At 43.5% G+C, this 57,671-nt stretch carries 55 protein-coding genes and 2 tRNA genes (1 of these 57 cut by a window edge); 26 read left to right on the forward strand and 31 right to left on the reverse strand.

Annotated features, from left to right (window positions below):
* The first annotated feature begins 31 nt into the window (after window positions 1-31).
* Together ACL6C3_RS19975 and ACL6C3_RS19980 are read left to right on the forward strand one after the other, a co-directional pair.
* A complete protein-coding gene (locus ACL6C3_RS19975) occupies window positions 32-832 on the forward strand; it encodes a metal ABC transporter ATP-binding protein (RefSeq protein WP_413160793.1) in 801 nt (266 codons plus the stop codon).
* A gap of 35 nt (window positions 833-867) precedes the next feature.
* Window positions 868-1,761 carry a metal ABC transporter permease gene (locus tag ACL6C3_RS19980; protein ID WP_413160794.1) on the forward strand — a complete coding sequence of 298 codons (894 nt, stop codon included), beginning with the start codon at window positions 868-870 and terminating at the stop codon, window positions 1,759-1,761.
* On the opposite strand, the gene ACL6C3_RS19985 is transcribed toward ACL6C3_RS19980, so the two are convergent.
* From ACL6C3_RS19985 to cmoB, 4 genes are all read right to left on the reverse strand, one after another.
* Window positions 1,758-1,982: a type II toxin-antitoxin system HicB family antitoxin gene (locus ACL6C3_RS19985; protein ID WP_413160795.1), complete on the reverse strand. Its 225-nt coding sequence runs from the start codon at window positions 1,980-1,982 to the stop codon at window positions 1,758-1,760. The genes ACL6C3_RS19980 and ACL6C3_RS19985 overlap by 4 nt on opposite strands.
* A gap of 15 nt (window positions 1,983-1,997) precedes the next feature.
* The gene (locus tag ACL6C3_RS19990) at window positions 1,998-2,159 is read right to left on the reverse strand and encodes a type II toxin-antitoxin system HicA family toxin (RefSeq protein ID WP_413160796.1); all 162 of its coding nucleotides are present in this window, start codon (window positions 2,157-2,159) and stop codon (window positions 1,998-2,000) included.
* 71 nt (window positions 2,160-2,230) lie between these two features.
* Window positions 2,231-2,908, reverse strand: coding sequence for a GDSL-type esterase/lipase family protein (locus ACL6C3_RS19995; protein ID WP_413160797.1), 678 nt, complete (start codon window positions 2,906-2,908; stop codon window positions 2,231-2,233).
* A 177-nt stretch (window positions 2,909-3,085) separates the two neighbouring features.
* Entirely contained in the window at window positions 3,086-4,069 is a 984-nt protein-coding gene (cmoB, locus tag ACL6C3_RS20000) for a tRNA 5-methoxyuridine(34)/uridine 5-oxyacetic acid(34) synthase CmoB (RefSeq protein ID WP_413160798.1), read from the reverse strand.
* 100 nt (window positions 4,070-4,169) lie between these two features.
* On the opposite strand from cmoB, the gene ACL6C3_RS20005 reads away from it, so the two are divergent.
* Entirely contained in the window at window positions 4,170-4,724 is a 555-nt protein-coding gene (locus ACL6C3_RS20005) for a Uma2 family endonuclease (protein WP_413160799.1), read from the forward strand.
* A 3-nt stretch (window positions 4,725-4,727) separates the two neighbouring features.
* On the opposite strand, the gene cmoA is transcribed toward ACL6C3_RS20005, so the two are convergent.
* The 11 genes from cmoA to ACL6C3_RS20060 all read right to left on the reverse strand — a co-directional run bounded on the left by cmoA (window position 4,728) and on the right by ACL6C3_RS20060 (window position 15,686).
* Window positions 4,728-5,489, reverse strand: coding sequence for a carboxy-S-adenosyl-L-methionine synthase CmoA (gene cmoA, locus ACL6C3_RS20010; protein WP_413160800.1), 762 nt, complete (start codon window positions 5,487-5,489; stop codon window positions 4,728-4,730).
* A gap of 18 nt (window positions 5,490-5,507) precedes the next feature.
* Window positions 5,508-6,086, reverse strand: a complete 579-nt coding sequence (locus ACL6C3_RS20015) for a Uma2 family endonuclease (protein ID WP_413160801.1) — start codon at window positions 6,084-6,086, stop codon at window positions 5,508-5,510.
* A 32-nt stretch (window positions 6,087-6,118) separates the two neighbouring features.
* Complete coding sequence (locus ACL6C3_RS20020) at window positions 6,119-6,838, reverse strand: tRNA1(Val) (adenine(37)-N6)-methyltransferase (RefSeq protein WP_413160802.1); 720 nt, start codon at window positions 6,836-6,838, stop codon at window positions 6,119-6,121.
* A complete protein-coding gene (locus tag ACL6C3_RS20025) occupies window positions 6,831-8,033 on the reverse strand; it encodes a U32 family peptidase (RefSeq protein WP_413160803.1) in 1,203 nt (400 codons plus the stop codon). Before ACL6C3_RS20025 ends, ACL6C3_RS20020 begins: the two co-directional genes overlap by 8 nt.
* Before the next feature lie 20 nt (window positions 8,034-8,053).
* Window positions 8,054-9,286 carry a U32 family peptidase gene (locus tag ACL6C3_RS20030; RefSeq protein ID WP_413160804.1) on the reverse strand — a complete coding sequence of 411 codons (1,233 nt, stop codon included), beginning with the start codon at window positions 9,284-9,286 and terminating at the stop codon, window positions 8,054-8,056.
* Between the two features lie 359 nt (window positions 9,287-9,645).
* Window positions 9,646-11,241 carry a hypothetical protein gene (locus ACL6C3_RS20035; protein WP_413160805.1) on the reverse strand — a complete coding sequence of 532 codons (1,596 nt, stop codon included), beginning with the start codon at window positions 11,239-11,241 and terminating at the stop codon, window positions 9,646-9,648.
* 353 nt (window positions 11,242-11,594) lie between these two features.
* Window positions 11,595-11,975: a hypothetical protein gene (locus ACL6C3_RS20040; RefSeq protein ID WP_413160806.1), complete on the reverse strand. Its 381-nt coding sequence runs from the start codon at window positions 11,973-11,975 to the stop codon at window positions 11,595-11,597.
* Window positions 11,976-12,007: 32 nt separating this feature from the next.
* Complete coding sequence (gene ruvC / locus ACL6C3_RS20045) at window positions 12,008-12,514, reverse strand: crossover junction endodeoxyribonuclease RuvC (RefSeq protein ID WP_413160807.1); 507 nt, start codon at window positions 12,512-12,514, stop codon at window positions 12,008-12,010.
* A 69-nt stretch (window positions 12,515-12,583) separates the two neighbouring features.
* Window positions 12,584-13,687 (reverse strand): magnesium chelatase ATPase subunit I, encoded by a 1,104-nt coding sequence (bchI, locus tag ACL6C3_RS20050; RefSeq protein ID WP_413160808.1) that lies wholly within the window; start codon window positions 13,685-13,687, stop codon window positions 12,584-12,586.
* 240 nt (window positions 13,688-13,927) lie between these two features.
* A complete protein-coding gene (locus ACL6C3_RS20055; RefSeq protein ID WP_413160809.1) occupies window positions 13,928-14,401 on the reverse strand; it encodes a GNAT family N-acetyltransferase in 474 nt (157 codons plus the stop codon).
* A gap of 163 nt (window positions 14,402-14,564) precedes the next feature.
* Window positions 14,565-15,686, reverse strand: coding sequence for a site-2 protease family protein (locus ACL6C3_RS20060; protein ID WP_413160810.1), 1,122 nt, complete (start codon window positions 15,684-15,686; stop codon window positions 14,565-14,567).
* 333 nt (window positions 15,687-16,019) lie between these two features.
* Between ACL6C3_RS20060 and ACL6C3_RS20065 the strand changes: the two genes are divergently transcribed.
* Complete coding sequence (locus tag ACL6C3_RS20065) at window positions 16,020-16,175, forward strand: hypothetical protein (protein ID WP_413160811.1); 156 nt, start codon at window positions 16,020-16,022, stop codon at window positions 16,173-16,175.
* A gap of 79 nt (window positions 16,176-16,254) precedes the next feature.
* Here ACL6C3_RS20065 and ACL6C3_RS20070 read toward each other — a convergent pair whose 3' ends face one another.
* From ACL6C3_RS20070 to ACL6C3_RS20090, 5 genes are all read right to left on the reverse strand, one after another.
* Window positions 16,255-17,364: a hemolysin family protein gene (locus ACL6C3_RS20070; protein WP_413168376.1), complete on the reverse strand. Its 1,110-nt coding sequence runs from the start codon at window positions 17,362-17,364 to the stop codon at window positions 16,255-16,257.
* 155 nt (window positions 17,365-17,519) lie between these two features.
* Window positions 17,520-19,346, reverse strand: coding sequence for an ABC transporter ATP-binding protein (locus ACL6C3_RS20075; protein ID WP_413160812.1), 1,827 nt, complete (start codon window positions 19,344-19,346; stop codon window positions 17,520-17,522).
* 161 nt (window positions 19,347-19,507) lie between these two features.
* Complete coding sequence (locus ACL6C3_RS20080) at window positions 19,508-19,645, reverse strand: hypothetical protein (protein WP_413160813.1); 138 nt, start codon at window positions 19,643-19,645, stop codon at window positions 19,508-19,510.
* A gap of 161 nt (window positions 19,646-19,806) precedes the next feature.
* Window positions 19,807-21,279 carry an ion transporter gene (locus ACL6C3_RS20085; protein ID WP_413160814.1) on the reverse strand — a complete coding sequence of 491 codons (1,473 nt, stop codon included), beginning with the start codon at window positions 21,277-21,279 and terminating at the stop codon, window positions 19,807-19,809.
* 325 nt (window positions 21,280-21,604) lie between these two features.
* Window positions 21,605-21,940: a hypothetical protein gene (locus ACL6C3_RS20090; RefSeq protein ID WP_413160815.1), complete on the reverse strand. Its 336-nt coding sequence runs from the start codon at window positions 21,938-21,940 to the stop codon at window positions 21,605-21,607.
* Window positions 21,941-22,071: 131 nt separating this feature from the next.
* Here ACL6C3_RS20090 and ACL6C3_RS20095 point away from each other — a divergent pair, with 131 nt between their 5' ends.
* Window positions 22,072-22,194: a hypothetical protein gene (locus ACL6C3_RS20095; protein ID WP_413160816.1), complete on the forward strand. Its 123-nt coding sequence runs from the start codon at window positions 22,072-22,074 to the stop codon at window positions 22,192-22,194.
* 30 nt (window positions 22,195-22,224) lie between these two features.
* Here ACL6C3_RS20095 and ACL6C3_RS20100 read toward each other — a convergent pair whose 3' ends face one another.
* Window positions 22,225-22,380 (reverse strand): hypothetical protein, encoded by a 156-nt coding sequence (locus ACL6C3_RS20100; RefSeq protein WP_413160817.1) that lies wholly within the window; start codon window positions 22,378-22,380, stop codon window positions 22,225-22,227.
* 74 nt (window positions 22,381-22,454) lie between these two features.
* Between ACL6C3_RS20100 and ACL6C3_RS20105 the strand changes: the two genes are divergently transcribed.
* Together ACL6C3_RS20105 and ACL6C3_RS20110 are read left to right on the forward strand one after the other, a co-directional pair.
* Window positions 22,455-22,907, forward strand: coding sequence for an HNH endonuclease (locus ACL6C3_RS20105; RefSeq protein ID WP_413160818.1), 453 nt, complete (start codon window positions 22,455-22,457; stop codon window positions 22,905-22,907).
* Between the two features lie 105 nt (window positions 22,908-23,012).
* A complete protein-coding gene (locus ACL6C3_RS20110; protein WP_413160819.1) occupies window positions 23,013-23,417 on the forward strand; it encodes an alr0857 family protein in 405 nt (134 codons plus the stop codon).
* A 360-nt stretch (window positions 23,418-23,777) separates the two neighbouring features.
* Here the strand turns inward: ACL6C3_RS20110 and ACL6C3_RS20115 are convergent, their stop codons facing one another.
* The 6 genes from ACL6C3_RS20115 to ACL6C3_RS20140 form a co-directional block, all read right to left on the reverse strand.
* A complete protein-coding gene (locus ACL6C3_RS20115) occupies window positions 23,778-24,302 on the reverse strand; it encodes a hypothetical protein (protein ID WP_413160820.1) in 525 nt (174 codons plus the stop codon).
* 264 nt (window positions 24,303-24,566) lie between these two features.
* Window positions 24,567-25,226 (reverse strand): hypothetical protein, encoded by a 660-nt coding sequence (locus ACL6C3_RS20120; protein ID WP_413160821.1) that lies wholly within the window; start codon window positions 25,224-25,226, stop codon window positions 24,567-24,569.
* A 158-nt stretch (window positions 25,227-25,384) separates the two neighbouring features.
* Window positions 25,385-27,130: an ABC transporter ATP-binding protein gene (locus ACL6C3_RS20125; RefSeq protein WP_413160822.1), complete on the reverse strand. Its 1,746-nt coding sequence runs from the start codon at window positions 27,128-27,130 to the stop codon at window positions 25,385-25,387.
* A 226-nt stretch (window positions 27,131-27,356) separates the two neighbouring features.
* A complete protein-coding gene (locus tag ACL6C3_RS20130; RefSeq protein WP_413160823.1) occupies window positions 27,357-28,541 on the reverse strand; it encodes a CO2 hydration protein in 1,185 nt (394 codons plus the stop codon).
* 109 nt (window positions 28,542-28,650) lie between these two features.
* Window positions 28,651-30,162 (reverse strand): NADH-quinone oxidoreductase subunit M, encoded by a 1,512-nt coding sequence (locus tag ACL6C3_RS20135; RefSeq protein ID WP_413160824.1) that lies wholly within the window; start codon window positions 30,160-30,162, stop codon window positions 28,651-28,653.
* 138 nt (window positions 30,163-30,300) lie between these two features.
* On the reverse strand, window positions 30,301-32,172 hold the full coding sequence (locus ACL6C3_RS20140; protein ID WP_413160825.1) for an NAD(P)H-quinone oxidoreductase subunit F: 1,872 nt from the start codon (window positions 32,170-32,172) through the stop codon (window positions 30,301-30,303).
* 1,068 nt (window positions 32,173-33,240) lie between these two features.
* Here ACL6C3_RS20140 and ACL6C3_RS20145 point away from each other — a divergent pair.
* The 14 genes from ACL6C3_RS20145 to ACL6C3_RS20210 all read left to right on the forward strand — a co-directional run bounded on the left by ACL6C3_RS20145 (window position 33,241) and on the right by ACL6C3_RS20210 (window position 46,122).
* Complete coding sequence (locus ACL6C3_RS20145; RefSeq protein ID WP_009785181.1) at window positions 33,241-33,552, forward strand: carbon dioxide-concentrating mechanism protein CcmK; 312 nt, start codon at window positions 33,241-33,243, stop codon at window positions 33,550-33,552.
* 185 nt (window positions 33,553-33,737) lie between these two features.
* Complete coding sequence (locus ACL6C3_RS20150; protein WP_413160826.1) at window positions 33,738-34,079, forward strand: carbon dioxide-concentrating mechanism protein CcmK; 342 nt, start codon at window positions 33,738-33,740, stop codon at window positions 34,077-34,079.
* A gap of 235 nt (window positions 34,080-34,314) precedes the next feature.
* Complete coding sequence (locus ACL6C3_RS20155; RefSeq protein WP_413160827.1) at window positions 34,315-34,617, forward strand: EutN/CcmL family microcompartment protein; 303 nt, start codon at window positions 34,315-34,317, stop codon at window positions 34,615-34,617.
* Between the two features lie 84 nt (window positions 34,618-34,701).
* Window positions 34,702-36,381, forward strand: coding sequence for a ribulose bisphosphate carboxylase small subunit (locus ACL6C3_RS20160; protein WP_413160828.1), 1,680 nt, complete (start codon window positions 34,702-34,704; stop codon window positions 36,379-36,381).
* Window positions 36,382-36,420: 39 nt separating this feature from the next.
* A complete protein-coding gene (locus ACL6C3_RS20165) occupies window positions 36,421-37,101 on the forward strand; it encodes a carbon dioxide concentrating mechanism protein (protein ID WP_413160829.1) in 681 nt (226 codons plus the stop codon).
* Between the two features lie 215 nt (window positions 37,102-37,316).
* Window positions 37,317-38,093 (forward strand): BMC domain-containing protein, encoded by a 777-nt coding sequence (locus tag ACL6C3_RS20170; protein WP_413160830.1) that lies wholly within the window; start codon window positions 37,317-37,319, stop codon window positions 38,091-38,093.
* A gap of 411 nt (window positions 38,094-38,504) precedes the next feature.
* Window positions 38,505-40,778 (forward strand): heavy metal translocating P-type ATPase, encoded by a 2,274-nt coding sequence (locus ACL6C3_RS20175; protein ID WP_413160831.1) that lies wholly within the window; start codon window positions 38,505-38,507, stop codon window positions 40,776-40,778.
* 386 nt (window positions 40,779-41,164) lie between these two features.
* Entirely contained in the window at window positions 41,165-41,689 is a 525-nt protein-coding gene (locus ACL6C3_RS20180; protein WP_413160832.1) for a cupredoxin domain-containing protein, read from the forward strand.
* A gap of 6 nt (window positions 41,690-41,695) precedes the next feature.
* Entirely contained in the window at window positions 41,696-43,165 is a 1,470-nt protein-coding gene (locus tag ACL6C3_RS20185) for a multicopper oxidase family protein (RefSeq protein ID WP_413160833.1), read from the forward strand.
* 100 nt (window positions 43,166-43,265) lie between these two features.
* Window positions 43,266-43,808 (forward strand): hypothetical protein, encoded by a 543-nt coding sequence (locus ACL6C3_RS20190; RefSeq protein WP_413160834.1) that lies wholly within the window; start codon window positions 43,266-43,268, stop codon window positions 43,806-43,808.
* 202 nt (window positions 43,809-44,010) lie between these two features.
* A complete protein-coding gene (locus tag ACL6C3_RS20195) occupies window positions 44,011-45,042 on the forward strand; it encodes a C39 family peptidase (protein ID WP_413160835.1) in 1,032 nt (343 codons plus the stop codon).
* Between the two features lie 408 nt (window positions 45,043-45,450).
* Window positions 45,451-45,888: a DUF4079 domain-containing protein gene (locus ACL6C3_RS20200; RefSeq protein ID WP_413160836.1), complete on the forward strand. Its 438-nt coding sequence runs from the start codon at window positions 45,451-45,453 to the stop codon at window positions 45,886-45,888.
* Window positions 45,889-45,955: 67 nt separating this feature from the next.
* A tRNA-Tyr gene (locus tag ACL6C3_RS20205) sits at window positions 45,956-46,037 on the forward strand.
* A 13-nt stretch (window positions 46,038-46,050) separates the two neighbouring features.
* Window positions 46,051-46,122, forward strand: a tRNA-Thr gene (locus ACL6C3_RS20210).
* Window positions 46,123-46,131: 9 nt separating this feature from the next.
* Here ACL6C3_RS20210 and ACL6C3_RS20215 read toward each other — a convergent pair.
* The 4 genes from ACL6C3_RS20215 to ACL6C3_RS20230 form a co-directional block, all read right to left on the reverse strand.
* A complete protein-coding gene (locus tag ACL6C3_RS20215) occupies window positions 46,132-47,325 on the reverse strand; it encodes an ATP-binding protein (protein WP_413160837.1) in 1,194 nt (397 codons plus the stop codon).
* A gap of 170 nt (window positions 47,326-47,495) precedes the next feature.
* On the reverse strand, window positions 47,496-47,942 hold the full coding sequence (locus ACL6C3_RS20220; protein ID WP_413160838.1) for a response regulator: 447 nt from the start codon (window positions 47,940-47,942) through the stop codon (window positions 47,496-47,498).
* The gene (locus tag ACL6C3_RS20225) at window positions 47,896-50,196 is read right to left on the reverse strand and encodes an ATP-binding protein (protein WP_413160839.1); all 2,301 of its coding nucleotides are present in this window, start codon (window positions 50,194-50,196) and stop codon (window positions 47,896-47,898) included. Before ACL6C3_RS20225 ends, ACL6C3_RS20220 begins: the two co-directional genes overlap by 47 nt.
* Before the next feature lie 844 nt (window positions 50,197-51,040).
* The gene (locus ACL6C3_RS20230) at window positions 51,041-51,286 is read right to left on the reverse strand and encodes a hypothetical protein (RefSeq protein WP_413160840.1); all 246 of its coding nucleotides are present in this window, start codon (window positions 51,284-51,286) and stop codon (window positions 51,041-51,043) included.
* A gap of 144 nt (window positions 51,287-51,430) precedes the next feature.
* On the opposite strand from ACL6C3_RS20230, the gene ACL6C3_RS20235 reads away from it, so the two are divergent.
* The 5 genes from ACL6C3_RS20235 to ACL6C3_RS20255 all read left to right on the forward strand — a co-directional run.
* Window positions 51,431-52,186, forward strand: coding sequence for a hypothetical protein (locus ACL6C3_RS20235; protein ID WP_413160841.1), 756 nt, complete (start codon window positions 51,431-51,433; stop codon window positions 52,184-52,186).
* Window positions 52,187-52,625: 439 nt separating this feature from the next.
* Entirely contained in the window at window positions 52,626-52,937 is a 312-nt protein-coding gene (locus ACL6C3_RS20240; RefSeq protein ID WP_413160842.1) for a hypothetical protein, read from the forward strand.
* Window positions 52,938-53,078: 141 nt separating this feature from the next.
* Window positions 53,079-54,860, forward strand: a complete 1,782-nt coding sequence (locus ACL6C3_RS20245) for a succinate dehydrogenase/fumarate reductase flavoprotein subunit (RefSeq protein WP_413160843.1) — start codon at window positions 53,079-53,081, stop codon at window positions 54,858-54,860.
* A gap of 389 nt (window positions 54,861-55,249) precedes the next feature.
* On the forward strand, window positions 55,250-56,269 hold the full coding sequence (locus tag ACL6C3_RS20250) for a glycosyltransferase family 2 protein (RefSeq protein WP_413160844.1): 1,020 nt from the start codon (window positions 55,250-55,252) through the stop codon (window positions 56,267-56,269).
* A gap of 483 nt (window positions 56,270-56,752) precedes the next feature.
* Window positions 56,753-57,671 carry the 5' portion of an NAD(P)/FAD-dependent oxidoreductase gene (locus ACL6C3_RS20255; protein WP_413160845.1) on the forward strand. The gene runs 539 nt beyond the window's last position, so 919 of the gene's 1,458 nt are visible here — the first part of the coding sequence; the start codon lies at window positions 56,753-56,755; its stop codon lies beyond the right edge, outside the window.

Genomic DNA, 57,671 nt, shown 5'->3' on the forward strand with positions numbered 1-57,671 from the left:
TCTTGAGACTGTAGCGAGGAATAATCAAGCGATGGACACCCTACGATTCTTTGACGATAGCGTTACTTCTCCTCAACTGGAATCCGTCTCTCTGGGGATTCCGGGGATTAGCGTTCAGCATCTCAGCGTCCAATATCGGGGCGTTGAGGCGTTGCGGGATATTTCTGTGGAGATCAAACCCGGACGTCTAACCGGAATTATTGGCCCGAATGGTGCGGGAAAAAGTACACTGATGAAGGCGATGTTGGGATTAATTCCGGCGATGGCTGATCCGGTTTTATACGGAAGTCAACCCCTGAGTCAACAGCGTCATCGTGTGGCTTATGTTCCCCAGCGATCACAAATTGATTGGACTTATCCGGCGACGGTTTGGGATGTGGTAATGATGGGAAGAATTCGCAAAACCGGATGGTTTCGTCGCTTTTCTACGGTGAGTCGTCGTCAGGCGTCGGAAGCGCTAGAAAGAGTCGGAATGAGTGCTTATAAAAATCGTCCCATCGGTCAATTATCGGGGGGTCAACAACAGCGTGTATTTTTAGCACGAAGTCTCGCCCAAGAAGCGGAAATTTTCTGTTTTGATGAACCCTTTGTTGGCATCGATCAAAAAACCGAAAATATTATTTTTGAAATCTTTCGAGATTTGGCAAATTCCGGTAAAATGGTGTTGGTGATTAATCACGATTTGGGAGAATCCATTACCAATTTTGATGAAATCATTTTATTGAATAAAGAACTGATTGCTGCGGGTCGCCGTCAACAGGTTCTCCAAGAAGAAAACTTAAATCGTGCTTATGGCGGTAAAGTTGTTTTCTTTTCAGGAAATGCAGCTTAAGTTTAAAAGGAGTAGCAGAAAATTAGTCAAATAAAATGTGGGATATTTTAATCGAACCCTTGCAATATAGTTTCATGCAGCGATCTTTGATTGTTGCAATTTTAGTGGGTTTAATTTGTGCGGTTGTTGGTAGTTATTTGATGGTGCAACGCCTCGCTTTATTGGGGGATGCCATCAGTCATTCTGTCTTACCGGGGTTGGCTATTGCCTATATTGTCGGTGCGAATATTTTCGTCGGTGCGTTTATTGCGGGGGTGATTAGTACCGTTTTTATTAACTTAATTCGCACCCGCAGCAACATTAAAGAAGATGCGGCGATGGGAATCGTATTTTCCGCCTTTTTTGCGTTGGGAATTACCTTAATTACCATCGTTCAAAAAGACAACAAAATTGACCTGAATCACTTTTTATTTGGGAACATTCTCGGGGTGACATTGGGAGATGTTCGGGATACGGCGATCATTGCCGTCATTGTTATTTTAATTGTGGTTTTAATTTACAAAGAACTGCTGTTTTATACCTTCGATCCTTTGGGTGCAGAGGCCGTTGGTTTGCCCGTAAACCTCCTCAATTTTGGGTTAATGGTGTTAATTGCCTTAACCATTGTCGCCAGTTTAAAAGCCGTTGGAGTGGTGTTAGTTTTATCATTATTAATTACTCCTGCGGCGACGGCTTATTTACTCGTTAGTCGTTTGCATCAGATGATGTTTTGCGGGGTGGGAGTAGGGATAGTTTCAAGTATTAGCGGAATGTATCTCAGCTACTATTATAACCTCCCTTCCGGCCCCGCGATTGTGTTAGTGACATCGGGATTATTTACCCTAGCTTTTCTATTGAGTCCCAGTCAAGGACTCCTCACCCGTCCGTTAACCACCGCCAACCAACCCGCGTTTTTAAAAGAGTTAAAAAATTTAATTAATCGTTCTTAAATCGAGAGGGTGACAATTTCACTGGTAGAAGTTGGTTGAGGAATCGGTTGACCGCTTTCTTGTAAATCTTCAAGATGAAATGAAATGGCTTCCTGAATCAATTGCAATACTTCCTCTTTTGTTTCTCCTACGGCAACACATCCGGGTAAATCTGGAACATAAGCCCCGTAGCTTGATGTTCCTTTTTCTAGAATTACAGTGTATTTTAACAGTTGGCTCATTAGAATATTACTCCTTTACTTCAATCCGGCTTGTTTTAAAACGCTGTTAAGTGTTCCGGGTGGCATATCTACACTTAATTTCCCGGAAACGGTCACTGTTCCAACTTTATTTGGATGGTGAAATTGTCGATGACTTCCTCGTATCCTGACTTGATACCATCCATCGTTTTCTAGCAACTTGATAACATCCTTTACTTTCATCAATTTTTTTTAAAAACAACCCACTGTGAATTTAATTTTATCGGTATTTAATTAGTGGAGGATTTGTATTTCATTAAACTAGCAGGCCATTTTGCATCTTTGAGTAACGGACGCAAATCTTCAGCAACACGACTGGCTAATACTTCGTGTCCAACTGCATTCGGATGAATCACATCATCTTGTCGATGTTTGGGATTATTCAAAACTCCTGTAAAGATTTGAGGAATGAGATAAGCTTGGGTTTCTTGAGCAACTTTTTCAAACATTTCTTTGTAAGGATCGTTGAGCAAACTGGGGTTAATTCCCAATAAAACAACTATCGCCCCCTGTTGTTGAATTTGAGTAATAATTTCTCGTAAGTTTTCTTCAGTTTCAGCAACAGGAACTTTTCTCAGATAATCATTTCCGCCAAGTTCAACAATAACCAACCAAGGGTTTTCGGATATTACATCCTCTTGAAGTCGATTTAATCCCATTGCTGTGGTATCTCCAGCGACACCTTTATTTACAATGGGTAAACCCAATTGACGACTGAGAACATTGGGAAAAGCTTCGGTTTCGGCGACACCATAGCCGGATGCAATACTATCACCTAAAACGATTACTTGTTCACCAACTCCCGCATCTATATTTTTAACAGAATCCAATCCCTGACTACAGCCCATCGCGACTAGAAGCCCAGCCAAAAATAACAGAAAAGAACAGAACCATCGACGAGTTTTCATCGCAAATCTTGCTCGATAAAAAAGATATAACTTGAGTTGAAATTGTTTGTGGCGGTAATAGCCGACTGGCGAGATCGGAAATTTGGGGATTAACAGCTTGTAAATAGTCTACCCATTCCCAAAATGCCCAATCCCATAATAAATTATAGCTTATACTCAGATAATTTTGCCATTTTATTAATCTTTGTGAGCAATTACATAATAACGCCAGGGTGCGGGATAACCTTCTACAGTCAATGAAGGATTTTGAGGATCTAAAAACTCAGATAAACTATCAATATCCGCCCAACTGGTGCGGCGTTGTTCTTCCGTTGAAAGGGGTTCGGCAAAAAAACAATTAACATCGGTAAAACCAGCCCGATTTATCCAATTTTCCAAGCATAATTGAGTTGGGAGAAACCAAATTCCTCGCGCCCGTGCATAACGTTTTTGAGGGGTTAATGCAACGGGTAAATCTCCCGGTATTCCCTGACAGTCAATAATAATTTCTCCGGTTTTTTTCAGAGATTTGTGCAGTTTTCGCAGTAAACCCACCGGGTCAGTATGATGATACAAAATCCCCAAACAGAAAATCGTATCAAAAAAATCGGGATAAAGGTCAATATGTTCGACGCCCAACAGTTCAAAATGAAGCATTTCCTGTCGGACAATATTTTGAACCAGTTGAAAGTTCCAGAAGTGTTTGGCGTAGGGTTCAAAACCAACGACACAGGCGGGTTTTTGATGCGCCATTCTAAACATAAAATAACCGTTGTGACAGCCAATATCTGCAACTTTGCGGTCGGTTAGTGATTGAATATGCGGTAAAATCCGCTCCCATTTCCAATCAGAACGCCATTCGGCATCTATAAAAGTTCCAAACAGTTCAAACGGCCCTTTTTTCCAGGGACAAAAGGCTTTTAAGCTTTGATTAAATCGCTGCTGCTGTTCAAAAGAGAGTTCATCCGCTTCACCAACTTTTATCACCGAACCGGAAAAATCAAACTTGTTACTTTCAATATCTTTAACCGCTTGAACCGCTTGATAATATCGCTTAGTTTTGGCTTCAAACAGTTGTTTTTGTCGTTCCTGACGGATGGCTAAAATATTTTCATATTCAATAATATCATTGTATTGTTCGAGATAGTCAGGCGCGACATAACCCAGGCTTTCATCTAACATTTTACTTCGAGATAACACCGATCTTTTTAATCATAACAGTAATGTAGACAAAAGTTATAAAAATATTGCATAATAAAAAGCAAGAATTTAGGAGAAAACGATGACCGTTACCCTGTTTAAATGGTCATTAGACCGATACCACGAAGCGATCGCCAACGGGTCAATCCGAGAAGATGATCGGATAGAATTACTAAGAGGAGATTTAGTGGTTAAATTACCAGAGGGAATACCTCATGCTTACTACAGTTCAAAAGTTAGTGATTATTTGCGGAAATTACTAGGGAATCAAGCTATGATTAGTGAGGGTCATCCGATCACATTACCCAACAATTCGGAACCGGAACCCGATATTGCAATTGTTCAACCTTTGGGTAAACAATACCTAAATCATCATCCCTATCCCGAGAATATTTTTTGGATTCTTGAATTTGCTAACACCTCTTTAGAGAAAGATTTAGGATTAAAGAAATCCATCTATGCAGAAGCTAAAATTCAGGAATATTGGGTTGTGAATTTGAAAAACTCAGAGCTAAAAGTATTTAGAAATCCCAATAATAATGATTATACATCGGAATTGACCTTAACAACAGGAACGATTTCCCCTTTGAGTTTTCCCGATCTTTTAATTGCGGTTCAAGGGTTGATTAATTCTTAAAGATTATTTTCCTTTTAAAGCCACAAACGAAATAAAGTTATGCAGTTTAATAATCGAGTCAACCTGTTCAAAGCCACTTTCTTTTAACATCGAAATTTGTTCGGCTTCCGTGAGCGGAATTAACACATTTTCCAGCGCTTCTTTCTTGCGTTCGATTTCATTTTTGGCGTAACCATTGCGAGTTTTAAACGCTTCGTAGTGTCGGGTAATGGTTTCTTGAAATTGGGGAGAACCAGAACGAATTTTTTCGCTGAGAAAGAGCAACCCACCGGGAACTAAACCTTCATAAATTTTTCGCAGTAACTTTTGACGTTGGTTTAGGGGTAAAAACTGTAACGTATAGTTCATTACGACTACACTACTTTGATTAAATGAACAGTTTTCGGCTTGATTACAAATGAGTTCTATTTGGTGAATTTGGGAGATTTCAGCTAATTTTTTTTCCGCTTTTTCTAACATCGCTTGAGAACTATCAATCCCCACTAAAGTTGCAGGTTCCTTTAAAAAACGTCCGAGTAATTCTAAAAAGGTTCCCGTAGAACAACCAATATCTATAACTTTTGTTCCGTCTTGATAATAGGCTAAACCCCAATGCGCCGCACAAGCAACCACCTCTCGATACAGGGGAACTGAACGGGAAACCATATCATCAAAAACCCGCACAACTTCTTCATTAAAAACAAACGGTTTTGGCCAGGTTCCTTTCTCAAAAAGTTCGTCTTTTTCGGAACTAAAATAAAGTTCGGTATTGAATAAATCGCTCATGTTTTTATCAAGTTCAATTTAAGTATTGGGGAAAACTTTCGCCAAGTCAAGCAATAAATCGGAAAACTGGGGGAGCGAAATTGTTTCGTCGGGTAAAGAAATCTTTTGGATACGATAACCCCAACTTCCTTGGGGTTTTTGATAGGGTTTGCTGTAAGCTTCCAAAATGCGATCGCCAAGATTAAAGATCCAAAAATCGGAGATTCCATCTTCAGCATACAGGGGTAGTTTTATCTCTTTATCGTAGTCCAAAGACGAATCAGAAATCTCAATTACCAATATGATATCATTGCCGGTAGGGTGCGAAGCGAGATAGTCATCGGGACGATTAATAACAATTGTAAAATCGGGTTCGGGTTCGCTGTTTGAGGATAAAATTATCGGAGATTGACATCTTAAAGTTGCTCGTTCAGATATCAATTTAGAAAGTTCTCGCAGTAACTTAGTTAAACAGACTTCGTGAGCCGTTCCTTTCGCCGCCATTTTAACCAATTCTCCTCGAATTAATTCTATGCGATCGCTCGGTTGTAAAATCCCAAGTTCTGTTAGGCGATGATATTCGGAAATTGTAAAACGTTTAAAAGTTGCGGGAAACATAATCAATAAATGCTATTCAAAACATCAATAATTTAATACTTTAGATAAAAATCTTGAACTAAATCAATAAATTCCGGCGTGTAAATATGCCTCTCTGTTTCAATGATTAGGGTGTTTTCGGATTGATTTTTTTGACGTTTGCTCAATTCCATTAAAATTCGTTTGGTTGAACTTGTTGGCGTCGGTTTTACCAACAACTTTTGATTGCAGAAAAAACCAAACTCTTGAGCCTTTTCTTGAAAACGATTCGCCGCCTCGGTCGGATAAATAACCGCCAACCTTCCCCCCTCATCTAAAAGCTGTTGTGAGACGTTTAACAAATCAATTGCTGACAAAAGATCGGTATGTCGCGCCACCGTTCTGGGTGGTTTGGAGGCTTTGTAGGCGTTCTCAAAAAAAGGGGGATTTGAGACAATTAAATTATACCGCTTTGAGCAACATTTTGTATAGTCCTGAACGGAACTGTGATAAATTTTAATGCGCTCTTTCCAAGGGGTTTGCGTAACATTTTCTTGGGCTTGAATAAAAGAATTTTCATCAATTTCTACGGCATCAATTTCTGCGGTTGAACGCTGCGCCAACATCAACGCCACCAAACCCGTCCCCGTACCAATATCTAATAGGGTTTGAGTATTTTTAACCTCCGTCCAGGCTCCCAAAAGTACGCCATCGGTTCCCACTTTCATCGCACAACGGTCTTGAAAGATGGTAAACTGTTTAAACTGAAAATAAGGATTAGAACGCCTAGCCATTCTCCATTTTACCTAACAGTAAAGACCCCGGCATAGCTTTTTTAAACCAATTGGCAATCAAAATTTGTTCGCGATCGCATTTTTTGATCACCTCGCCTTTTAAGTTGCGAAATTGAATATCTTCCGGAAGTTCTCGTTCTTCCCCAGTCGGCAGAATTAAAGAGTTAATTTGGGAAAGTTCAAAGGGTTGTAACGCATAAAAAATCACAGCAGTTTTACTCTCAACCGCCACAATTTCAGCCAGTCCAATTTCATTGCGATAAGCCGCCAATTTCGCCTTAGATTTCATGCGATCAAAAATAGAAGTCGTGCGGTTTGCTTTAAAAAAAGGTGCGCGAATCGGTTTGGGCCATTGAGTTTTTAGCGCTGTGGGGTTATCTAAAATTTGCCGACAAATCTTATCAACATTTACCACAATATTTTGATCAAAATTTTCATCAAAATTTTCATCTTGGCTTAAATGTCGCAAGTCCAAACGCACGGTCTGTAAACCCGCCTTTTCTAAAGACTCTAACCGATCCAAAATAAACTGATCCTTATCCAAAAACATAAACGTACCATGCACCGTTTCTAGAGTCGGAAAAGGTCGATTTTGACTTTCTTCTGAGGCGACAGTGGTTTCGAGATAACGAATTTCTTCGGAACTCTTGACCGAGATATGTTTCGATAACAAAGAACGGGGAGAATAAAACAGCAAAATTCGCCCTACGCCCAAAATTTCGCAAGCAACCGGAAGTTTTTGACAATATTCTATCAGTTTTGCTTCGGGTAGTTCTATCGATAAAACCAACCGCTCTAACGAACCCGAAAGAACCTCACACCACCCTTGCAAGGCTTCAAGATTGTGATTTCCCGTTTCAACAATTAGCTGTATTTTCAACTGCGGAAAATGACTTTTCACCCACCAAGCCGCACCCGGATCGCAAACTCGAATTGCCGAAAATTTGCTAAGATTATACTGAGAGATTTTTTGACAGATTTCCATCATAATCTGTTCCGGCATTAATATATCCCAAACCAACACCGGATGCAGCGAACGTTTAACGGCTTCAGACGCGAGAAATTCGGTTTCTTCGAGTGAAAGTTTTCCTTGACGAGCCAATAACAAAGGTTCTAGCAAAACCTCCTCTAAATTCGGCGCCAGAACGCACCGTTCTAAATCAGAAATCGATGAGACAAAGGTGTTAAATTGCATTCTATTTTAAGCATTCTCTTTTAAGAATGAGTGACTAATTCGGGCTGAGAAACGGTTTTTTGTCGGGAGAGTCGAATCACCGTAAGTTTGTTAATATTTTGCATAATATCAACTCGGGGAATACAAACAACGCTATCTTTTTGGATGCTTTCTAAACGTTCTCCCGTCACCGAGAAAAGTTGAGTAATTTTCCAGTCAATAATCTGTCCTTGGGGGGGAATAATTTCGATTTCATCTCCAACGGTTAAAGGTTCTAATAACTGAATCGCCAGATAATCCGATGTTGTGTCAATAACAATCCCCAAATATTCGTGAGTTCCGCGATTATTTCCGAACAATTGACCAAATACCGTCTCACTATCTGCGGGACTTTCTAACGAACCCGAACAATAATCGCGGTGAGGAATTGATTCCAGATTGCCGGCAATTTTATTCAGTAATTCTGGCGTTATTTTTCCTTCTGTGTACGCATCAATTAACTGTCGATAGGCTTTGCACGTCATCGCCACATAAAAGGAAGACTTCATCCGCCCTTCGATTTTTAAAGAGCAAATTTTATGTTGAAAAAACGCTTCGATGTCATGCACTCCCCACAAATCTTTGGAAGACATAAACGTGATGGGATTACCTTCTTGATTCTCCAATTCATAGGGTAAACGACAGGATTGAATGCAACCGCCCCGATTAGAATCCCGACCTGCGGTAAAATTAGAAATGGTGCAGTGACCCGAATAGGCCATACACATCGCCCCATGAATAAACATTTCGACATCAATACCGGATTTTTCACCAATTAAACCCGTTTCTTCCACACTCAATTCTCGGCCCACAATCAGACGTTTGACGCCAAATTGTTTCCAAAGTTCTGCTGCTGAAGCATTCAAACAAGAGGCTTGAGTTGAAAGATGAATATTGAGATTTGAAGACTTGCGAACGACTCGTAAAACCCCCAAATCGGAAACAATGACAGCATCAATTCCTATCGATTCTAAAAACTGACAATAGTCTCCTAAACCCTGAAAATCTTCATCGTGTAAAAAGGCATTTAAAGTGACATAAACCTTGGCGTTATGTTCGTGGGCGAATGCAACGCCATTTTTTAAATCATAGTCGGTAAAATTATCCGCCCGCGCCCTCAAACCGTATTTCTGTCCGCCAACATAAACGGCATCGGCACCGTAGAGAATGGCGACTTTTAGCCGTTCTAGATTTTTGGCGGGCGCTAAGAGTTCGGGTTTCCACTTCGTCATCATTTGGATTTTGGGCTAACTTAAATCAGTTGAAATCTGTTTTCAAATTGATATGATATCCGGTTGATTAATGCGTGTTCTGGGTGCGAACAACAGTGAACAGTAACCACCAGTCAATAGTCTACAGTAACATAGAGATGATACCTGAAAACTGTAAGAGGGACGGGTTTATATAAGTTGAGAGTGGGAAAACATAAATAATTGCTGAACCCGCCCCTACAATACTGGTTCGGATATCATATGATTTTAATTTCTCTATTTTAATCTATAAACCTTAAAACTGCCATCTTTCTCAGGTTGAGTCCAACGGCTATTGATTAAATATTTTCACGGGGCGGCTTCAAAGATTGTCTCTAGAAAATCTAAGGGTTCAGTTGTCCGACTGTCTCGGAAACTTGACACAATTCGGATTGAATTTCTTCTGCTTTAACTGAATTTGTTGGCGGTGTATTCTCGGCGAGAACTGTCGGAAAAACGCCTTTATGATAAGCTGCAATTTGACTCGGGGTTAACATATCCATAAAATCTGCAAGTTCGCGGTAAGTCACACATTTCACGTCGGGCTGACCACAAACGGCTTCAGCAAACCGAAATAAAGCATTCCAATAGGCACCATTATTCCAAGCTGAAAAGTGATGTCCGATGTGTACGGGGGCGCGATTTCCTTTATAATTACTCTCAAAATAGTTCATATAGGTTTTGAACATATCTTCCTCATAACGTTTGGCATTACTAGAGTTTGGTTTGGCTTTTGAGTGCAGATAATAAAAGTTGTAGTCCATTGACAAAACACTTTTTTTAGTTAACGCAGTCGTAATACTAACCAACGGAAAATTCCAAACGCCGTTTTGTTTTTGCGGCCAATAATTGGGTTGACTGGTGAGACTGGTATCATAGCGAAATCCTTCCTTTTCTAAGGTGCGAAATAAACCGGAACTGGTTGCTAATTGGGGTGCGCGAAACCCTTCTATTGCACTGCGGTCAAAGGCGAGATGACCTGTTAAACCGTTGATTTTGTAAGCGTCAAAAATGAATTTATCAAAGTAATCAAACTCTTTTTTCCAGTCCGCTTCACTCCAGTTATAGCCATAAAAATGACCGACGGCGTGGGAGGCGATTTCATGTCCTTCTTGATGGGCTAAATTCACCTGTTCCAGCCGTTTTTTAACATCATCAACCTCACCGCCCCAACCAATGGCCGAACGTCCCAGACCGTTTCCTGCGGGGGCGTTGTACAGTTTGCGGTTCTCGGTGTTGACAAAATAAACCGCACTGATAAAATAAGTAAAGCGTAAATTAATCCCTTTTTGTTCTAACGTTTTGGCAAAGTTTCGCGACTTGTTCCAAGCTTCCAGGGATTCTGCACCATCGAAGGCTAACAAAACAAATTGTGGGGGAATTTCTGGAGGGGTAATTAATCCTTCATTTCGCAGAAGTTTATATAAAAAGTTACTATTCCAACGATTAGATTGACAAGAATTACCCCCGTCTGCGTTTTGACAAGCGGTGACTAATTGCTTAGAAAAAGGGCCGATAGAATTATTTCCTTCTACACAGTAACCTATAATAGAATTGAAGCGGGAACCATCGGGACATCTTCCATTTCCGTAGGCTTTGAGAAATAATGTTTCCGACCATTGGTTATTTTGACAACTGCTTCCACCGCCCCAGTCTATACATTTTTGTATCATTCTTTGGGTGATTGGTCCGAATGCGGTTGAACCGTTTGAACAATAATATCCGCCTTTGTCGTTAACCAGTTTAGCCGCAAAAGTTGGGGAGTTTCCAACAACTTTATCGGGGGTTTTTCTTTGGGTTTTTGTGGGTTGAGGAGATGGGATTGATGAGGTTGTACAGGCGGAGAGTGAGAGGAATAAACCGCAGTAAATTAAGCCTTGATACAGTAATTTTAAGTTTAAGTTTAAGTTTAAGTTTAAGTTTAAGTTAAATTTTATCACCACATTAAACCCCTTTTTTGAATACTTTGAACATCCATCAAAAACCCCCTCTTAAATTTGGACAGTCCATACCGTTTCTCTTTAATCATGCAACTTTTTTCATCCCCCCGCCTGCGGCTTCCCCCCTTTTTAAAGGAATCCCCCCGCGAACGCCACCCCCCTTTTTAAGGGGGGATTAAGGGGGGATTAAAGGGGGTTGGGGGGATTAATTAGATGCAACTTCATAAAGAAATGGTCCAAACAGGGTTAACGGCTTTTCTGGGTTAACTTTCAGGGATATTTTAGGCTGAAAACAGAGTTCAAGTCAAGAGGTTTAGGATAATTTTTGGTTAATTTTGTCTGGTTTTCATCACTTAAGAAGATAGTTTGTATTCTAAAGGTTCGCAGAATGTATTAATCCCCGTTTTTACCGCATAGATAACAACCGGAGTCACCAACAACTCCGGACAATTATTTTGGGTCAGTAAACGTCCGACCATTTGACTAACATTTCCTTGCAACAAATCCTCGCGATATTCTTTATCACAAATCGTCACCCGATATCGTTTCGCCACCCCATCCAACCAATTATCAGAAGTTGTCGGCATTTGTCCGACTTGTATGGCGATAGAAATAGCCGCATCTTCGATATCTCCCTCGCAGTCTTCTATGGTATCTAAAGCTTCCAACGCTTGGGGATATTCGGAAAGTTGCGAACGAAATTGAGCAATTTCTTGAGATGTTAAAATAATCATTGATCCTAAAATTAATCTCTTATTCTATTGTATTACTTAGGAACGATTTCATCATCAAACCAAGCCGTTAAAGCAACCGCTAACGCATCAGCAGCATCATCGGGTTTGGGAATATTATCGAGGTCTAACTCTCGGGCTACAGCATTTTGTACCTCTAATTTATCGGCGTTACCATAACCCGTTAACGCTTGTTTCACCTGGGGGGGACTAAACTCAAACAGGGGAATATTTTCCTGGGCTAAAACTAACATTAAAACCCCTCTAGCCTGCGCGACAGAAATCACATTTCCCATCCGATAAAAAAACAATTTTTCAGCAACCGCCAAGTCGGGTTTAAACTGTTCAATTAAAGTGTGTACATCCTCATAAATCGTACAAAGACGCTTTCCCATTTCTTGATGGGCGGGTGTTTTAATCACGCCAAAATCAATTAAAGAAACGGGATAATTTCCATCCCGTTCCCGTTTGCTTTGACAGTGAATTACACCAAAGCCTAAAGTGGCTAATCCCGGATCAAATCCAATAATACATTTTGACATGGATTCGGGTTTTTAAAAATGTTTAAATCTCCAGTTTTTAACTGTTAATCAACCCTGAAACCGTCTCAATTAATTGCCGTCTTCGGGTTCGGGTAAACCAAACACCTGACGGAAAACTTTCTGCACTTTGTATCCCGAATCTATCGATTCTAACGGATCTTTTCGCAGACGATGACGCAAACACAACGTAATCACCCGACCGATATCTTCGACGGTTACTTCGGTGCGACCCTCAAAAGCAGCTAACGCTTTCGCCGCACGGTTGGTAACAATATCTCCCCGCAACCCATCAACATCAAGTTCGGCACAAACTTGAGAAATCTTCACTCGAAAATCATAGTTAATTTCTACAGAAGATAATCTTTGTTGAGCCTCAAGAATCGTCTGTTGAAGTTTTTCTTGATCGCTAACATACTGAGCCAAAAACTCCTTAGGAGCGCGATCAAAATCCGTCCGTTGTTCAACAATTTTCACCCGTAAATTAGGTTCTTTTACCGTCCGAATTTCGGCGTGCATTCCAAAACGGTCTAACAGTTGAGGGCGCAATTCTCCCTCTTCCGGGTTTCCCGAACCCACCAATACAAATCGCGCCGGATGACGAATCGAAATTCCTTCCCGTTCAACCGTATTCCAACCACTGGCCGCAGAATCTAATAATACATCAACCAAGTGATCATCTAACAGGTTCACCTCATCAACATAGAGGATACCGCGATTCGCTTTCGCCAACAAACCCGGTTCAAAAGCTTTCACCCCTTCGGCTAAGGCTTTCTCAATATCAATGGTGCCACAAACCCGATCTTCCGTCGCCCCCAACGGTAAATCAACCATCGGTACTTTTTTGCGACCCAGAGGAACCGACTGTTGGTTGAAAACTCGCTCCCGCACTTCATCGCTCATCAATTCCGGATCGTCGGGATGGCTGTTGAAGGGGTCATCTGCAACGATATCGATTTCGGGTAATAAGTCAGCCAACGCTCTAATTGTAGTCGATTTGCCCGTTCCGCGATCGCCCATAATCATCACACCACCGATTTTGGGATCAATCACGTTCAGCAGCAACGCCAGCTTCATTTCTTCCTGACCGACAATAGCGGTAAAGGGAAAAACAGCACGACGGGTGACGCTGGCTGTTGATTTAGCATTCTCAGTCGTGACGACAGTTGAACTCACAGTTTTTCAGTTCTCTATTCCGATGTACCGTTCTATATTGTCTCACATTTGTGTAGGGACGAGTTGATTAATTGAACTTTAGATAAATGAGCTTGTCAAACCGTTCAGGCGTATCCCTCCAGGCTTCGCCACCCCCCTTTTTAAGGGAATTCCCCCGCCTGCGGCTTCCCCCCTTTTTAAGGGGGGCTAGGGGGGATCTAAGGGGGGATTAATTAAATGCAGCTTCATAAAGAATCGGTATTACATCCCCTGAACAGTTAGCATTTTATGGTAAACAATTTTGTCATTGCCGACATCATAGAAGTCACGAATTCGCGCTTCCTCATCATAACCACATTTGCGGTAAAATGCCCGTGTGCGCTCAAAACTGGGTAGTCCTGAAGTTTCTACAAGTAACAGGCGCTCACCCCGCCCCGTCAAGGTTTGCTCAACGTAGCGCAGCAAAGCCGAACCCCGTCCCTGTCCTTGATAGTTGGGATGGACGGCGATCAACAGTAGGTTCCACGTCCCGTTGGTCATCCGTTCGGGGGTGCAGTAGGCTACCCCGACCAACCCATTATCTTCGTCGGTAATACAGATATCATCGCTATTACCGTTGAAGTAGTCGGCGAACATTTTACCGAGTTCCTCAAGTTCGTTGGGTTCAAAGCTAATTGTGTCTTTGGCTAAAGCGATGAGCGCTGCTGTATCATCGGGAGTAACGGGTCGAATCATTTTCAACTCCAACGAACGGTTTAATTCTTGTGTACGTCAATGGTCTAAACGGGCGCATCACCATGCGCCCCTACAATCGGGTTTTACTTGCGATCAGGTACATCCTAAAAACCCGGTAACTTCTGCGAAACCGGGTTTATGAGTTAGTTACAATGCTTGAAATTTAAGCGGGTTTTGCTTCGGCGCTGCGTTGTAACACTTTGCGAATAGAAGCTTTTTCTATTAACCCGACTAACATTCCGTTTCGCATGACCGCCAATTCATTAATTTGTTCTTTTTCAAATAAAGTAACAACATCGAGTAATGAACGTTCGGCTTCTATCGTGTTAGAAAGTTTAATCGGTTGCATCAGTTCTTTAACGTGAGTGGTCGGCCATTGAGATGTCGGAATGGCTCTCATTTGATCGACTTCAAATTGACCCAGAAATTCGCCTTCTTCGTTAACAATAAAGAACCGTCTGGCTTGAGCTTTTCCGATGATATATTCGTTGGCTAACTCGCGCAGGGATAAATCCTCAGAAATAATCGGGGTATCGTTGGTGAGGGCATCTTCTGCGGTGAACTCAGACAGCTTGCTGCGTAAGGTCGCATCTTGTGCCAATACACCCGCATTTTGTAACAGGAACCAACCGATTAATATCGTCCAGAAATTCGGAAATTGACCGGATAATAACGTCGGTAGAAATCCTAATGCGATCGCAGTCCAACCTAATGCTTGACCGACTCGACTCGCCCAAATTACCCCAGTATACTGGTTTCCGGTAATTTTCCAAACGAACGCTTTCAGAACGTTTCCGCCATCTAAAGGTAAGCCGGGAATCAGGTTAAATAATGCCAGCGCCAGGTTAATATAAGCCAGCAAACCCACCATTGCTCCTAACGGTCCACTGGTCGCAACAGTGCTACCAATACCACTTAAGAGTAAGAATAGGGCAATACTCACCGCAGGGCCAGCGATCGCAATCCAAAAAGCACCGCCAGGGGTTTTGGCTTCTTTATCCAAACTCGCCAGTCCACCAAATAGAAATAGCGTAATTGATTTAACGTTAATTCCCTGTTTGATCGCGACAAAACTATGTCCGAGTTCGTGGGCTAAGACAGAAGCAAATAACAGCAAAGCGGCGACTAAACCGAGTAACCCCGCACTCGCCCCGCCCAAGGTGGGAAATTGTGCTGCTAAGTTGGTGCCGTAACTTAATGTCATTAATCCCAGTACAATAAACCAGGAGGCATTGACATAAAACGGAATCCCGAATAAGTTACCCACTCGTATAGAGTTATTCATTAAGAATGTCCTCTCAATTCAGCTTGTGTAAAAGGTTTATTACCTTAATTTAATGTATGAACCTATCGTAACGAAATGTAAACGGTTCGCGCAATCCGTCATTATTCGTATGTACCGTCTATTTTAGTACGGTTTTCGCCGGGTTTTCTCTGGGATATATTCCAATGGAAAGATTTTTATGCTCTCTTAGCGGAAAAGTGGTATAATTACTCTGGTGATAAAAATCACCGGTTTATAAACAAACAAGTCACTAGGTTTTTCTAGTGCTGTCAACGATCAGGAATTCAACAAAAGTAGGCAGGATTCCCTGCTTGTAATCTATTCAAGTCAGGGATGAATGCCATTATAGGATTGAGAGTTTTATCGGGTTTGGAGAAGCCGAACTTCCGAATGGGAATGCTCGGAAATTCATGGGATCGGGTTCTGCGATCGAGGGAATTATATGATGTTCGATTGATTAATATTGTTATGTGTGCGGGGCGGGTTTAACTCAATCTCGGAGTGGTCGCACTCGATCAATACTGAGGCGCGCCCCTACAGCACGATCGCTGATGACTCGGATATCATATTAACTATTAGGATTTTCCGAAGAAGGCGATCGCGGACGAGATCCCGATCGAGGTGAAGGAGAGGGAGAAGGTTTCGCAGAAGGTTTGGGGCGTTTCGCCGCAAGAGAAGTCGCCGAAAACCCAGAATTTCGGTTTCGGGTGGGACGACTGGGAAAATCGCTCTCATCGTAAATTTCGCCGACCAACTCCTCCAAAATATCTTCTAAAGTCACCAATCCCACCGTACCGCCATATTCATCAACAACAATCGTCATGTGAAGGCGCTGTTGTAACATTTCCTTAAGCAAATTTCCCACCCGTTTAGTTTCGGGAACATAAACCGGCGGACTCATGGCTTCTGTCACCAACTGAGAAGAATAATAATCCGGCGATCGCAATAACTGTAAAGCTCGTTTGAGGTGAACAATCCCGACAATTTCATCTTTCGACTCTCCCTGAACCGGAATTCGAGAATATCCCGTTTCCAAACACAAATCAATCACCTCTTGTATAGTCGCCTGATGGGAAATGGTTCGCATTTCAATCCGGGGTTTAACCACTTCTCGCGCCATCAAATAATCCATCATCAGCGCCTTATTCAGCAATTGATGTTTTTGCCAATCGAGTTGACCCCGACCCCCCAAAATCTCAATCATCAGGCGCAATTCCTGCACCGATAAACTCGGTTGAGTCGCCCCCCGGTTAAACAAACGAATCACCCGTTGGGCGATCGCTTCAAACAAATAAATAACCGGAGCGAGTATAATAGAAAGCCAGTAAATCGGCCGAACAATCGCCTTAAAAATCCCTAAGGCATTGCTAATCGCCAGGGATTTCGGCGTAATTTCCCCAAAAATCAGCAACAGAAACGTCACCACAGCAGTTGCTACACCCAAACCCGCATTTCCCAACCACAACGCAAACAAATTACTGGTGAGAATAGCCGAGAAATTATTCACCAAATTATTCCCAACCAACAGCGTGGTAATAAATCTGGCTCGATTTTCTAAAACCAGGGTATACATTCCCGTCGGATCGCCCTGTTCTTTAATCAAAACCCGCAGTTTCAGATTATCTAAAGCAGTCATCGCCGTTTCTGAACCCGAGAAAAAGGCTGAAAGTGCTAGCATCAAAGCCAGCACCACAGCATCGATCCAAACATTTCCCAGTAGAGGGGTAGCTTCAGAAACAGCGCTCAGGTATTGAGGAATAGGAGTGGCAATCACAACGGGGTAAAGTATACAGAACTGTTTTGATTTTAGGGCGTCCTGGAAAAACCAGAGTATCAATCAAACAATTCTCCCGTTTCTTGTAACGAATGTAAACGTTGGTAAATTCCCTGTTGGTTCAACAATTCTTCGTGAGTTCCCACTTCCACGATTTTACCTTGGTCTAACACCACAATCTTGTCGGCTTCTCGAATCGTACTCAGACGGTGAGCAATCACAATGGTAGTCCGAGTCCCCAAAATACTGTGCATCGCCAACTGAATCGCCCGTTCCGACTCATAATCAAGGCTAGATGTGGCTTCATCAAAGACTAACACATCCGGGTTGACCAGCAACGCCCGTGCAATACCCAAACGTTGTTTTTGACCGCCCGATAAACGCACCCCCCGTTCCCCGACAATGGTATAGTATCCTTGGGGAAGATGGGCGATAAATTCATCGGCTCGGGCAATCCGACAAGCTTCTTCAACTTCTTTAAAAGTGGCTTGAGGGTTCCCATAGGTTAGGTTTTCTAAGAGGCTGCCGTTGAAGATATCGACATCTTGATGAACGATCCCCAAGCGTTGACGATATCCGGTAACATTCAAGCTGCGAATATCTTCCCCATCGATTAAAATTTGCCCTTGATTCTGTTCAAAATAGCGAAACAATAACTTCACTAAGGTAGATTTTCCCGAACCGGAACGCCCGACCAATGCCACCGTTTGATAGGGTTCGATTAGCAAGTTAATATCATGCAAAACCGGCTTTTCCAAACTGTAACCAAAGGTCAAATTAGAGAATTCGACTTTGCCGGTAAACTGATATTTCTGCGTAGATAAATTCTCTTTCGGGTTGGCATGGAGAATTACACCATCTTGACCTTCTGGGAGTTGGAGAAATTCGTGAAACCGAACCATCGAAGCATAACGACGGGCAAAAACTTCGGCCAGATGACTGATTGGCGTTAATTCCGAATAAGCCATACTCGCCAGCGTGTAAGCCGTGACAAAATAACCCAGAGAAATTTTTCCGCCTACGGTAGCCGCCAATAAAAACCCTAAAACCGCAAACAAACAACATTGAATAATTGTGGTTTGATAGGTTCCGAGTTTCACATAGCCTTTGTGGATGCGATTAATTACCATGAATAATTCTCGTTCCAAACGGGTGCTTTGCCGTTTTAATTCTTGGGCTTCTGTGGCAAAGGCTTTGACGGTTTTAATGTTGGTAATAATCTCCGAGTTTCGGCTTTCGGTGTTTTCTTGGTAACAGTCTAAAACTTCTTCTAAATCGGTCAGATGTTTAAGGGTTTTTAGCGTCAAGCCTAAAATGACAATAAAAGAAGTTAAAAACAGTACCGAAATTCGCCATTGAATCGCCGACAAGATCACAAAAATCCCCAAAACTCTCACCAATTTCGGAATGAGTTGTCCGGCAATTTCTGGGTAAGTCCAAGTCTGATTGGCTACTCCTTTCGCCACCCGACTGGCAACCCGTCCGGGGTTATTTTCATCGTAAAATTCTAGGGGAAGGGTTAAAATTTTACGAACCGCATTGCGATGATGATCCCGCCTTGCTTTTAACGGAATTACCCAATGAAACCACAGCCCCAACCAGGGTTGAATGGGTGCTTTGGCTACTGTTACTCCAAAAATTACGCTCAGTAGTACAATTAAAGACAGTTGAGTGTTGACTGGATTTCCTGTCCAGTTCGCGATCGCACCCACGAGACTCCCCATCAGGCGATCGAGGGGTTGACCGGACAAGACGTTTAAAATTTGACCGATTGCATAGGGTACCACCAAATCTAGCAATTCAAACAGACAGGAGGCACCAATGCTAAAAATCGACAACGGCAGATATTGCCGATAATAGTTGCAGATGTCCCGAAAGCTAGCCATAAGTCCGGTTTAAATGCACTCCACGACAAAGTATTACAAGTATACTACAAACTTGACACAAAATAAAGATGCGTGGAGATCGCATCTTGGGGTTTGAGGGGAGTTACCCTCTGTGTTGTTGATTTTGCCTGCTGTTGCTGTGTACAGTAAATTTTGAGAAATTAGAAGGAATAGGCGGTTTGAAGCGCCCACGCGATCAGAAAACCGACTCCTCCTAAGACAATAATAGAGGAAACCAACACCACAACCGGGCTGTCGGCTCCCTTGAACTTCATTATTCCACGATTTAAGTCAGACATAGCCAAATTTACCCAACTCTATCTTTAATTTAGCAAATTGTTGAGCCGGTCGATCGCCGAGAAAATTAAATTATTTTGTAGTTTTTAATTTTCCGGTTGAGTCGGGTAGAAATATTATCCTCAACTCAACTGCTGTTGAAACCAGTCGCCGTCCGTGAGGGTCAAAACTGAATATCGTGTTGGGCGATTAAAATAATCTGATCGTCTTGTTGAAAAGTATAATCGTTGGGATTAACACAATATCCTCCGTCGGGTTGATCGACAGCAATTAAAATCGCATTGTGAACCTGTTTGAGATGAATAAATAAATCTAAAAACGTTCGACCCACCCATTCAGATTTTAACGGAACCCGATAAAAATGATTTCCCCCTTGATAGCTTAAAAGTTCGCCAAACACCTCCATTAATCCATGATTGAGAGCAACTTGAGCCAGTAAAAAAGCGCTGTGTTCTTGGCTGACCACATAAGCGTTAACATTGCCCAGAGCCAGATGAGACGCATATTCACGATTAATTAATTCGGCACAAGTATAAACATTCGGATTGAGTTTTTCTGCGGTTAAAGCCGCTAAAATCGTCCGCGCATCCGCATCTTGTTCGCTGCGTCCGTGACTTTTATCCGAGAGAATGATACAAGTATTCGCCCGTCTAATTCCCGCTTTTTCCAAAACCGTAACTTTGGTAAAATCATCATCAAGAAACCGGACAATCGGCCTTAAAGCCGGATCGATAATCGTGCGATCGTCATTGATAAAAGCAATCACAACAATCGGTGTATCTTTAGCTTTTCCCGCCGCTTTATATTCTCGAACAATAATTTCCGCCTTGCGATTCCAACCACAAATAATCGTATGATTACTTAATTGATCCAGTTCCATAAGAGTATTTTCATTGCGAAGTTTATCAACCATAAATGCCGAAACCGTCCCGGTAAACACCACAAACAGAGTCATGTGCATCAACATAAAACCAACCGTCATAATTCGCCCGCCCAAAGAGCGAATCGGACTGATAACAGGTTCACCGGAAAATAGAGAATAAATGCTATACCAGAGGGCTTCTTCTAAACTTTCAATCGCCGAATCATTTCCCCGCTCAAAACCGAGAATAATCATACTCCCAAATAAAACCGTGAGAAATAATAGCTCAAAAATGAGAAAATATTCGGGAGTGCGCCGTTTAAGATTTAACGGTAACATATTAGTATAATGAACAATCAGGCTAAATAATCGCAAAGCCCGCAATAATCTTAACAGTTGAATCACCGGAGGAATTCCGAAAACCTGTAAAAGCGGTAAAACGGCGATAATATCCACCCAATAGTTTCGGAAAAAACGCTGTTTAGAAGAAGCGGCGAACCACCTTAATCCCAACTCCAGAGCAAAAATAGCGGTGATGGTTTGTTGAATCGTTTCGATGCGGCCTTTCGAGGGGAAAGCATTCGGTTGAGATAGTGCAACGAGAGTTAATCCCACCGAAAAAACAATTAAAACAACTAAAACAAAATCAACAACAGGTTTTCGGAAAAACCGATTTAACTTTCCTTGTAAATTGTTAAGTTTGGGTTGGAGTTTAGAATTAAGCTTCTGTTTGAGTTGCTGTAAACTCTGCCTCCAATTGCTAGAGCGCCTCATAATATTTTTCACCCCCGAACAAATGAAGTCAGAAGTCGATTTGGTCAGTCGTCAGAAGTTACTGAAAACTGTCAACTGTTATCACTCTATGAGCGAACTTCGCTCTATGAGCGAACTGTGCTTCTGACGGAAACCGCCGGGCCGCAAGGCAAGCGCTCTCGACCATTCCGCCAAGTCGCGAGTTCGCGCTGGTAATGAGTGACTGGTGACTGGTAATGAGTGACTGTAAAGACATTTTCCCCGTAGAAGTCTCAACTCCAAACCTTCTACGGGGAATTTGCACAAAACTCCGTGCAAGACGCCCTAGAGTTTTGCTGAAATCGAGTTAATCATCTAGACTATCTATACTCAAAGGGACTAAATCGCCATTACTGGTAAATCCTAATAACATCGGTTCCTGTGGTCGAATAATTTTGCCGGTGAGGACGCAACGTTCCTCCTGTTGTGCGGTTGCGGATAAACTGGCCCGAATCTCCTCTCGCGAAAATTGAGGTCGATAGTCGCCGGATTTTTGCTGGACATAATTCCATAAAATATCTCGAATCAACGCCTGATAGCCTTGGTTTTTCGCAAGGCCTTTCAATCTCTCTTTGAGTTCTCTCTCCAACCGGATGCTAGTTACTTCCATGTCAGTCGTTGAAGTCCGAGGTAACGTGTACATGATTTTTTCCTCCAAAAAGGTAGACAGTGCTGTAATACTTAGTGTAGTATAAACAAAGTCAGATTCAAAATAGCTCTCATGGAGGTCTAGCCTTCTCGTGATCTTATCCCTTACCCGATTTACTGGTATCTTTGCTCCCAACGGCTTTGGGAGTCGGAGAACTCTGTTGTCAAGCCAATCTTCGGCGATCGCAACCGAGTCGGGCGACGGTCATGGTGGTTCTGGAGTCCATCGAGATTTTTTTCAACGGGTGAATCATTGTTTCAATCACAAAGCTCTGCTGATCAACGCAGAAGCCGACCGACATAAACCAAGCGGGAGGTACGCACAAAAAAATGCAGTACCGCAATAAAACAAAAAGCAACAATTTTTGCTACCCCCGCTTGACGAACTCTCCAGGCGGGGGTTTGTAGTTTAAAGTAATAAATAACTAAAATCATGGAGGAAAGCCGTGACCAGCACAACTGATGTATTAAGGCAATCTGTCGTGGTATTTTCAAAAAATTACTTACCAATGAGCCGGATCGATATTAAACGGGCGATCGCACTGTTAGTGACTGGTAAGGCCGAACCTCTTGATGCCAAAATAGACTCGGGATGGTTAGTCCGTTCTCCGAGCGTTGTGCTGCACGTCCCCGAACACATTCGCCTGACGATCGCAGGGAATGAACGGCTTTGGAAAGTGCCACCGGTTAACCGCCGGGAAATTCTGCGTCGAGATCATCATAAATGCCAGTATTGCGGAAGTACCAAACGTTTAACCATCGATCACGTTCTTCCCCGTTCCAAGGGGGGAACCCATACCTGGGATAACGTTGTAGCCGCCTGCGAACGGTGCAACTCGCTCAAAGGCGATCGCACCCCAGAAGATGCCAAGATGCCGCTCCGCACTCCTCCAAAGGCCCCCTTACATCCGGTGGTTGCCTTTGCCGAACAGTTCTGGCGCGATCATCAAGATTTTGAATAATTATCGTCGTTTGTTAGGCTCTATCTGTCCGTTTTTACAAAGCGCATAACCAACAAATGACGAGCTATATGTAAACACAGGCAGTGAAAGGGGACAATATTACCAATGTTAAAGTTAACCTACACTGAAACCGCTTTTCATATGGAGCGTCTGACTCAATCTCCCGAGCAGCTAGTTTCGCTGCGAGTTCGGTTGGCGATGCGAGTCGGCCAAAGCATTCTGGTTGAACCCAGTTCTGCTGCTTTTCTGCTTCCCCGTCATTTGCCCATGCTGCCCATGTTAGAGGATGCTTTATCCCAACATAACTCCGATGCGATCGCCATGTGTGTCGCAGATGCGGAGTCCGTCGAAGTCAGTTTGACGGGAACTTGGATCACAGCCGATCTCGATGCAGAGGAAGAAAATGGCATATTCATCACTGTTTTAGACGAATATACCGAAAATTTGCTGTTTACCTTGTGGCAAGAAGCCTACATCGGTGCATCGGTGATGAAAGAAGCCGGAGATTAAGATTAATATTCTCAAGAGTTAGGTCGGATCGGGTTTGATCTTTCAAAAAATCCGCCCTAACTTTCTTGAGCGAACTCCTATTCCTTCTGGTTTCTAAGTACCCGGACATCATTCAATAATTGATAATTAATAATTTGTCTTTTTTCTCCTTGAAAGTCGAGGTCTTCAACCTGATTAATTAATGATCAATTATCCATTATCCATTATCCATTATCCATTATCCATTGATAAGGAGAGGTCTTCAACCTGATTAATTAATGATCAATTATCCATTATCCATTATCCATTATCCATTATCCATTGATAAACCAAGCTGTCTAAACAATTCTAAATCTTATATCAAGTCTGATTCACCGCCAATTAGTGAGCAAAATCACCATGATAATAGTAGCTGTACGCGCAGGTCATTTCCGATAGATTGAATTCATAACGAATTATAGAACTCGTCATCGTGTCATGTAAGTCCCCGGGTTCATCCATATATCCTCTACTGATAGTGATTGACCAAACGGGTTCATCTTCATGGATGGGTAATTCTTGTATCTCAGGTTTTTGAGTGAGAATACCTAAAATTAGATACTTGCAAGGTAATTTTTCTTTTTCGCGACGTTCAACTTTTCTTCGAGTTGCTTCCCCATTATAGGCAATACGAGAGTAACTATACTTATATGTCATTCTTAGGCGAACACCATCGTAAAAGAAAATACCTGTTAGATCATCGTCGTCTTCCATGTTGTATTCGGCACGAATTCGATCTGAGGCTTTTTGCGATTCAATCGTTATGCTTTTTTGAGATTTCGCAAATGTGACTAGAGTGTGTTTTCCGCTTTCGCCAAAATCCTGTTCTCCACTGCCGCTATAACTCCATCCGGAATAAGTAGGCATAACTTAGTCCTCCTTAAAAATCCAGCTTAACACTTAATTTTTTTATGTCCAGTGTGTTAAGGAGTAATACCAAATCCGGTTCTCAAATCCCACTTAAAAAGGGGATCGGGCAATCATGCACTCTGGCAAGAGGGTTTTATGGAAAAGCTTAAAAAAGCAATTTTAGAAAAGGATTTGCTATCAGAAGGATTTCAAGTGCGACTTTAATAAGCGGATTTGGTATAATTCAGCGTTCCCTATTTCCTGTTTCCCGGGCCAAGCGCTCTATTTTGACTCTAAATTGAGAAAAGTAAACGAATTTTTTACCTGTTCAAATACTTGTTTATACAGGGTGTCTTCATCTCCAGAATTAATTTGAGACAAAGTAATCACAAACACCAGAGAACCGTCGGGACTGGTAAAGGCAATGTTTTGATTTTCGTACAAACCCGTTGATTGAAATGCTATAGCCGTTTGTTCTGCAATGGTTGTATTTTTCAATTCTTCACTCATCACAAACCGATCGCTTTGTTTGATCCACTCTTGCAGCGACTTTTGAGGGGCGCTTTCTACGGTTATTTGTACGTTGGCGGGATATTCCGTTCCCTGTTCATAAAAACCCGACTGAATGGCTTGGGCGTGTTTTTGAGTCCAAATATTAATCACGGTTCGATTTTTATCTTCCTCAGTTCCCCAGTTTATCTTACTTTCATTCACCACAAACTCATCGAGAGAATAGTTGAACTGAAAGCCGAAATTCAGGTTTTGATAAATGGCTAGACTCTGTAAAACCGGTTCGGGAGTCGGCGATGCGGATGTAGAAACGGTGTCGGTAGAAACCGGATCAATTTCAGTAGAATTCGCGGTTAAAGATTCAGCTTGACAAGCAATTATCCCCGGAACTATTCCAGCAAATACCAACACATACAGAACCCATCTGTTCATTCTCTCAAAACCGGTTTTCATCAGTTTAACCCTTGAAGTTCATTCTTCACATCGAATAAGAAATACATCAGGGGTTAAGGGTTCAATTCCGCCGGTTTTTACAAAGATTTTAGAAGATAGGTAGAAACCCATTTGATCCGGTATCTCGACTCAATCTTCTAAATCAATAATTCCTCCAATTGATGTTGGTTCCAAAGGGACTGATACAACCCTTTTTCTTGTACCAATTCAGCGTGAGTTCCTTCTTGAACAATTCGCCCTCGATCCATCACCAAAATGCGATCGGCTTTGGCTGCGGCTGACATTTGATGAGAAATAAACACCACCGTTTTTCGTTGGGTTCCTGTCGTTAAATTCTGCAAAATATCCGTCGCCGTTTGATTATCAACACTCGAAAGCGCATCATCCAAAATTAACACCGGCGCATCGACTAATAAAGCCCGAGCTAAAGCCGTTCGTTGTCGTTGTCCGCCCGAAAGGGTAATTCCCCGTTCTCCAACAATGGTATCATATTGTTGGGGAAAATTCAAAATCTCCCCTTGAATTTGAGCAAGTTTAGCGGCAGTTTCTATTTGATAAGCATCCGCTATCGGATTTCCATAGCGAATATTTTCCCGAATCGTTGTACTGAACAAAAAGCTTTCTTGGGGAACGTAAGCGATCGCATTTCGCAACTGGGAAAGTCTTAACTGCGTAATATCTTGACCATCAAGAAAAACGCTATCAATGTCAATATCTAATAACCGGGGTAAAGCATTGGCGAGAGTTGATTTTCCCGCACCAATCGGCCCGACAATTGCCACCGTTTCGCCGGGTTTTATGGTAAAATTAACACGGTCTAAAGCCGGGGTTTGATCTCCCGGATAGGAATAGCTCAAATCCCGAGCCGTCAACCAACCTCGAACCGGGGTTGATAAGGGAATCGGATCGGGGTGATCGTGAATTTTCGGTTGAACATTCAAAATGGCTTCAATGCGATCGATACTAACCTCTCCCCGTTGATAAGAAGTAATCGTAAATCCGAGTAACGCCGTCGGAAACACTAACCGGTCAATATAGAGAACGAGCGCCACAAAATCCCCGACATTTAACTCACCTTGAGCAATGGATCGATCCCCAACTGCAAGAAGAATTAATAAACTTAAACTCGCCAATCCTCCCAAAACCGGAAACAAAAAATTTCGAGTTTTAGCCAAACTTAAATTTGCCGAAAATAATTCTTGATTGTACCGTTCAAACGCTCGCTGTTCGTTTTCTTCTTGAGCGTAGATTTTAATTAACGAAATCCCGCTCATATCCTCTTGAATTAAGTCGCTGACATTGGATAACTTCTCCTGAACCTCCATCTGTTGATCGCGGAGTTTATCGCTAAAAACCTGCACTAAAATCAACATAACCGGATAAACCGAGATTGAAAATAGTGTCAGTTTGACATTGATCGTTAACATCACAGGTAGGGTTAAACCATAGGCAAATACCGTATTAGCCAAGCTCAAAATTGCAAACCCTAACAACCGACGAATATTGTCAACATCGCTCGTTGCTCTATTAATTAAATCCCCAATTCGACTATTAGAAAAATAAGAGGGTTCTAGAGTTAAAAGATGTTCAAAAATATTTTGTTTTAGGTCAAACTCGACTTGTCTTCCCACCCCAAAAATTAAAATTCGAGAAATCATCCGAATCACCCACATTACAGAAGCCAGTCCTAAAATTAAAAGAACTTGACCCGTAATTTGACTCAAATCAATCGCATTTTCTAAGTCATTAACCCCATTCCGAATTAATAACGGAATATAAACCCCCAAAGCGTTAACCGCCAATAAAGCCACAATACCCGTCGTGGATTGTTTCCAATGGGGTCGAATATAACTGGCGAGTTTTTGTATTCTTGAATAAGCCATGTGAAAACGTTAAATATTTATTTTTAAAGATGATAACGATTTGCTATTCGAGCAATTCTGAACGAACTACACATCAACCCGCTTTTTTATCCTCAACTTTAACATCTCAAGCGATTTGTGCGTCAAACCCGTTAATCTTAGCGGCAGTCGAGAACGCTTTGACAATTTGACGCACCCTACTTGAATATTTTAATTGTACAAAAATTTACAGATATTGACAAAATGATTACCCTGCACTGGCCGTTTTACGTTCGGGAAAAAGCTGACAAGATCGAGAAGTCGGTTGATTAACCTCCAACAAACGAGAGGTTAAAAATCGATCCATCCAACCTTGTAAATAATCATGGTTGGCTTGTCGCTGTTGGGGGTCAGTTGTATCGAGGGGATAAGGCGCCAACCCGCGAATGGCTGCGGTTGTGACGCAATACATCGACTTTTGAAAACTCTGACAAATTTGCACCCGTAAATCATCTTCTCCGCGACAACTTTTGCGATAAATCTCGTGTAAATAATCGGGTAAATAATGACGCATATCTTGCATTAATTGCGTCGGGGGAATTCCCGAACCGCCAATGGGAAGGGGATCGGCGTACAATGCACCGTAGTTAAATTCTTTTTGTTCGGTGGGAATTTGGTGGACTTGAGCATTGTAAGAAACCACCCCCTGAAAGGGAGTTCCTCGGAAGAAAATCGCCTCTACATAGGGAACTGCGGTATCCATTAAAAAGGTTAATCCTGCCGATTTGGGGATAATATCATAAACGCGATCTTTAATTTTTACACTGTAAGTAATCGGTTTATTCGCATCGGCAACCAAACCGTTTAAAATATGCTCAACTACTTGAGGAATAGATGTAATTTCCCCGTTATCATAGCGGTCGGAAAGTTCGATAAACATATCGCTCATTACCCGCCAAAATTGACCCAAACCGCTGTAATAAGCCAGTTGACGAATTTGTTCGGTGAGGAAATCGGGAAACAGTTTATTCAGCCCCAAAATTAACGGATTATTTTTAAATCTGGCTTGAATGGCTTGGTTTGCAAGCTGTTGAAATTCGGGAGAATCTAAATAAGCATCCAATCCACCGCCCCCGTGCCAAAGCATCGCTTTCATGCAATATTCTGCATATTCATAATTAATGCGGTCGTGCCACCAATGTTGTAGCAATTTTGACAGCGTAAATTCTCCATTGAAATATTTAAAAAAGGGAAAGAATACCAAGAATTGATGATCGGCAATGTAAATTAGATTACGAGAGTACGCATCCAAAACCACGCCATAACTTTTAAGAATACCCACAACTTCGACTACATTTTCTGGGTAGTCGGGCAGGAGGGCATCACCTGTTTGCAGTCGTTGGATATATTCTTCAAGTGGATGCAGTGTTGGTTGAGATGTGGTACGGGTCATAAGCTGGTTGTCCGTTGTTTGTTCGTTGTCAAGAGTTTGTTTTTAAAAGGCAAACTTTTCGGGGACTGAACTTCAAAACGTTCAAAACTTTTGAAGCCAGTCCTCTATTTTAATATTTTAAATTGCTCGTTGGGGAAGCCTCGGCAACGGTAGCCGAAACATTAACTAAAGCAGTCGTTGTGCTTTCGGTTAAATTAACCATCAAACTGGGTTGAATGCCTAAAATGGTGATAATAATAGCCAAAGCAATAGCGGGAATGCGATCGCGCCATTGAACTTGCGGTAAATTCACCACCCAATCCGATAAACGTCCGAAGAAAACCCGGTTAATCATAATCAGAAAATAAACCGAAGTTAAACCCGTTCCTACCATGCACAATAACGTTTGTACGGGAAAAACTTCAATACTGCCGCGAAACACAATAAACTCAGAAATAAACCCAACTAAACCGGGAATTCCGGAACTTGCCATTACCGCCAAAATCATTAAACTGCCAATTAAAGGTAAACCCCGCTCGGGATTCAGCAGTCCACACAACACGTTTAAATCCCGACTTCCCGACTTTTTATAAACCACCCCAACTAACAAAAATAGCAAGCCAGAAATCAAACCGTGACTCACCATTTGTACAATAGAACCGAGCAAACTCAAAGGCGTAGCCGCAGCAAAAGCTAAGAGAATATAACCCATGTGAGCGATAGAACTATAAGCCACCATTTTCTTCATATCGGTTTGAGAAATGGCACAACAAGCCCCATACAAAACACTGACAACCGCCCAACCCGCCATCCAGGGTGAAACAATATTCCAAGCATCAGGAAATAACCCCACGCCAAAGCGTAATAAACCGTAAGTTCCAAGCTTTAATAAAACCCCGGCTAACAACACAGAAATCGGTGTAGAAGCTTCAACGTGGGCGTCGGGTAGCCACGTATGAAAGGGAACCAAAGGAATTTTAATTCCAAACCCGATCACAATCCCCGTTAATAGAATTAATTGGGTTGTCATGGGTAAAGCAGCAATTCCCAAAGAACCCGAACCGAGTGTTTCTAAATCAAAATTAGATGCGGACGTCAAAAAGACAATTCCCAAGAAAGAAGCCAAGATTAAAATGCCGGAAACCGCAGTATAAATTAAAAATTTAGTCGCCGCATAACCCCGTCTTTTTCCGCCCCAAATGGCAATTAATAGATAAAGCGGGATGAGTTCAACTTCGTAAAACAGCAAAAATAGCAGCAGGTTTTGAGCCAAAAATGTTCCCGCAATTCCCGAGGCAATCAACAGAATTAAGATATAGTAAAGCCGATGGCGAGAAATATTAGTTTCTGTACTCCAAATGGCAATACTGGTGAGTAAACCGTTGAGAATAATCAACGGCAATGATAAACCATCCAAGCCCAGATAATAGTTTAATCCCAAAGGTTCAATCCAGGGGATAAACTCGCTCATTTGTAAGTCGGGAATATCGGGATTAAATAAACGGGCTAAAATAATCGACCAAACAAACAAACCGCCGACAAAAATAAAAGCAATTTGACGGGATTGTTTGGCGGTGAGTTCGGGCCAAAATCCAATCAATAAAGCGGCGAGCAGCGGTATCCAAATAAAAACACTCAGCATGGAAGGTTAATGATATTTTGTTGATAAATTTGGGATTAAAACGGGTAAAAGTCAAAAGTTAAGGGCAGAATTTTATCAGTTTAGATTGATAGTTTTTGAGATGGATTCTACCCCATTTTTCCACCGAAAAAACTCGGCTTAAAATTGCCACAGCATTAAAATCACCAAAAAACCCACTCCGAGAGTAATGGTGAGAACGTAAAATTGAGATTGACCGGAAGCACTATATTTTAAGCCTTCGCCGCTCCCCAAGGTCGCCAAACCAAAAATGTTAACGATCCCATCAATAATATAGCGATCGATCCAGGCGCTAATCGCCGAAATTCGACTCACTAAAAAGACAACGGTAAAGCCATAGAGTCGGTCGATATAAAAGTCATAAGCTAACAGTTCTTGGACGGACTTCCAAGGCAGCCGAACGGGTTTTTCTGTCGCCCCGTAGAGGTAAATTGCGCCGCCAATTCCCGCACCAATTAAACCGGAGATTAATAATAAAGGAACTGCCGCTTGATGAATCAGTTGATTCAAATTTGAAATAGAAGTTTCCCCAAAAGGCGATGACCAACTTAACAGTAATTGCCACTGTTGCAACATCAGGGGAACGAACAAGTTAATAACGATCATCGAAACCATTGGTAACGCCATCGGCCAGGGAACTTCCGGCGTGCGTCGGGTTTTGGGTTGGGGTTTTCCGGCAAAAACTAAACCAAAAACTCGGGTTAAATTGAGCGCGGTTAAACCGTTGACGAGTAGCAAAATTAAAATTAACCATCCGGGAACTTGCCAAAACCCATCCACCCAGCGCCGCACAGTCCAAAACATCCCGAAGGGTAGCAAACCAACCATGCTATTCGCCCCAACCAGGAAAGCCGTTGTCGTTGCCGGCATCCGCGACCACAAGCCCCCCATTTCGGTCATATCTTGGGTACTGGTGGTCAAAATAATCGAACCCACGCTCATAAATAGCAGGGCTTTGGCGAGGGCGTGAGTCAGCAGCAGTAACAGGGCGACATCCACCTGTTGCAAGCCGACGGCGATGAACACCAACCCTAAATAGGCGCTGGTGGTGTGGGAAAAAGCCCGTTTAATGTCAATTTGGGCGATCGCCACCAAACTCGCCCCGATCGCCGTTGCGGTTCCCAAGGCGATCAAAACCCCGTCGGTAATGGGAGAAAGCGCCAAAACCGGTTGTAGTTTAATTAATACATAGGCGCCGGCGGAAACTACAATTGAGTTTCGCAAAATTGAGGCGGGGTTGGGGCCTTCCATCGCTTCATCGAGCCACAAATGCAAGGGAAATTGAGCGCATTTCCCCACCGGACCGGCAATTAAGGCCAAACCCAGTAAAGTGGCGGTTAAAGGTTGGAGTTGGGCGGTTTCTGCCCAAAATTCCAGATCGGAAAAGGTTAAACTCCCCGATAGGGCGGAAAGGGCGACAACTCCCATCAGTAGCAACACGTCTCCGACTCGTTTGGTTAAGAAGGCGTCCCGGGCTGCTGTCACCACCAACGGTTGAGCGTACCAGAAGCCCACCAGTAGATAGGTTGACAGGGTGAGCATTTCTAGCAACCCGTAGGTTAGGAATAATGAATCACTTAAAGCGATTCCCGTGATGGCGGCTTCAAAGAAACCCAGGAGGGCGTAAAATCTCGCGATCGCCCAGTCTTTTTCCATGTAGCCCAGGGCGTAGAGTTGAGCGGCTAAACTTAGACCGGCGACTAATTCCATCGCTCCCACGCTCACGGAGGAGATTTCGAGAACAAAGGAAATGTTTAGGTCCGGGGCGCTTAACCAGTTATAGGTGAGGTTGATCGGGAGATGATTCCAGGTGGTTCTAAACAGCAGTGTGCCGTGAATGAAGGCTAAGACTGTCATTAATAAGTTTATGTAGGCGGCAGGTCTTGGCCCTGTACGTCGCACTAGACCCATCGCCCAAGGTAGGGTTAAGATTGCCCCGATCAATCCGTAGAAGGGTATACACCAACTCGTTTGTATGAGAAACTGACTCATTGATAAGGTTTCCGAAAGTGGCTACTCTAATAGAGTTTTTTTATGTTGATTATTTAGTTTAGTAATTTTCTCATTAGTTGGGGTATTCGTCTATACTCGGGTTGAAATCTACGCCGATTGGAGTAGTCGCGATTCCACCCCAGACCCGAATAATCCCGAGTTTAATTTGTCCGAGGCTTGACAATTGCGAGCGTTTTATTGTCAAAAATGGCGGGGGTTTGAATTGAGTTGCTTTCTATTCGGACTGCTTCTTTTATTCATGTTTTATAATGGTTTTTGGCGATTATTTTTGCTAGGATAATTTTATCAATTCTTCAGGTAATGGTTGTAGAGCGATCGGGTGTTAGAAGTCGTGAGGTCAAAAGTCAGAAGCGCAAAGTGCGGGTATTGTGCGGTCTTGGGGTCACGCCTGCGTGAAGCGACGGACGTTCCCGGAGGGTCTTGGGGTCACGCCTGCGTGGAGCGCGAACTCCGTTGCTCTAGTTCCCAGAGTTGAAGGAAGTTCGCGCATAGAGCAACTTTGCAAGACAGTCAGAAGTAAGCGCGTTCGCGCTCGCTTCGCGTACAGGAGTTGCTATGTTCAGGAGTTCAGGACGAAAGAATTACCCCTTACCCCTTACCCCTTACCCCTTACCCCTTACCCCTTACCCCTCTTGCCTGTTGCCTGTTTCCTCTTAACTGGTGACTGGTGAGGCAGCGCGGTCTTGGCGGTTTCCGTCGAACGCGCGTGCGTCTCCGCTACTGAGATGGAGCGACTGCCGAACGCGGGTGCGTCTCCGAAGGAGATACCCGAAGGGTGACTGGTGACTGTATATTGCCCCTTTCCTAAAGTTTTTTAAAAAAATATTAAACTATATTACGGATTAACAATTTTAATTAAGTGTATCAGCAAGAATAATAGAGATTTATATTGTCAAGGAATACACAATTCTCCTATTCTATTAAACAGGGAGAAAGGTATGAACGCTTCTAGAACCGTATAAATCGCGAGTCTAGTGGTAATTGTACCGATTGGTCTAGAAAATTTAGGCAGCTAGGTCTGCTTTTGTGTTAATTAGGAGTTAAACAATGTCAATCGCTGTTGGGATGATTGAAACCATAGGTTTTCCAGCCGTTGTAGAAGCGGCTGACTCAATGGTGAAAGCCGCCCGAGTCACCTTAGTCGGATATGAAAAAATCGGAAGTGGTCGCGTGACCGTAATTGTTAGAGGCGATGTGTCAGAAGTTCAAGCCTCCGTTGCGGCGGGAATTGAGGCAGTCAAGCGCGTCAACGGTGGTGAAGTCTCATCGACCCATATTATTGCCCGTCCCCACGAAAACTTGGAGTACGTCCTGCCGATCCGTTATACCGATGCGGTTGAACAATTCCGGGCTTACTAAAACAGCCATGCAGTTCAGAATGGATCTGGACTGGCATCACTCATCAGTCGTCGTACAAGACTCACCAGCACCAGAAAAGCAGCAAGAGATCTGTGGGAGAAATTCCGAAACGGAACTGGTTAGTGAGTCGGTCTTGTACGACCTCAAAGTGTGTTCATTGAATTGACAGAGATCAGGAGTTAGATATGGCCATTGCAGTTGGCATGATTGAAACCTTGGGGTTTCCGGCTGTGGTAGAAGCAGCCGATTCGATGGTAAAAGCGGCTCGCGTTACGCTCGTGGGATATGAGAAAATTGGTAGCGGACGAGTAACGGTGATTGTGCGAGGAGATGTTTCGGAAGTGCAAGCTTCTGTTTCTGCGGGAATGGAATCGGTGCGTCGAGTCAATGGGGGTCAAGTGGTCTCCACTCATATTATTGCTCGTCCCCACGAAAACTTAGAGTATGTTCTACCGATTCGTTATACCGAAGCTGTAGAACAATTCCGTGAAAGTGTGAGTGGAATTCGTCCGCTCAACCGTCCCTAGAAACAAATCCGTTTTAGATAATCCGATCCAGAAAAGACCCGTAAAAGATTATTCTGGTAGACGTTGCGATCGCAACGCAGAATCGGCTGTGTTTTCCCGATAGGTTCTGCACCCGTAGAGTCTCCATTGGATTGAACAGCAGGCGATCGCACCCTTGCTCAACTCGCACGCTCGATCCGGTTGACGAGCTAATCATTGAAACGCGAACAAAATTGCACATTTCCCCCAAAGCCCCATGAAAATTGCCAGAGTCATTGGCACAGTCGTGAGTACACAAAAAGAGCCAAGTTTGAGAGGCTCAAAATTTCTACTCTTGCAATTCATCGATGAAACAGGAGAAACCCTGCCCGAATATGAAGTTGCACTCGATTACGTCGGTGCGGGTTTTGATGAGTGGGTTTTAGTAACGCGGGGAAGTGCGGCTCGTCAAATCCCCGGCAGCGAAACTCGTCCCAGTGACGCGGCTGTAGTAGCAATTATAGATACCATTACAGCGGGAAATCGTTCGCTCTACAGCAAAAAAGATCAGGAACGTTAGTCTCAACCTCTGAGCTAAAAGCCCTGAACAATTCAACAGTAAACAACAGAAAACTAACACATATTGGTTAGGAGAAATTCAATTATGGCAGTCCGTAGTCTGGCGGCTCCTCCAACACCTTGGTCTAAAAACTTAGCCGAGCCGAAAATCGATTCTAGCGCCTACGTTCACTCCTTTTCAAACATCATCGGAGATGTGCGAATTGGAGCCAACGTTTTGGTCGCCCCCGGAACCTCCATCCGCGCCGACGAAGGATTCCCGTTTTCCATCGGCGAAAACTCCAACATCCAAGATGGGGTGGTGATTCATGGCTTAGACGAAGGCCGGGTCAAAGGGGATGATGGTCAATCCTACTCGGTGTGGATTGGTAAAAACACCTCAATCACCCACATGGCTCTGGTTCACGGGCCGGCTTACGTGGGGAACAACTGCTTCATCGGCTTCCGCTCAACGGTATTTAACGCCAGAGTCGGAGATAACTGCATTGTGATGATGCACGCCTTAATTCAAGACGTGGAAATTCCCCCCGGTAAATATATCCCCTCAGGGGCAATTATTACCAACCAACAACAAGCCGATCGCTTACCCGATGTCACCGATGCCGATCTGAAGTTTTCCACCCACGTCATCGGCGTCAATCAATCCCTGGCAGCAGGCTATCAATGCTCAGAAAATGCGGCCTGTATTGCTCCCCTTCGCAACGAAGTCGGCGGTCACACCAGCAACGGCGGCGGACGCGATCGCTCTTACGCCTACGCCGGCAGCAGCGGCCTGGATTCGTCTATTGTCCAACAGATCAACCAACTGTTAGCCCAGGGCTACAAAATCGGCAGCGAACACGCCGACAAACGCCGCTTCCGCACCAGTTCTTGGCGGAGTTGCGCTCCGATCGATTCTAACAACCCCAGCGAAGTGATTGCCGCCTTAGAAGCCTGCTTAAAAGAACACGAAGGGGAATATGTTCGCCTGTTGGGAATTGACACCGAAGCCAAGCGTCGGGTGTTAGAAGAAATCATTCAGCGTCCCGACGGCCCGGTACACAAATCCTCCAACGGCAAAGTTTCGGTTTCCGCACCCTCGGCAGCTTCGGCTCCCGCTCAACGCCGTTCGAGCGCTCCAGTTGCCAGCAGCAGTAACGTTAGTTCTGGCCTGAGCGAACAAATCAGTCAATTATTGGCTCAAGGCTGCAAAATCGGTCTGGAAAACGCCGATAAGCGTCGTTTCCGCACCAGTTCTTGGCACAGCGGCCCGGCGATCGAATCCACCCGAGTTGCGGATGTGGTCGCCCAAGTTGAAGGCTTTGTCAAGGAACATCAAGGCGAATACGTGCGCTTAATTGGGATCGATCCGAAAGCCAAGCGTCGCGTCGTCGAAGAAATCATTCAACGTCCCGATGGTAAACCGACTTCCTTTGCAGCGACAACAGCCAGCGTTGCACCGGCACCGAAACCGGCAGCAGTCGCCTCTCGCCCTTCAGCTTCGGTAAGTTCGAGCAATGGTAGCCTCAGTTCAGAAACCATTGCCTCCGTTCGCAGCTTGCTGGCTCAAGGCTACAAAATCGGTACCGAACACGCCGATAAGCGCCGCTTCCGCACTAGCTCTTGGCGGAGTTGCTCCCCCATTGAGTCAACCCGTGATTCTGAGGTGATCGCAGCTTTAGAAGCCTGTATGCAAGAGCATAGCGGCGAGTATGTTCGGTTAATTGGTATCGATCCGGCCGCCAAGCGTCGGGTGATGGAAGAAATTATCCAAAAACCGAACTGAACCCAAGGGGCTGTTGATATTTCTAGAGGTTCACACTTAATGTATAGGTCGCCACCGCAACCCCTGAACAATGCTTCTGCTTTCGTGAGTGGCGATGTCACAATTGACCCCAGTGTTGCGATCGCAACCGGAGCGATCCTCCAAGCCGATCGAGACAGTCAAATTGTGATTGCCACTGGGGTTTGTATTGGAATGGGGGCGATTGTCCATGCTCACCAGGGCAAGATTGAAATAGAAGCCGGAGCGAGTATTGGTGCAGGGGTGTTAGTGGTCGGTCATGGAACGATTGGGGCGAAAGCTTGTATTGGGGCGGAAACAACGCTTCTCAATCCGGCGATCGCCGCCAAACAGGTTGTACCCGCCGGTTCAATTGTTGGGGACCAATCTCGGTCTGTGACCCTTTCTTCGGCTTCCGAGGAGGCAGAGGAAACAGAGGAGGCAAAACTTCCCCGTGAAGTTGAACCGGACTCAACCGTTGAGGAAGTTGAACCGGACTCAACCGATCAACCGGAAGAATCCCCGCCCGAGGAACCGTCTCCAGAAAAGCCGCCAACCGAGTCAGCCCCCGACTCGACGACTGGGGCGAGTTCTCTGGAGAAATCGGTCAATTCTCCGGCGACGATTGTCTACGGGCAAGTTCGTCTGAATCACTTGTTAAACACGCTACTTCCCCATCGGAAATCTTTGAACAATTCCAAACCCGGCGATCGCTCTGGCTGAAAATTAGTAAAATAGAGAAACAGAGAGAATTCGGGCATCGGGCATCGGTTTTGCCGAGTCGGACAATAGCATTTCACGGTTACGGGTGAAGGGGAGAACAGACAAGAGAATCAAAATTTTCCTTCCGTTGCGAAGTGTCTCTGTGTGCCGTTTGCCCCTTTGCCCAACTCCCTGGAACTGAAATTCCGCCCGTCCAAATTCCAACAATCGTATTCATGGATGCACACCTGCAAAAATTTGTTTCCCCTCAACGGATGAAGCGACCCGAATACCAAGATATGGCTTTGGGTCTGGTTGAAACACGCAGCTTTCCGGCGATCGTCGGGACGGCTGACATGATGCTGAAGTCAGCAGGTGTTCATCTGGTCGGTTACGAAAAAATCGGCAGTGGCTACTGTACGGCTATAGTCCGGGGTCGCATTGCCGATATTCGTTTGGCGGTCGAAACCGGAAGCGATACCGCCAAACAGTTTAACGAATTTGTTTCGTCTCTGGTGATTGCCCGCCCCCTTCCCAATTTAGAATATGTTTTACCGATTAGTGCGCGTTTATCTCAGTTGGCGACCAGTGGCGGTCACAGTCGCTTGAGTAACCAAGCTGTCGGTTTGGTCGAAACCCGGGGTTTTCCGGCGATGGTCGGCGCTTGTGATGCGATGCTAAAAGCCGCTGAGGTCTATCTGGCTTCCTACGAAACCATTGGCGATGCGTTGTGTACGGCGATTATTCGGGGTTCGGTTGCCGATGTTGCCGTAGCGGTAGAAGCCGGAATGCTCGAAGCTGAACGAATTGGGGATTTGAATGCGGTGATGGTTATTCCTCGACCTTTGGATGATTTAGAACAAACGTTACCGTTGGCGAGTTGCTGGATCGAAGAAAAACGTCAACCGTTGAAACTCCCGCTCAATGTTAAAGAAACCGAGAAAGAAACGGTCGAATTACCCAATTTCAAAGAACTTCCTCAACGCATCGAAGAAGAAAACGATTACTTATAGTTTCAAAATCCCCGATCGCCATCAAAGGATCGCGATCGCGAATTTTAATGTTAAATCAAATTCCCGATCTGGGGTGGGGCGGGTTTATGTAACTTTTCTGTGAGAAAACATAAATTAATGCGGAACCCGCCCCTACCAACAGGCATTAATCAAGCCAATATCATATTATATGAGTCCGACTCATCAATGAGCGCCATGTAGGGGCGGGTTCAGTATTGATCGAGGGCGACCACTCCCAGATTGAATTAAACCCGCCCCGCAACCATAAAAGGCATTAATCAAGCCAATATCATATTATAATTTTCTCTCCCCAAAGAAATAGGTAAATATTCGGCCCTTGACTCTCCAGTTGACTGGAGGCTTTATCCTAAAAGAATCAGACTTATCAACAATTCTCATTGGGTCAAGGCGATGGAAACGATTTATTTGCGACTAAAAGGTATGGGGTGCGCCGCCTGTGCCAATAAAATCGATCGCGCCATTCACGAAGTTCCCGGCGTAGCAGAATGTAACGTTAATTTAGGCGCAGAACAGGCAACCGTTCAGTATAATCCGAAACAAACTAATACTGAAAAAATTCAACAAGCGGTTAGCGATGCGGGATACAGCGCCGAACCGTTAGAAAACACTCAAAATGACCTCGAAGATCGGGAGAAAGAAAACCGTCAAATTGCCCAAAAATTGAGGCGAAAAGTTATTGTTGGTGCGGTGATTAGCACTATTTTAATTATCGGAAGTTTACCGATGATGACGGGGTTAGAAATACCCTTTATTCCGATGTGGTCACATAACCCTTGGTTGCAATTAATTTTAACAACTCCCGTGATGTTTTGGTGCGGAAAAACCTTTTTTACCGGGGCGTGGAAAGGCTTAAAACGTCACAGCGCCGACATGAATACATTAATTGCAGTCGGAACCGGTTCGGCTTATCTTTACTCCCTATTTGTGACAATATTTCCGGGATTTTTTAGAACTCAAGGGTTAAGTGCGGATGTTTATTATGAGTCAGCATCCGTTATTATTACTCTGATTTTACTCGGACAATTACTCGAACATCGCGCCAGAGGACAAACCTCGGAAGCGATTCGGAAATTGATGGGTTTACAAGCAAAAACTGCAAGAGTTGTACGGGATGGAAAAGAAGTGGATATTCCTCTAGAAGCGGTTAATGTTGGGGATATTATTATTGTTCGTCCTGGTGAAAAAATACCCGTTGACGGTGAACTGATAGAAGGACGTTCAACCCTTGATGAATCGATGGTAACGGGGGAAAGTGTACCCGTTGAAAAGAAACCCGGAGATGACATTATTGGCGCGACCATTAATAAAACCGGAAGCTTTAAATTTCGGGCGTCTAGAGTGGGAAAAGACACCGTTTTAGCCCAAATTGTACAACTGGTACAACAGGCGCAGGGTTCAAAAGCACCCATTCAAAGATTAGCCGATCAAGTCACGGGTTGGTTTGTTCCGGTGGTGATTGCGATCGCGATTTTAACCTTTATTATTTGGTTTAATTTTACCGGAAATTTAACCCTAGCCACCTTAACCAGCGTGGGCGTTTTAATTATTGCTTGTCCCTGCGCGTTGGGATTAGCAACCCCAACTTCTGTAATGGTCGGAACGGGATTGGGCGCCGAACACGGGATATTAATTAAAGGCGCAGAAAGTTTGGAACTCGCCCACAAAATTCAAACGATTATTCTCGATAAAACCGGAACGTTAACCGCAGGAAAACCAACAGTTACTAACTATATTACCACAGGGGGAACTGCCAACGATAACGAATTAAAACTATTACGATTAGTCGCCGCAGTCGAACGAAAATCAGAACATCCCCTCGCCGAAGCGATTGTTCAATATGCGGAATCTCAGGGCGTTAATTTTCCCTTACCGGAACCCGAAGACTTTGAAGCGATGACGGGAATGGGCGTTCAAGGCTATGTTTCGGATCGATTTATCCAAATTGGAACGAGTCGCTGGATGGGGGAATTAAACGTTAATATTGAAGGCTTAAAACAGTTTCAAGACCAGTGGGAAAGCGACGGAAAAACCACCGCTTGGATAGCCGTTGATGGTACAATAGAAGGGTTAATTGGAATTGCTGACACCCTCAAACCCGCTTCAGAAAATGCGGTCAAAACCTTAAAAAGAATGGGGTTAGAAGTGGTAATGATTACGGGAGATAATCAGAAAACAGCAGAAGCCATTGCATCACAAGTTGGGATTGAAAGAGTATTTGCAGAAGTTCGCCCCGATCAAAAAGCAGATTTGGTGAAATCTATTCAAAAAGAAAAGAAAAGAAAGGGGGAAAATCATCGAATTGTGGCGATGGTTGGCGATGGAATTAATGATGCGCCCGCCCTCGCCCAAGCCGATGTGGGAATTGCCATCGGTACCGGAACAGATGTGGCAATTGCAGCCGGAGATATTACCCTAATTTCTGGAGAATTAACGGGAATTATCACCGCAATTAAACTCAGTCGCGCCACCCTGAAAAATATTCGCCAAAATCTGTTTTTTGCGTTTATTTATAACACCGCAGGAATTCCCATCGCCGCAGGAATTTTGTATCCGTTGTTTGGTTGGCTACTCAATCCCATTATTGCGGGTGCTGCGATGGCAATGAGTTCGGTTTCTGTGGTGACAAATGCGTTGCGTTTGCGGAATTTTAAACTGTCATCCTGATAAAATATTCCGGTATCTGGGGCGTCAAAAGATATCAAATTTTGTAGGGGCGGGTTCAGCAATTATTTATGTTTTCCCAGAGACAAGTTATATAAACCCGCCCCACCCCAAAATAGAATCAATCAACCGGAGATGGTATCAAATTACATCAAAATTTGTAGGGGCGGGTTCAGTCAGTCACCAGTCACCAGTCACCAGTCACCAGTATTGTAGGGGCGGGTTCGACATGAATTTATGTTTTCTCACAGAAAAGTTATATAAACCCGTCCCACCCCAAAACAGAATCAATCAACTGGATATCGTATGATTAATGTTGGGTTTCGTGCCTCAACCCAACCTACGAATAAAGGTTTTGTACCTCAAGCCAACCGACGAATCAAGCCACAATGGAGATTAAAGTTATGCTAAAATATCAGAAAATTGGATTCTATTTCAGTCAGATATTACTCTCGGCAATTGTTGCAACTTCTGTACAGGCTGCGTCCGTTGAATCCCATTCAGAAACATCCGAAAACTTTCGCCAAATTCAACAACCCATTCCCGTAAAAAGGGGAGTGACAGCAGCAGGTTTGGGGTTAATAGGTTTGGAAGTTTGGTGGTTTATGTTCAGCAAACCCAAAGCCAAACAAGCCACCCAAACTAAAGACACCCAAGAACTCGAAATTTTGGTTGATGGCGGATACGAACCCAACAGAATTACCGTAAATTCCGGTCAACCGATTCGTTTACAATTTTACCGCAAAGACCCCAGTCATTGTTTAGATAAAGTCCTGTTTCCTGATTTCAACATCTCGAAAGATTTACCCCTCGATAAAACCACAACCATTGAATTTACCCCAGAAAAACCGGGAGAATATACCTTTAGTTGTGGGATGAATATGGTACGAGGAACATTAGAAGTTCGAGGATAAAATAACATGATCAACCGCAGAAAATTTATCACCTTAAGCGCCTCTACAGCCGGCGGTATTTTATTAACGCAATGTGTTTCTAATTCTATCAAAGCACAGTCGAACAATTATTCGACTCAAAGCAGTGTTGGAAATTTGTTAGATGTGTCTTTAGAAGCACGTTTTGATCGGGTGTCTATAGCCGGACAAAATGCCAAACTGTTAAGTTATAACGGACAAATTCCCGGACCCAGACTGGAAGCAAAACCCGGAGATACGGTCAGAATTAACTTTACCAATAAACTCGCCCAACCGACCAATTTACACTATCACGGTTTGCACATTCCGCCCACAGGAAACGCCGATAATGTATTTTTAAATATCCCACCGGGCGAAAGTTTTACCTATGAATTTACCCTTCCTAAAAATCATCCATCGGGAACCTTTTGGTATCATCCCCATTTACACGGTTTAGTTGCAGAACAACTTTTTGGGGGTTTGGCGGGTTTATTGATAGTTAGGGGTGAACTGGATGAAATTCCCGAAATTCAAGCCGCAGAAGAACAATTTCTTGTCTTAAAAGATTTTGCTTTGAATGGAAATCAAGCCAATTTTCAAGGTCATATGGGGATGATGTTGGGGCGAGAAGGAGAACTTTTAACCGTTAATGGTGAACTCAATCCTAACTTTTCAATTCCTCAAGGCGGGTTGTTGCGTTTAAGAATTTTAAATGCTTCTTCTTCTCGTTTTTATCGCCTAAAATTGGAAGAACATCCCCTTTATTTAATCGCCACAGATGGCGGTGCTATTTCCGAACCCGTCGAACTTTCAGAAGTGTTATTAACTCCCGGTGAACGGGTGGAAATATTGGTTCGAGGAGAACGAGAACCCGGACAATATCGCCTTTTAAATTTACCTTATGATCGCACGGGTGGTATGGGAGGCGGAATGATGGGAGGCGGAATGATGGGAGGCGGAATGATGAGAAATCGAGGAATGATGGGAAATTCTGCTAATACAAATACTCCCCAAACCTTAGCGACTTTAAGCTATAAAAACTCGGTTGAAACTCTACCTTTACCCAAACAATTAATCGCCGTTCCCGAACTTCCCGAACCCCAAGAAACACGCCGTTTAACCCTCAATCACGGGATGGCGCCGGGAATGGGAATGGTGTTTTTAATTAACGGCGAACCCTTTGAGATGGGAAACCCCGATACTGTGGTGAAATTGAATACGGTTGAAGATTGGGAAATTGCCAATACAGACACGATGGATCATCCTTTTCACCTACATATTAATGATTTTCAAGTGATTAGCCGAGATAACAAACCCGAACCCTATCGGGCGTGGAAAGATACAACATTGGTGAAGCGGGGGGAAGTGGTACGCATTCGCATTCCCTTTAAAGATTATCCCGGTAAAACGGTTTATCACTGTCATATTCTCGACCACGAAGATTTAGGAATGATGGCAACGATTGACATGAAAGCTTAAACAGTTTGAAGTTTTGTAATGTTATCTAAATTGTTGATTTTGGAGGTGTTTTCTGTTAAAATAGAAATTAGAAAAACTGGTTGTAAACCAGGAGGGCTGAATGATGAGTTTATATTTCAGTGCTGCAACAATTTTCAGTGCGGCCCTAATTGCACTCAGTCCCATTGATCTATCTGTTGATTCGACCTTCGATATTTCTCAAGCCTCTCCCCCCTGTTGTCAATCTGGTGGATTTTCTCAACAAAATAGAATGGGTAGACCCGGAATGATGCCCGGAAACCTCGGGGGTGGATACGGAAGACACAGAGGAATGATCTTTAACTCCAATGAAGTCGAAACGGTCACGGGAAAAGTGCTTCAAGTTGATACTTGGACGCAGGGAGAATGGCAACGGGGAGGGGTTCATGTTGTCCTCCAAACCGACAATGAAACGATTGATTTACATTTGGGGCCGGCGTGGTATATTGACAATCAAGACATTAGAATCGAGCCGAACGATCAAATTCAAGTAACGGCGACAAGAGTTTCTTCGGCCGATGGACGAGCGGTGATGGTCGCCAGTGAAATCACAAAAGGCAACAAAACAATCACCCTCAGAGATGAAGCAGGTTTCCCCGTTTGGATGCGAGGAAGACAGTTTTAAATTCAGAGGCTATCAAACCGTTAAAGATTTTTAGACAGTTGGCGAATAGAGGTCAACTGTCTGTTATTATATTAAAATTCAATTCTGATTGAATGAAGGGATGTTAAGCCGAGGTCAACCACAAATTAATAACGCTAAAGCCTAACTTCAAGGATATAATAACCGAAAAAGCAAATAACTCTCAACCTGATTTCCATCCCATATGAAACTAGAAGATATTGTCGGATATGATCAACGTTATGATATCACAGCGATCGCCGCAGATGAGGAATTAACTCGTCAAATTCAGACGCTTTTAATTAACTTGGGTTTATTAAATCCCCCAGTGGATGGTAAGTTTGGCCCGTTATCCACCGCAGCATTACATCGGTTTCAAACCTTGATGAACTGCGGGGAACCGGGGTATTTAGGTATAATTACAGCGAAACTCTTAATCGAAAGCAAGCCCGAAAATTTACCGAGTCCCGCTTTGGTGTTGAAAATTACCAAAGAAACCATTCTTAAACTTAGACCCGTTCAATCTAGCGAACTCAACGAATCGGAAAAACAGGGAATGAAAGAAAATCTGTCTTTTTCTCTGATTGCTTTTGAACCGATTCGCAGCCATGTTCGAGTTGCATTTCGGAGTGACTCTTTTCAAGATCAATCGATTTGGTATGTCTTTGAAAAACACGCCGAAATCTACGAAGGAAGTAAGCTCGTTTTTCCGAAAATTCGACCCCAACGAGTCCGATTAGAAAACTTTCCCTACAAACCCCAAACCGATAACTTTTTTAATCCCACAGGCGCTTGTAACGTGACGTCTATGGCGATGTGTTTGACTTATTTTAATACTCCCAGACGCAAAAGTTACGGACAGTTTGAAGACGAACTCTATGAATATGCAATCCAAAGAGGTTACAGTCGATGGAGTCCCTACGATTTAGCAAAAATTGTTAGGGATTATGGCTGTCAAGATTATTTCACCGAAAAAGGAGATATCGAAGATTTAAAAGATTGGTTAGCAGAAGGAAAACCCTGCGTGATTCACGGATATTTTACCGCCTTTGGTCATATTATGCCCGTCGTGGGTTACGATGACTATGGGTTGATTGTTCACGACCCTTATGGAGAATGGTTTTCGACTGGATACCGCACCGATTTAAGCGGCGCTTATTTACGCTATTCCTATGGTTTAATTCGGCGGACTTGTATGCCGGATGGTGATTTTTGGGTGCATTTTATTTCTAAATAAACCCCAAATAATAATCGGGAGGTTTAAACACTTTTTTTTATAAAAAATAGAGTGAAGTAAACCTCTTTAACGGAACTTTGCTGATGAATTGATAACTCCAACTTGATCGAGGGTAAAATTTTTCTCATAAATTTTTTATCGAAATTTAACACACTTGATGAAAAACTAAGCCATTCTAGTAATCAAGTCGAGTTGTTTGATTCATCATGTTGAGTACCCATTCAGCAGCGCCAACGCCAGAGAATATTTATCGCCAGACCCCTGTTACTCCACTTCCGGCTAAATTCTTCTTTCGACAGATCCTTTGCTACACCGGTAATGCTATCTTTGTAGTCATCGCCCTGGCGATCCTTGATTGGTTGTATAATACAACACCCGCATCGCTGACGCTGAAATTAAGGACTTCTAATGAACCTTCCGTCTTTTCTGTGGCTGTGGAAGATTGCTGCTTGGTCAATGGGATTTTCGCTGTTCGCTTACCTGATGCTGGCTATCACGGGGAGTTGGATGTTTTCGACCCGCAAGCAGAAGCAGCCTCGCCCTCAAGGGTTACGAACCGCTCATTTGGCGATCGGTAGTACAATGGTAGCACTGGTTTTGATCCTGTTGGCAATTGGTCTGATTGGCACCATCGGTTATTATGGAAATCTCGGTCATTCAGCCCACTTGCCTGCCGGATTAACCGTTGTCTGTTTGGTCTTGGTTTCCGCTTGGAGTGCGACTCAAATACGCCCCTCAAGACCTTGGGCGCGACCGCTTCATATTGGTACCAATGTCGCTCTGTTCTTCGCCTTTGGTGTCGTTTCTCTGACGGGTTGGACGGTTGTACAAAAATACCTACCTTAAAAATTTTTTCGCAAACCCCTTGCGCTTTCCAAAAACATCTGCTACATTAGTTAATTGTTGAATAAATGGGTCGATGCCCGAGTGGTTAATGGGGGCGGACTGTAAATCCGCTGGCTACGCCTACGCTGGTTCAAATCCAGCTCGGCCCACCTCCAAATCAACGCCCGTGTGGCTCAGTGGTAGAGCACACCCTTGGTAAGGGTGAGGTCACGAGTTCAATCCTCGTCACGGGCTTTTTACCGTTCAATCTTTGGCAAGATGATCAGCAAAGTCAGAATAAATCAAAGGTAATTTCACGGAAAAAGTCGTACCAACGCCGGCTTCACTTTCGACAGAAATCTCACCGCCATGAGCTTCTACACAGCGCTTAACAATCGCCAACCCCAAGCCGGTACCGGAGATTTTACCGACATTAGTCGCGCGATGAAAAGCCTGAAATAATTTAACTAAATCATTGGTTGGAATTCCAATACCGGAATCGATGAGATTAAAAAGAGCAAAACGGTCTTGAGCAATAACTTCTAAACAAATCAGACCGCCTTCAGGAGAATATTTAATCGCATTGGAGAATAAATTCATAAAGATGTGTCGTAACAGGCTTTCATCCCATAAAGTGCCTGTAAATTCCCCTTGAATATTCAACTCAATTTGATGTTGAGAAGTGGCTTCGAGTCGGGCTTCTTCAACCAATTGTTGACAAAAAGATTTAATATCCAAAGGTGTCGGTAAACACTCCAACCGATCAACATCGGCCCGGCCGACTAAAATCACTTCATCTAACAATTGTACCAAATTTTTTCCCGCAGAACGAATGCGTTGAAAAATGGAGCGTTTTTGTTCTTTGGTTAAATTTTGTTCCCAATCTCGGAGTAATTCTGTTGATAATAAAATCGTACTTAAAGGGTTGCGAAAGTCGTGAGACATCATCGAAACAAATTCGGATGTCATTTGATGCTGTTCTTTGGCTTTAACCAACTCGACCGTTTGTTCTTTAACTTGATGAGATAAAGCCTGATTAACCTCCCGCAAAGACTCCATTGCTTGTTTGCGTTCAATCGCATAACGCAGAGAACGAACCAACGTTTCCACACTAACCTGTCGTTTAACCAAATAATCCTGCGCCCCCCGTCGCACGGCTTCGAGGGCGAGTTCATCATCGTTGGTATTGGTCAAAACGACAATCGGAACCCGAGGAGCGCATTGGAGGAGGGGCTGAAGCGAGTTGAGTCCTTCACTATCAGGTAAAGTTAAATCGAGTAAAATAGCATCATAGGAAAATGTTTGTTGGTCGGTGAGTAAACCGATGGCTTCGGTGAGTCGTTTGACATGAACCAAATTAAAGGAATTGAACTGAAAACCTTTGAGCAATTCTTGCAGCAAGCGGGCTTCAGCCAAACTATCTTCAATCAACAGAATATTTACCGAACTTGCAAGCATAATTTTTTTGCTCTTTCCTCATGCTGCTCCAAAAAACGAATAGAATAAGTCATCAATTCAGGCTGTAAAATAGACATTGTACTACTGCTTGGGTGCCGTGCAGAAAAAAACAGGAAAAGTAGAATTTGGGTTGGTGTTCCCTCCGGATGTTTGGCTTGATTTAAAATCCCCTATTCGGTCGGAAGCGTGGCAATTTTCAACCAAAATTCCTCAATCCCCTTAACAATCTCAAACAACTGAGTCAAGTTGCGAGATTTGGTGATGTAACAGTTGACGTGTAAGTTGTAACTTTGGGAAATATCATCATCATTTTTAGAGGTCGTTAAAACGACGACGGGAATCCGTTTTAAATCCGGGTCAGCTTTAATTTCGGCCAACACTTCCCGTCCGTCTTTGCGAGGCAAATTCAAATCTAGCAAAATTAAATCCGGTCGGGGAGCTTCACTATACTCCCCTTCCCGGTGCAGATAAGACATCGCATCCATCCCGTTTCGGACCGTCACCACTTCGTGAGCAACGGTACTGCGTTTTAGGGCTTCTTGAATCAAGCGAATGTCGCCTCGATTATCCTCAACTAAAAATATGATTTTGGGTCTTTCCTGCGCTTCGCCGCTCACGCGCTTGTCCTCCCACTGGAATCGTAAAGTAGAATGTTGCACCTTGACCGAGTTCGGACTCAACCCAAATTCGACCCCGATGACATTCAACAATTTTTTTACAAATTGCTAAACCCATCCCGGTACCGGCATATTCATCGCGGGTGTGCAAGCGTTGAAAGATCACAAAAATCCGTTCTGCAAATTGAGGGTCGATACCAATCCCATTATCTTTGACTGAAAACAGCCAAGCATCTTCGAGCCGGTGCGCTCCGATATAGATTTCGGGGGGCGCCGAACTGCGGAATTTGATGGCGTTGCCGATCAGATTTTGGAACAACTGCATTAACTGGGTGCTATCGGCCATCACCGTTGGCATGGGTTCGGAGGTAATGATAGCACGGGTTTCGCTGACCCGGCCTCGCAGGTTGCTTAAAGCGCGTTCGAGGGCGGTGCCGACGGAGGTGAGTTCAAATTCAACCCCCTGAATATCGACTTTGGAGTAGGCTAAAACATCGTCGATGAGGGTTTGCATCAAACTGACGCCTTGGACGGCAAAATCGATGAATTCTTTGGCGTCTTCGTCGAGTTCTTCTTCGTAGCGCATCTCCAACAATTGAACGTAGTTCGCCACTTGGTTGAGCGGTTCTTGGAGGTCGTGAGAGGCGACGTAGGCAAATTTTTTCAATTCGGCGTTAGAGCGTTCGAGGTCGTGGGCGAGTTGGGCGAGTTCATCGGCTTGACGCAGGACGATGTTAATAATCGCTTTTCGCAGTTCTAAAGCGGCGTTAATTTCAACGTGTTTCCAGGGTAAAGATTTGAGTTTAACGGTTTCTTTCCACAGTTCAAAGGATTTCCGGGGCGATAACTGTAAAACGCCTTCTGACTGGGTGGCTTCGATGGCTTTTGAGGGATCTCCTCCCCAGTTGACGGTTTGGATGACTTCGGGGCGGAACCACAACACATAATTTCGCTCGGAAATGCTGATGGCGAGTAAACCGCTGGCGACTTCTTTATAGCGTTCGGCGTCGGAATAAATTCGGGGTAAAGAGTTGGTTGAAAAGACTTCTTTTTCGCTGTTTTTCTTCAGCCATTGCAGCAAAAAGTTGAGGTCTTCTTCTTTGGGGGTCGGGCCGACAGTTGTCCACTGTCCGCCAAAATAAATGGCTGCGCTTTGAGCGTTGGTGAGGTCGAGAAGATTGGGTTGATGGCGAATTAAACCTTCGATAAAGTTTTCTTCGGCAGACATGAAATCAATTAATGCTGACCGAATATAGGTCAGTTTCATCCGATAATCATAGTCTTCGGTTTCTTCGCGTGAGGAGAGTTCGGAGAAGATGACTCGCCCTAAAAATTCGCAGGCTTTCCGCAGTTCGTAGGAGACAAATTTCTCGGTTCGGTGATGACAGGCAATTAATCCCCACAGTTTTCCGTCTTTAATTAGGGAGATGGTTAAGGAGGCGCCGACTCCCATATTTTTGAGATATTGTAAATGGCAGGAAGATGCGCTTCGCAGGGTGGAATGGGTCAGATCTAACGGGCGTTCGACAACGGGGTTTTCGTAGGGGAATAAGGCGACGGCTTGGGCGTTGGCGTCGGGGATAATTCTAATCCAATTAGAACTTAATAATTTCCGGGCGGGTTTGGGAATATCGGACTCGGGATAGTGCAGCCCCAAATAGGGTTCTAATTCCTCTATTTTTTCTTCGGCGACCACCACTCCATGCCCTTCTTCGTCAAATTTGTAAAGCATGACGCGATCAAATCCCGTGACTTTTCGCACTTCCTGGACGATGATTTGACAAAAATCATGCAAACTGGCGGTTTCTTCCAGTTGGTTAATTGACATTCGCGCCAGGTGATAAAAGCTCAAAAAGGGAATGTTTTCTTGGGAGGTGGCCGGTTCTAATTCGAGAATGAGAAATCCATCGGGATTGCGATGAAAGACTCCATCAAATACGACATAATCATCGCCTTTGATTCTCATCCAGATTTTCGTCGGGTTGATATAATCTAGGGTTTCTTGGGATAATCCGGTTTGAATCCGTTCGATTTGAAAGGGGTCGAGGAGATCGTCTAAGGTTTTTTCGAGCATCTGTTCGGGGGAAATTCCGAACACAGAGCGGGTATTTGTACTGACTTGTAAGATGTTTAGACTGGGTTCTTCTAACACCAACAGCACGCCGTGAGGCTGAACTTGACCCGAGATTTGGATCGGTTCTTGATCCAAACGGATGAGATTCCGGGTTTTGAGTTCTACATCGATATCTTTCATAATTTTTCAACCGCATCAACGAAGGACGGGGGATCAAATGTTGAACTTTAATTATATATTTTTTAAATTTTAAGGTCTGTTAATTTCGGAATTTATTGGCGGGTCGATCCGCATAATTACTCAACAATTAGAGAAGTTTTCAAATTTTAATCGGCGGTAAGGTTGTTGTTCTCGAAAAGGGCTTGGGGTTGAATGTTTGCTTATTCTCTAACTGTTTATGAGTATATCACAATCGGGGATTTTCTTGGGAAGGTCAACTCTTGAGAAAGTCTTAAAAAAGGAAAGTTTAAGCTAAAACTGAGATAAATTAAGCGATGTTAATTATCATAAATTTTTTTGATAAAACTTTACAGTGGGGTGGGAAAGTTGAACAAGCGCGATCGCTTCGGGAAAACCGAAATAAAAAAAGGAGCAGACAGCAACAGAAGGGGTTATCAATGGATAATTGACAATTGATAATTGAGCATTAATTAATGAGGTTGAAGACCTCTCCTGATCAATGGATAATGGATGATGGATAATGGATAATTAATTAATCAGGTTGAAGACCTCTCCTGATCAATGGATAATGGATAATTAATTAATCAGGTTGAAGACCTCTCCTGATCAATGGATAATGGATAATGGATAATGGATAATTAATTAATCAGGTTGAAGACCTCGACTTTCAAGGAGAAAAAAGAAAAATTATTTCCTCTGTATCAATCATCTTCATTTAGATCGAGGTCATTATCCATTATTAATTATCCATTATCCATTATTACTTATCCATTATCCATTATTAATTATCAATTATTGAATTCGGGTGAATACTGCTGACTGTCTACCGCCAAGGGTGAAGCGGTTAAGATTGCTTGTTAAGTCGCTTAGAAATTTGGCTGATAATCCCACTTAAAATTGCTCCCCCCATTAAAATCCCCAAAGCCGGAGTAAAAACAGGTTCCCAGAGCTTGTACCACAAATCTAAACCCAAAGACAGATCGAGAGAACGACCGACAACGGCAACAACCAACCAAAAAAAACTAAATAAAACCAGAAAAACATCAAAGACTAATAAACGATTTAACCAAGTGAGAAATAAATCTTTCATCGGGCTTAAATTGACCTAATTTTGATTAAAGTTCGGAAAGTTTTAGGATTATTTTACCATCGTTTGAAAAAATAAGTTAAAGATCTCCGTAATTGGGGTTAAAATTTTGAAGATAATTCCTGTGCGTACAACAGAGGAACATCTATGAAACTTCCGCCTACTTGGGCTATCCCGGAGTCAATTCGCGATCGCCTCGGCCAAAAGAGTGCAGGAAAACAACGGGCGATGGTGAGTAGCGGTCATTTACTGTTAATTCTCCACAAAGCCCCCCAACCGGGTAGCCGGGAACGAGAGGCGGTTTTCTTCTGGCGGCGTCCTGATGGTCGTTGGGAAGCCAGTCACGGCGGAATCGGTTTTAAACTGTTAATTCAACATATCAAAGCCTACAGTTTAGCCGAAAAAAATTTAACAGATCAATACTTTAAAGCCCAAAGTTCTGAAGATTATTTTCACATCTTAGAAAATATAACTCCGTTGCATTTGGCAACCCAAAACTTACACGCCACCTTACAATCTGCCCGAGAAGCGATTCCGAACGATAGAGATTTAATTGATTTACGAGATGCGGCTTACGATACCGAACGAACCCTTGATTTACTCTACCAAAACACAAAAAATGCCCTGGAGTTTTCGATGGCAAAACAATCAGAAGAACAGGCAAAACTAAGCTTAGAATCCGTCCGTTCAGCCCACCGACTGAATTTATTAGCGGCAATTTGCTTCCCTTTAACCGCAATTTCCTGTGTATTTGGGATGAACTTACCGAGCGGACTCGAAACCCAATCGCCGGTTTTATTTTGGATGGTATTTTTTGGCGGTATTTTTATGGGCTTTCAGGTGAGAAACTGGGTGTTAACGGGTCGTTTATCCACCACAAAGGAGGAGAAAAAAATCTCCTAAACGGTTGAGTTCGGTTGCCGGAGAAAAGGAAAGTTATCGAGAATCAACTGAATTTTAAATTGTTCAAGATCGGGGGTTTGACCGTCTCCTAAAACCGATTCAACGGCGATCGCCAATTCTCAATTTTATTGGCATCTTGTATAAAATGTAACTTAATATTTGCAAATCCGAGTATTTTTACTCTGATTTTCTGTAAAGTTTAGTAACAAGTCTTATTAAAATGTTTAGAATTTGCCCCAAATCCGGTAATCGCTTTAACCTTAAGATTTAAAGCAATGTTCTGAAAAAATCCCGTAGAACTCCTTAGCTTTCTAAGGAGCAAAGTCTTGAAAGGAGTCCGCTCCCCAAAGCGAAAACTGGAGAGACAACAAAAAAACTAACTTGCCCAAACTCCCCATTCCCAACTCGGGGGGGAAAGAATCCTAACAAGGAGGTTCTAATGAATAACCTGCAAAAATATCGTTTCCGTTGCACCCTTGGCTTTGGTGATATTTACGGTCAAATAATGATTTGGTTGATTGTCATCTTTATCACCCTCGCTTCTGCTTTAGCCTTGTGGAGTAGCTCTCGCCAAATCTACGCCTTAGCAACAGTCGGTTTAATTGTGGTACTGTCTTTACCGTTCCTGCTGTTTGCGTTTGTGACCACTCTCCTCAATCATATTGAAATGGAGCCTATGGACTCCACAGAGGAAGAACTCTCCAACGCTCAAGATATCATCACGTCAAGACCGGCCGAAGCAGCAGGCTAGACTCAAGCATCAGTTGAGGATAATTCATCTCTAACTGCCAATCTATTTTCTTTCTTAAGACTTCCCTGTTTTTGGATGGGGAAGTTTTTCTGTGAGTCAACATAGAAGAACGAGGAGAATTCTATTAACGATTCGTCAACTATGTTAGAACATGATGTCATAATTGTCGGTGGCGGTTTGGCCGGAAGTCGCGCTGCGGTGGAAATCGCCCGGACAAACCCCAGTCTCAACGTTGCGGTGGTTGCCAAAACCCATCCCATTCGTTCCCACTCGGTGGCGGCGCAGGGGGGAATTGCGGCCAGCCTGAAAAACGTTGATTCTGCCGACAGTTGGGAAGCCCACGCTTTCGATACGGTCAAAGGTTCGGACTACCTCGCCGACCAAGACGCCGTGGAAATTCTCGCCCAAGAAGCCCCGGACGTGATTATCGACCTCGAACACATGGGGGTGCTGTTTTCTCGCCTAGAAAACGGTCGCATCGCTCAACGGGCTTTCGGCGGTCACACCCACAATAGAACCTGCTACGCGGCCGATAAAACCGGTCACGCCATTCTACACGAACTGGTCAATAATTTACGCCGCTACGGGGTGAAAATCTACGATGAATGGTATGTCATGCGTCTGATTTTAGAAGACGCCCAAGCCAAAGGCTTGGTGATGTACAACATCGAAAATGGCGAAGTTGTCGTAGTTCGCGCCAAGGCGGTGATGTTTGCGACAGGCGGTTACGGACGGGTGTTTAACACCACGTCTAATGATTATGCTTCCACCGGCGACGGGTTGGCGATGTCGGCTTTGGCGGGGGTGCCGTTGCAAGATATGGAATTTGTCCAGTTCCATCCGACGGGGTTGTATCCGGTTGGGGTGTTAATTTCCGAAGCGGTTCGGGGCGAAGGCGCCTATTTAATTAACAGCGAAGGGGAACGGTTTATGGCGCATTATGCCCCCAGTAAGATGGAGTTGGCGCCGCGTGATATTACTTCGCGAGCGATTACTTTGGAAATTCGGGCCGGACGGGGCGTTCATCCCGATGGCAGCGCCGGCGGGCCGTTTGTCTATCTGGACTTGCGACACATGGGACGGGAAAAAATTATGAGTCGCATTCCCTTTTGTTGGGAGGAGGCTCACCGACTGGTGGGGGTGGATGCGGTTTATCAACCCATGCCTGTCCGTCCGACGGTTCATTACTCAATGGGGGGAATTCCCACAAATACCGATGGTCAGGTGATTATTGGGCCGGGGTTGCCTGTTGATTATAAGTTTGACCCCAAAGACAGGGCTGTTAATCCTCGTAATAATTTAGTTGATGGGTTTTTTGCGGCCGGTGAAGCGGCTTGTGTGTCGGTTCACGGGGCGAACCGTTTGGGGAGTAATTCGTTGCTTGAATGTGTGGTTTATGGAAAGCGAACCGGGGCGGCAATTGCTCGATTTGTTGAGGGTCGGAAGTTACCGGATATTGATGAAAAACGTTATCTTCAAGATGCGAAAGAACAAATTAAAGCGCTGTTAGACCGACGGGGCGGTTATCGCATTGGGCAAATTCGTCAGGAATTTCAAGATACTTTGACTGCCCATTGTGGGGTGTTCCGCACTCAAGAAATTATGCAAGAGGGTTTAGTTAAAATTCAGGAATTGCAGGAGAAATATCAACAGATTTATCTCGATGACCAGGATAATGTTTGGAATACGGAGATTATTGAGGCGTTGGAATTGCGGAGTTTGATGATTGTCGGTCAGATGATTTTGACTTCGGCTTTAAATCGTTTGGAAAGTCGGGGGGCGCACTGTCGGGAGGATTATCCTAAGCGGGATGATACCAATTTTCTGAAGCATACGTTGGCTTATTATTCGCCTGCTGGAATTGATTTGTCTTATCGTCCAGTTGCGATTACTCGGTTTGAACCGCAAGAACGGAAGTATTAGTTTTGGATGAAAAACCCGGTTTCTCGAAGAAACCGGGTTTTTGGGATGTAGCCAGGGGAATTTTAGATTTTGGTTCTCCGCCGGTCAAACCCTTTATTGATGATTATTGATCAGCTTGATTGCAGTCGAACTTGAGAATGGATTCCGTTTCCAAAACTGATCGATTCCATCAAGTTTTATTGGAGTAAAGAGTCTCTTTTCTTGAACAAAAGTGATAACTTATACACAAAATGAGTATAAAAAGTTTAGCTTTACAGAAGCTTGATAAACCCATCTATTATTTTACAAAACCTTTACAGTCGAATCTATCGAAAGATAGATTTTTTTGAGATATGTGTTTAAGATGATAGAAGTGAAAACGAAGCCGAACATCGCTGTCGAAGGAATTTATGGTTAAAAATTCGACCGTAGAATCGCTAACGATTTCAATCGTTATTCCGGTATACAATGGCGGAGAAAAATTTAAGCGATGTCTTCAAAGTTTGACCAAAACTTCTCTAAATCCAGATGAAGTTATTGTTGTCGCTGATGGAGATACCGACGGTTCTTGGCTGCTCGCCAAGGACTTCGGAGCAAAAGTTATTAGACTACCCAAATCCGGAGGTCCGGCGAGAGCGAGGAATCTGGGAGCTAAGGCCGCCAAAGGTGATATTCTGTTCTTTATAGATGCAGATGTCGAAGTTTATCCAGATACAATCGAAAAGGTTGTGACTGTCTTTAGAAATGAGCCGAATTTATCTGCTCTAATTGGTTCCTATGATGATGCTCCCGGAGCGGATAACTTTCTCTCCCAATACAGAAACTTATTTCATCACTATACTCACCAAACCAGTCAAGAAGAAGCATCCACATTTTGGGGAGCTTGCGGCGCCGTTCGTCGAGAGGTCTTTTTAAATGTGGGAGGTTTTGACGAAAAATATCGTCTCCCTTGCATTGAAGATATTGAACTGGGTTATCGGCTGAAAAAAGCAGGTTATCAGATTGGCTTGCGGAAAAATATTTTTGTGAAACATCTCAAAGAATGGCGTCCGATTTCGATGCTCAAAGCTGACTTTTTTTATCGAGCATTGCCTTGGACCGCTTTAATTTTACGCGATCGCCAATTAAATAATGACTTAAATCTGCAATATTCCAGTCGATTGAGTGTCCTATTGGTGTATGCTAAGATCGGAGCGTTAATGGCGGCTCCTTGGTTGTCTCAAACGTCCATCATTGCCTGTATATTTGCCCTGGCTTTTTTAGCTTTGAATGCACCGGTTTACCAGTTCTTTCACAATAAGCGAGGCTTACTTTTTGCCCTGCGATCGATACCTTGGCACTGGCTATACTATTTCTACAGTGGGTTAGCGTTTGCTATTGGTTTTGTTCGTCATTGGTTGCAAGTCAAACTCACTTATCGCCAAGCATAAAGTCGTGAAATACGACCTTTTTTTTGAGATCGACTCGGCAGCTTTTAAAACCCGCTCAAGACAATTTCACTGCATACAATTTGTTTTGTGATTATTCAGCGGCTTTTAAAACTTGTTCAAGCACGATTAAACTACATTGAAGCGTTCGATCCTTCCTCTCGATATTTGGAATCGAGTTGGATTGATGATTGTAGAGGGGGTTAGTCTTTACAATTGGTGAATTGGGCTAGGAGTTGATAGGGAAAGGGAATAATCGCATTTTTTCAATCCATTTGTCTAAATTTTTTTGGTGTTTGTGCGAAATTCTGTCTTGATAATTCTATATAATTGCAGAGTTCTCCTAAAACTCCGAAAAACACCATCTATTAAATTTTGAACTCAATTGACTTGAGCAGGATTTAAACTGTTCAGATGTTCAGGATTTTTCGCTCACATATCTTTCTGATCTCAAGTCCTGCAAAATTACGTCATCAGAGGTTACAAATGCTACATCACCCCGTTATCATCATCGGAGCCGGCCCTGCTGGTTTAACTGCCGCTTATGAACTGACCAAGCGTGGAGTACATCCTCACGTTTTGGAAGCAGCAAGTCAAGTCGGAGGAATCTCTAGAACTGAGGTGTATAAAGGATATCGTTTCGATATTGGCGGTCATCGCTTTTTTACGAAGGTTGATATTGTCAATCAATTATGGCAGGAAGTTCTCGGAGATGAATTCATTCAAGTTCCTCGACTTTCTCGCATTTATTACCAAAACAAGTTTTATGACTATCCGCTGTCAATTGCTAACACAGTTTTAAATTTGGGTGTGATTGAAAGCTTTTTGATTTTGTTGAGCTATTTGAAAGCCAAAGTCAAAGGGAAGTTAGAACCGGATTTTGAGCCAGAAACGTTTGAAGAATGGGTTACAAATGGTTTTGGAAGTCGGCTTTATAGGACTTTTTTCAAAACTTATACCGAAAAAGTTTGGGGGATTCCCTGCAATAAAATCGAGGCAGAATGGGCGGCTCAACGGATCAAAGGCTTATCTTTGAAAAAAGCGGTGATCAATGCTTTATTTGGCAGTAACGACACCAAAACTTTAATCAAAAAATTTGATTATCCCATTTACGGGCCGGGAATGATGTGGGAACGTTTCCAGCAAAAAGTTAACGAACAAGGCGGCAAAGTTTCCCTGGATACTCCGGTTGTTAGTCTGAAACGAGACGGTTATCATATCACCGAAATTATCGCTTATCAAGACGGTAAAGAGACCACAATAACAGGTGATAATTTTATTTCCAGTATGCCCGTTACTGCACTGGTGAACCGACTCGATCCTTTACCGCCCGATGAAGTTTTAGAAGCGGCAAAATCTCTATCTTATCGAGACTTTTTGATTGTTGCTTTGATTATTGACGACC

This window comes from Capilliphycus salinus ALCB114379, from assembly GCF_047276495.1.
GTDB classification, from domain to species: Bacteria; Cyanobacteriota; Cyanobacteriia; order Cyanobacteriales; family Microcoleaceae; genus Capilliphycus; species Capilliphycus salinus.

Excerpts from the sequence above, each read along its gene's own strand:
- ACL6C3_RS19975 (WP_413160793.1), top strand. The coding sequence starts at position 32 with ATGGACACCCTACGATTCTTTGACGATAGCGTTACTTCTCCTCAACTG.
- ACL6C3_RS19980 (WP_413160794.1), top strand. The coding sequence starts at position 868 with ATGTGGGATATTTTAATCGAACCCTTGCAATATAGTTTCATGCAGCGA.
- ACL6C3_RS19985 (WP_413160795.1), bottom strand. The coding sequence starts at position 1,982 with ATGAGCCAACTGTTAAAATACACTGTAATTCTAGAAAAAGGAACATCA.
- ACL6C3_RS19995 (WP_413160797.1), bottom strand. The coding sequence starts at position 2,908 with ATGAAAACTCGTCGATGGTTCTGTTCTTTTCTGTTATTTTTGGCTGGG.
- cmoB (WP_413160798.1), bottom strand. The coding sequence starts at position 4,069 with ATGTTAGATGAAAGCCTGGGTTATGTCGCGCCTGACTATCTCGAACAA.
- ACL6C3_RS20005 (WP_413160799.1), top strand. The coding sequence starts at position 4,170 with ATGACCGTTACCCTGTTTAAATGGTCATTAGACCGATACCACGAAGCG.
- cmoA (WP_413160800.1), bottom strand. The coding sequence starts at position 5,489 with ATGAGCGATTTATTCAATACCGAACTTTATTTTAGTTCCGAAAAAGAC.
- ACL6C3_RS20015 (WP_413160801.1), bottom strand. The coding sequence starts at position 6,086 with ATGTTTCCCGCAACTTTTAAACGTTTTACAATTTCCGAATATCATCGC.
- ACL6C3_RS20020 (WP_413160802.1), bottom strand. The coding sequence starts at position 6,838 with ATGGCTAGGCGTTCTAATCCTTATTTTCAGTTTAAACAGTTTACCATC.
- ACL6C3_RS20025 (WP_413160803.1), bottom strand. The coding sequence starts at position 8,033 with ATGCAATTTAACACCTTTGTCTCATCGATTTCTGATTTAGAACGGTGC.
- ACL6C3_RS20030 (WP_413160804.1), bottom strand. The coding sequence starts at position 9,286 with ATGATGACGAAGTGGAAACCCGAACTCTTAGCGCCCGCCAAAAATCTA.
- ACL6C3_RS20040 (WP_413160806.1), bottom strand. The coding sequence starts at position 11,975 with ATGATTATTTTAACATCTCAAGAAATTGCTCAATTTCGTTCGCAACTT.
- ruvC (WP_413160807.1), bottom strand. The coding sequence starts at position 12,514 with ATGTCAAAATGTATTATTGGATTTGATCCGGGATTAGCCACTTTAGGC.
- ACL6C3_RS20055 (WP_413160809.1), bottom strand. The coding sequence starts at position 14,401 with ATGATTCGACCCGTTACTCCCGATGATACAGCAGCGCTCATCGCTTTA.
- ACL6C3_RS20060 (WP_413160810.1), bottom strand. The coding sequence starts at position 15,686 with ATGAATAACTCTATACGAGTGGGTAACTTATTCGGGATTCCGTTTTAT.
- ACL6C3_RS20065 (WP_413160811.1), top strand. The coding sequence starts at position 16,020 with ATGAATGCCATTATAGGATTGAGAGTTTTATCGGGTTTGGAGAAGCCG.
- ACL6C3_RS20070 (WP_413168376.1), bottom strand. The coding sequence starts at position 17,364 with ATGCTAGCACTTTCAGCCTTTTTCTCGGGTTCAGAAACGGCGATGACT.
- ACL6C3_RS20075 (WP_413160812.1), bottom strand. The coding sequence starts at position 19,346 with ATGGCTAGCTTTCGGGACATCTGCAACTATTATCGGCAATATCTGCCG.
- ACL6C3_RS20080 (WP_413160813.1), bottom strand. The coding sequence starts at position 19,645 with ATGTCTGACTTAAATCGTGGAATAATGAAGTTCAAGGGAGCCGACAGC.
- ACL6C3_RS20085 (WP_413160814.1), bottom strand. The coding sequence starts at position 21,279 with ATGAGGCGCTCTAGCAATTGGAGGCAGAGTTTACAGCAACTCAAACAG.
- ACL6C3_RS20090 (WP_413160815.1), bottom strand. The coding sequence starts at position 21,940 with ATGTACACGTTACCTCGGACTTCAACGACTGACATGGAAGTAACTAGC.
- ACL6C3_RS20100 (WP_413160817.1), bottom strand. The coding sequence starts at position 22,380 with ATGATTTTAGTTATTTATTACTTTAAACTACAAACCCCCGCCTGGAGA.
- ACL6C3_RS20105 (WP_413160818.1), top strand. The coding sequence starts at position 22,455 with ATGAGCCGGATCGATATTAAACGGGCGATCGCACTGTTAGTGACTGGT.
- ACL6C3_RS20110 (WP_413160819.1), top strand. The coding sequence starts at position 23,013 with ATGTTAAAGTTAACCTACACTGAAACCGCTTTTCATATGGAGCGTCTG.
- ACL6C3_RS20115 (WP_413160820.1), bottom strand. The coding sequence starts at position 24,302 with ATGCCTACTTATTCCGGATGGAGTTATAGCGGCAGTGGAGAACAGGAT.
- ACL6C3_RS20120 (WP_413160821.1), bottom strand. The coding sequence starts at position 25,226 with ATGAACAGATGGGTTCTGTATGTGTTGGTATTTGCTGGAATAGTTCCG.
- ACL6C3_RS20125 (WP_413160822.1), bottom strand. The coding sequence starts at position 27,130 with ATGGCTTATTCAAGAATACAAAAACTCGCCAGTTATATTCGACCCCAT.
- ACL6C3_RS20130 (WP_413160823.1), bottom strand. The coding sequence starts at position 28,541 with ATGACCCGTACCACATCTCAACCAACACTGCATCCACTTGAAGAATAT.
- ACL6C3_RS20135 (WP_413160824.1), bottom strand. The coding sequence starts at position 30,162 with ATGCTGAGTGTTTTTATTTGGATACCGCTGCTCGCCGCTTTATTGATT.
- ACL6C3_RS20140 (WP_413160825.1), bottom strand. The coding sequence starts at position 32,172 with ATGAGTCAGTTTCTCATACAAACGAGTTGGTGTATACCCTTCTACGGA.
- ACL6C3_RS20145 (WP_009785181.1), top strand. The coding sequence starts at position 33,241 with ATGTCAATCGCTGTTGGGATGATTGAAACCATAGGTTTTCCAGCCGTT.
- ACL6C3_RS20150 (WP_413160826.1), top strand. The coding sequence starts at position 33,738 with ATGGCCATTGCAGTTGGCATGATTGAAACCTTGGGGTTTCCGGCTGTG.
- ACL6C3_RS20155 (WP_413160827.1), top strand. The coding sequence starts at position 34,315 with ATGAAAATTGCCAGAGTCATTGGCACAGTCGTGAGTACACAAAAAGAG.
- ACL6C3_RS20160 (WP_413160828.1), top strand. The coding sequence starts at position 34,702 with ATGGCAGTCCGTAGTCTGGCGGCTCCTCCAACACCTTGGTCTAAAAAC.
- ACL6C3_RS20165 (WP_413160829.1), top strand. The coding sequence starts at position 36,421 with ATGTATAGGTCGCCACCGCAACCCCTGAACAATGCTTCTGCTTTCGTG.
- ACL6C3_RS20170 (WP_413160830.1), top strand. The coding sequence starts at position 37,317 with ATGGATGCACACCTGCAAAAATTTGTTTCCCCTCAACGGATGAAGCGA.
- ACL6C3_RS20175 (WP_413160831.1), top strand. The coding sequence starts at position 38,505 with ATGGAAACGATTTATTTGCGACTAAAAGGTATGGGGTGCGCCGCCTGT.
- ACL6C3_RS20180 (WP_413160832.1), top strand. The coding sequence starts at position 41,165 with ATGGAGATTAAAGTTATGCTAAAATATCAGAAAATTGGATTCTATTTC.
- ACL6C3_RS20185 (WP_413160833.1), top strand. The coding sequence starts at position 41,696 with ATGATCAACCGCAGAAAATTTATCACCTTAAGCGCCTCTACAGCCGGC.
- ACL6C3_RS20190 (WP_413160834.1), top strand. The coding sequence starts at position 43,266 with ATGATGAGTTTATATTTCAGTGCTGCAACAATTTTCAGTGCGGCCCTA.
- ACL6C3_RS20195 (WP_413160835.1), top strand. The coding sequence starts at position 44,011 with ATGAAACTAGAAGATATTGTCGGATATGATCAACGTTATGATATCACA.
- ACL6C3_RS20200 (WP_413160836.1), top strand. The coding sequence starts at position 45,451 with ATGAACCTTCCGTCTTTTCTGTGGCTGTGGAAGATTGCTGCTTGGTCA.
- ACL6C3_RS20215 (WP_413160837.1), bottom strand. The coding sequence starts at position 47,325 with ATGCTTGCAAGTTCGGTAAATATTCTGTTGATTGAAGATAGTTTGGCT.
- ACL6C3_RS20225 (WP_413160839.1), bottom strand. The coding sequence starts at position 50,196 with ATGAAAGATATCGATGTAGAACTCAAAACCCGGAATCTCATCCGTTTG.
- ACL6C3_RS20230 (WP_413160840.1), bottom strand. The coding sequence starts at position 51,286 with ATGAAAGATTTATTTCTCACTTGGTTAAATCGTTTATTAGTCTTTGAT.
- ACL6C3_RS20235 (WP_413160841.1), top strand. The coding sequence starts at position 51,431 with ATGAAACTTCCGCCTACTTGGGCTATCCCGGAGTCAATTCGCGATCGC.
- ACL6C3_RS20240 (WP_413160842.1), top strand. The coding sequence starts at position 52,626 with ATGAATAACCTGCAAAAATATCGTTTCCGTTGCACCCTTGGCTTTGGT.
- ACL6C3_RS20245 (WP_413160843.1), top strand. The coding sequence starts at position 53,079 with ATGTTAGAACATGATGTCATAATTGTCGGTGGCGGTTTGGCCGGAAGT.
- ACL6C3_RS20250 (WP_413160844.1), top strand. The coding sequence starts at position 55,250 with ATGGTTAAAAATTCGACCGTAGAATCGCTAACGATTTCAATCGTTATT.